The following is a 47,842-nucleotide window of genomic DNA, read 5'->3' on the forward strand; positions in this document are numbered from 1 at the left end:
CCTGCTTAGGCAGGCCTTTTTTATTTACACAAAGAATTGGTGGAAATAAAAAAGTGCAGATGATCGAATAAACAAAAATACACGACCCCCTGTATAGAGATCGTGTAATAGCAACTTGTGTAAAGTTTTTCAGTAAGCTTGTAATAAATGTACTTATCTCAGTTATTAATCGAATTGCGTATCAGCCTAGTCATTTGATCTATAATCTCGCAGCCTTTAAGCCTACAGTATCTGAAAAGCTTGGCTTAATCGTGATAATTCCGCTTCGTCACTTCTTTCGTCAGAATAAAATTATTGCTATTAGGCTGCTGGCTATCGATTACGCCTTTATTGTACATGAACTTTTTTCACGATGGAAGGGCATAAATCTAGACAGCTGTAAAGCATTTACTTTACACAGCAGTTCTTTTACAATGGTGATAAAAGCGCTTTTAAGTTTGAGGATAATCGAAGCTAGGACAAAGTGATTATGGATTTTGAACAATTAGCAATATTTTTAGATGTATGTGAAACGATGAGCTTTTCTGAAACAGGACGTAGGCTATTTGTTACTCGCTCGGCCGTCATGCAGCGGATCAAACATCTGGAAAATGAACTGGGGGTCAAGCTGTTTGAACGCAGCACTCATGCCTTGCTTTTGACCCCAGCTGGCAAAGAATTGGTGCCACTGGCCAAGCAGACTCTAAGCTTGGGTAACGTGATTGCTAAAAAGATGAGCCGTTTTAACCAGCGGCTCACGGTCGGTACTCTGGCTAATGTTGCCCCGGTTTTGCTGAACAAGCTGCTTGCTGATTTTTCGGCTTCGGTTGAATTGAATTTCAGAGCTGTTCAGTCTGTCCGTAAGTTGCCGGTCGCCATTGATTTAGTTGAGTATTATGAGATCAATAAGGTCTTTGATCCGGATTTTACCTTCCACCCATTGAAAAATGAACCACTAGTGGTAACTCTGCCAGCCGACCATCCATTAGCAGAGAAAAGTGAGATCAGTCCAGAAGACTTGAGCGGGTTGGATCTGGCCCTTGAAAAAGAGGGCATCTCTGAGACCAGTGACAAGGTCCTGCATTACCTGGAGGATAATTATCCTGGCATTAAGCTGCATATTTTTGATGTGTATGATGCTTCTTTCTTTTCAACAGCCATCTATCGGGGCTACTTGACGATTGTCTCAGAGTCGATGGCGCAGATGTGCTATCCCTATGTATCAAGGCCACTGGCGGTGCCATATGAGGGGCATTATGGCCTCTATATCCGCAAGCATCCGAAACCAGTGCTGGCAGAATTTATCAAAAAAATTTGATTTTTACTCTTGCGATTTGCTGAGCAATGTGTTTATAATCGAAACGTAAAGTTTTTCAAGTAAGCGTCTTCAAAACAGAAAGGCGCTATAAAATGCAAGAGTTTAAGAACAAGGTAGCTCTGATTACCGGGGCGGCCCACGGCTTTGGGATGGCAATCGCTGAAGAAGCCGCAAAGCGCGGGATGAAGCTCATGCTGCTGGATCAGGATGAAGCAAGCCTCAAGCAAGTTGCTGAACGGCTGGGCAAGGAAGCCGAAGTAAAGTCACTGCGGGTTGACGTTACTGAAGAAAGCCAGATTGATGATGCCGTTGACAAGACCATTGAACTTTATGGTGAGATCAATCTTTTGGTCAATTCAGCTGGTGTTGCAGTACCTGGACCAATCTGGGAACTGCCCGTTCGTGATTGGGAATGGATCCTTCACGCAGACTTGATGAGTCAGGTTTACTCACTGAGAAAAGTTCTGCCAATCATGATGAAGCAGGAAGATGGCGGTGATATCATCAACGTTGCTTCTCTGGCCGGTCTGGTTACCAGTCCGCTCATGCCAGCTTACTATGCGACTAAATTTGCGGTTGTGGGGATGACAGAAGCGACTGCCTATGACCTGCAATTGGCAAAGCAGGACAAGATTCACCTCCATGTCTTCTGTCCTGCCTTCGTTCACACGAATCTGGACCACTCAGAAGAATACCGCCCAGATAAATACGCTGAACCTGGTGACCCATACTACCAGAGTGAAGCCTTCAAGATTGGCCAGGCAGCGGCACAAAAGGATATTGCTACCGGGATGCCGCTGGAAGATGTTAAAGCTGAAATCTTTAAGTGCCTGGAAGAAAACAAATTCTACATTCTTACCCACAAGGGAGCTAACCCATTGATTGTTGGTCGGGCCAAGAATGTGGTCGATAATGTAGCACCAAATCTTGAAGTTTTGGCTAGTTTGCCAGATGTTACCCACGATCCTAACGCTAGCTTATTCGCGGAAAAGAAAGCAGACTAGTACGATTTTAAATAAGAGGTATGAACAATGAACAACGACTTTAAAGATATCGTCCAAAACAGAAAATCAATTCGCCAATTCGATACTAGTGTAAAGATTAGCCGTGAAGAATTAACGGAGATTCTGGATGAATCAATCTCTGCTCCAAGTGCATGCAACCTGCAGTCATGGCACTTCGTCGTGATCGACACTCCAGAAGGCAAGGAAAAGCTCCACAAGTTCTTTATGAAGTTCAACTTGCGGCAGGTTGATACCGCTAGCGCCATTATCTTTGTTTTCGGTAACACCAAGTCCTATCTCAAGTACCGTGACCTTTGGAACGGGATGGTTGAATCTGGCAAGGTTGCTCCTGAAGCCCGTGATGCAGCGCTGAACAACTTTTTGCCGCTATACGAACATGCCAGCCGCGAAATGCTGCTTGCTGACTCAATGGTTGACTCAGCGCTGGTTTCCATGCAAATCATGCTTGTTGCCCGTGAACACGGTTACGAAAGCAACCCAATGGCTGGCTATGACTCAAGCAAGGCAGCTGCTGAATTTGGCCTTGACCCTGAACAATATGTACCTGTTATGGCGATTGCTATCGGTAAGCCAGACGCAAGTGAAGTAGTTCCAGACACTGTTCGCTACGACGTTAAGGACGTAACTGAATTTGCTTAAAAGAGCTGCTAAAAGGACCTGCTTAGGCAGGCCTTTTTTATTTGGTTAGCGGTAACTGCTTGCATCTGTGGGAACTTTTTCTATACTAAGCTTGTAGGAAAAAATGACAGCGCTTTATTTTTGATATGAGAGTGTGAGAAAAAATGACGACAAAAAAGCAAAAGCAAGAACCATGGTGGAAGCAGGCCGTGATCTATCAGATCTATCCCAAGTCCTTCCAGGATACAAACGGCGACGGGGTCGGCGACCTGCGGGGGATCATCAAGCGGCTGGACTACCTGCAAGGCCTGGGCATCGACGCCATCTGGCTCTGCCCGGTCTACAAGTCACCAGGCGTGGACAACGGCTATGACATTGCCGACTACGAAGCCATTGACCCCCAGTACGGGACCATGGCGGACATGGAAGAATTAATCAGTGAGGCCAAGAAGCGGGGAATCCGGATCGTGATGGACCTGGTGGTCAACCACACCTCTGACCAGCACCCTTGGTTTATCGAAGCCCGGAAAAATCCATCCTCTCCGGAACACGACTACTATGTCTGGGCGGACAAGGCCAATGAGCTCAAATCGGCTTTTTCCGGCAGCGCCTGGGAATATGACGGCCAGGTCGGCCAGTACTACCTCCACCTTTTTGCCAAAGAGCAGCCGGATTTGAACTGGAAGAATCCGGCCCTAAGGCAGAAGGTCTACGACTTGATGAACTTCTGGATTGACAAGGGGATCGGGGGCTTCCGGATGGACGTGATCGAGCTGATCGGCAAGGTCCCGGAAGAAGAGATTACCGCTAACGGCCCTAAGCTGCACGACTACCTGCAGGAAATGCACCGGGAGACTTTTGGCGACCGGGACTTTTTGACGGTCGGGGAAACCTGGGGGGCAACTTTAGACAACGCTCCCCTGTACAGCGACCCGGACAGAAAGGAACTGTCCATGGTCTTCCAGTTTGAATTCACGGAACTGGACAAGCAGGCCGGCAAGGAAAAGTGGGACACAAAGCCCCTTGACTACGGCGACTTGAAGAATGTCCTGGCCAAGTGGCAGAAACTGGACTTTAACCACAGTTGGAACAGCCTCTTTTGGAACAATCACGACCTGCCCCGGATCGTATCCCGCTTCGGCAATGACCAGCAGTACCGCGAGCGCAGTGCTAAGATGCTGGCCCTTCTCCTGCATGGCTTGCGGGGGACTCCTTACATCTACCAAGGTGAGGAAATCGGGATGACCAACTGCCCGGTTTCGGCTATCGATGAGGTAGAAGACATCGAAGCCCGGCGGATGTACCAGGAGCGGCTGGCAGAGGGCTGGAAGAAGGAAGACCTGATCAAGGCCATCAATGCCCGGGGCCGGGACAATGCCCGGACCCCAATGCAGTGGGATGCTTCAGCTTCGGCCGGCTTTACCAGCGGCCGGCCATGGCTGGCGGTTAACCCTAACTGTCAGGAAATAAACGTAAAAAATGCATTGAATGACCAGGATTCAATTTATTATTTCTATCAGAAGCTGATTGCCCTCCGCCACCAGGAACGGATCTTGACCGATGGGTCCTTTGAACTTTTGGACACGGCAGATGCCGTTATGGCCTACCACCGGGAAAACGCGGAAGATAAGTGGCTAGTCGTCTGCAACTTGACTGGCGAGGAGCAGGAAGTCTCCCTGCCGGATAAGATCAAGGAGGTCCTTCTGGCTAACGGGCCTGTCCCGGAAGACCTGACTAAGGCTCTCTTACCGCCTTACGCGGCCTTTCTCTGCCGGGTGGAAAAATAAATAGATTAGTTAATATATAAAAAAGATAATCTTATTTTTTGAAAGCGGATTTTTTAACTTACAAAAAATATGTTATTTTGTGTTAGAATCTAGCATAGGAAGTGAGAAGGAAAAGTTAGACTAGAATCCTTGATGGGAGGAAATTTGCTTGAAGAGAACTGCTACTTTAGAAGATGTGGCTCGCAAGGCCCATGTGTCGAAGATGACCGTTTCCCGGGTGATCAACCACCCCGAACTGGTTGCTCCGGAACTGCAGGTCGTTGTTGAAGACGCCATGCACAAATTGAACTACCACCCCAACAACGCGGCCCGGGCCCTGGCCAAGAACCAGACCAGCGTGGTGAAGTTCGTGATTTTAGAAGACGTCGACGATACCGACCCTTACTTTACCAATGTCTTGTTTGGCATGGCGACGGAGTTGAAGAAGCAGAACTATTCCCTCCAGCTGCTCTTGAAGGGGAGCCAGCTGGACCAGGGGGCGGCTGACGGCTACGTGATCACCGGAGCTAGGACTAGCGACTACAGTATGCTCAACGAGCTTAAGCAGCCTTTCGTCCTGTTTGGCGAGAACCGGGGCGGCTACGACTTTGTCGACACCAACAACCTGCTGGGTGAGACCATGGCGACCAAGTATGCCTTGAAGGCGGGCTACCGGAATGTGGTCTTTATCGGCATCGATGTCCGCGAGGCTTTTGAATTTTCCAGAGAAGCTGGTTATGTCAACACCATGCAGCAAAATAAGAAGATTCCCAGCGTCTTCCGGGTGGAAAACAGCTCAGCCGCGGCCCGGGAATTCATCCAGGACCACTTGGGTGAATTTCCCAAGAACACCTGCTTTGCCTGCGGCAGTGACCGGATTGCCATGGGGGTCATCCAGGCCCTGGTGGAGGCGGAAGCCAAGATTCCGGAAGACTTTGGCGTGATCGGCTATGACGGGGTCCTTTTAGACCGGGTGTCATCGCCGACGATCACGACCGTCAAGCAAAACCTCTGGCTGATCGGCGAGAAGCTGGCGGAACTCATTTTAAGAAAAATTGCCCAAAACGGCGCGCCGCAAGGGGAGGTCTTTATCGAACCGACCTTGAGCGAGGCCGAATCAACCAAATAGTGACTGAAGCATCCTTAGGGATGCTTTTTTGCTTGCCTTTTGTTACCGATAACAGGCAGGCCAGGCTTGTAAGCGCTAACCTTTATTTGGTTAAATTTTTACTGGAGGAAAAAGAAACATGACTAAGCAGGATGCATGGCAAAAGAATGCCATTATTTACCAGATTTACCCGAAATCATTTCAAGACAGCAACGGCGACGGCATCGGCGACTTAAACGGTGTCCGTCAGCGGATTCCCTACTTAAAGCAGCTGGGCATCACCGCGGTTTGGCTGAACCCGATCTACCAGTCACCGGGTGTTGACAACGGCTATGACGTCAGCGATTACTACAAGATTGACCCGGTCATGGGGACCATGGCAGACTTTGAAGCACTTGTCACTGACCTGCACCAGGCCGGGATCAAGCTGATCATGGACTTTGTCTTAAACCACACGTCTGACCAGCACCCTTGGTTCAAGGCCGCGGTCAGTGACCCGGCCAGCCCTTACCGGGACTACTACATTTTTGCCGGTAAAAACGGGGTCCGGCCGAACAATTGGGGCAGCTTCTTTGGCGGCAGCTGCTGGGCAGCAGACCCGGCCGGAACGGGCCAGTCCTACTTCCACCTTTTTGCCAAGGAAATGCCAGATTTGAACTGGAAGAATCCAGCTGTCCGCGAAGAAATGTTCAAGGCGGCCGAGTTCTGGCTCAAGAAGGGGGTCGACGGCTTGCGCCTGGATGCCTTCATCCACATCGCCAAGGCTGACCTGCGCCAGTCTTACCCAAGTGAGGACGATAAGCCGGTCATCGCGGAAGACTTTTTCGCCAACCGGCCGGAAGTGCAGGAATGGCTGGCGCCTTTCTGTGCCCGCCTGCGGGAAGAATTTCCGGACCTCCTGCTTTTGGGGGAAGCAGCCAGCGCCAGCATCAACCTGGCGGTCGACTACACCGACCCTAAGCGGAATTTGATGGACTCAGTCATTACCTTCCGCTACTTTACGGAAAAAGAAGATTCCGTTAACCCGGACTTCAGCGATCAATACCAACCAAAAGAGTTTGACTGGCTGGCCTTCAAGCAAAACCAGACTGTCTGGCAGCAGACCCTGTCAGCCGCGCCGACCCTGTACTGGAGCAACCATGACATGGCCCGCCTGGCCACCCGGGTCGCCAAGACCCCGGTCCAGCAGCGGTCTTTGGCCATGGCCATGTACCTGGAGCGGGGGATCCCGGTGATCTACTACGGGGAAGAATTAGGCCTGCACAACCTGGAATTTGATCATGCAGACCAGTTTGCCGATGAGACGGTGGCTGACTTCGTCAAGGAAGCTGGCGAGGCCGGGGTAGACGAAAAGACAGCCCTGGAAATGGCCAGCCAGACCCACAAATTGCCGGCCCGGGGGCCAATGCCTTGGGACGGCAGCCAGTATGGCGGCTTTAGCACTGCTGAGCCTTGGCTGACGGGCAGAAGCCGGGACAAGGTCAGCGTGGCCAGCGAAGACGCGGACCCAGCCAGCATGCTCAACTTTTACCGGCAGCTGTTGAAATTGAAGCAGACGCCTTTGTTTACCAAGGGCAGCTACTACCTGCTGGATACCAAAGCAGACCTCCTGGTCTACCAGCGGGATTTAGGGGATGACCGGGCTTTAGTGGTCGTTTCCCTCAGCGCCAAGAAGGAGCACTTGACCCTGCCAGAAGAACTGACTCCGGTCTTAACCGCCGGCAGCAGCAACCTGCAGGGCAAGGAACTGACCTTGATGCCTTTTGCCGGGGTAGTTTTGCAAAAGAAAAAATAAGCAATAAAACAAGTAACAAGCAATAACCAACGTGATGATGATTTTTTAGCGAGGAAACAGAAAAAATGCAAACAGCAGCAGTTAGACACAGACCTGAAAGCGAAGATTGCTACCTGGTGACGACGGAGACTATGAAGCTGCGCCTGCACACGGGCCGCGACGTCAAGGCCGTCTACGTCCACTATTGCGACGTCCACGAACCCTTGACCAACTTGAAAAAGCAGGCCATGGACCTGGCCGGCCACGGCCAAGTAAACGACTACTGGGAAACGACGGTGACTTTGCCTTTGCACCGGGCCCAGTACGTCTTTGAAATTCACGGTGAAGACGGCGAGGAATGGGTTTACGGTGACCGGGGCTTCAGAAAGAACGAAAAGGAAACTTATGAAGACCCAAACAACTACTTCAAGCTCCCTTACTTCCACGCGGTTGACATGACCAAGAGCCCGGACTGGGTCAAGGAAACGGTTTGGTACCAGATCTTCCCGGAACGCTTTGCCAACGGGGACAAGAGCAATGACCCGGAGGGCGTTAAGGACTGGAATCCAAGCGACCACCCAGGCCGGCAAGACTACTACGGCGGTGACCTGCAAGGGGTGCTGGACCACTTGGACTACTTGCAGGACTTGGGCATCAACGGCCTGTACTTCTGTCCGATCTTCAAGGCCAGCTCCAACCACAAGTACGACACGATCGACTACCTGGAAATCGACCCGGACTTTGGGGACAAGCAGCTTTTTGCCCGCTTGGTCAACGAAGCCCACGCCCGGGGGATGAAGGTCATGCTGGACGCGGTCTTCAACCACATGGGCGACTCCTCCATGCAGTGGCAGGATGTCGTGAAAAACGGCCCGGATTCCCGCTTTGCCAACTGGTTCCACATCAACCGCTTCCCGGTTGAACCGTATGACCCGGCCGACCCAAGCTACGAGACTTTTGCTTTTGAAAAGCACATGCCGAAATTGAACACCGCCAACCCGGAAGTCGTGGACTACCTTTTGACGATCGCGACCTACTGGGTCAAGGAATTTGATATCGATGCCTGGCGGCTTGACGTGGCTGACGAAGTTGACCACCAATTCTGGAAGAAGTTCAAGGCCGCTGTTACGGCCATTAAGCCGGACTTCTACGTCCTGGGCGAGTCCTGGCACTCCAGCCAGTCCTGGTTGAACGGGGATGAATTCTCCGGCACCATGAACTACCCATTCACCGGCCAGATTTCCGACCACTTCCTTAAGGGGACGCAGGACGCCAAGACCATGACCGAACTTCTGACCGACCAGCTCTTCTTATACAGAGAGCAGAGCAATTCAGCCATGCTGAACGTTTTGGACTCCCATGACACTGCCCGGATCAAGACGGTGGCCGGTGAAGATGAAGACAAGGCCCTGCAGGCTCTGGCCTTCACCTTCATGCAAACCGGTTCTCCGTGCATCTACTACGGGACGGAAATGGGCATGAGCGGGGACAACGACCCTGACTGCCGCAAGCCAATGGACTGGAGCCAGGCAGGCAGTCCGGTCTGGCAGGCAGTTCAAGCGATCATCGCCTTCCGCCGCCAGCACTGGGAAAGCCTGAGCAAGGGGCAGACCTGGCTGGAAGTTGAAGAAAACGGTTTGATCCATGTTAAGCGGACCGGCAAGGAAACGATCGAAGGCTGGTTCAACACGACCGGGCAAGCTGTCAGCTTAAGCGCGGAAGCCGCTTTGAGCCGGGGCTATGAAGCCGGCCAGCTGGCAAGCAAGGGCTATGTTCTGAGTGTGAAATAGAAGCTGTTAACGGTAACATAAAAACAACGCTTGTTAGCGTTTGCATGTTAGTTGATAATGATTACAGAATGATTTGAGCGAGGAAGAACAGCGATGAAAAGAATTTTTGAAATTGATCCTTGGAAATTGACCAGTCATACCTTTTCAAAAGAAGACAAGCGTCTTCAAGAAAGCATGACTTCAATCGGCAACGAATACATGGGCCTGCGCGGCAACTTTGAAGAAGGCTACAGCGGCGACAGCCTGCAAGGCACCTACTACGCCGGCGTCTGGTTCCCGGACAAGACCCGGGTCGGCTGGTGGAAGAACGGTTACCCGGACTACTTCGGCAAGACCTTGAACGCCCCAAGCTTCATTGACCTGCCAGTGACCATCAACGGCCACAAGCTGGACCTGGCAACTGATGAAATCAGTGACTTCAGCTTGAGCCTGGATATGCATCAAGGTTTGCTCACAAGAAGTTTTATTTATGAAGGCAAGGACTGCCGGGTTCAATTTACTTTCACCCGCTTCCTTAGTTCCGTCATCAAGGAAGCTGCCTTGATCAAGGTCAAGGCCACTGTCCTCAGTGGTGAGGCTGACCTGCAGATTGCCAGCCGCTTGAACGGGAACGTGGTCAACGAAGACAGCAACTACGAAGAAGGCTTCTGGGATGCCTTAAATGAAGATGCTAACGGCCGCAGCATCCAGTTGCGGACCAAGCCGAACAACTTCGGCACCCCGCAATTCACGGTTCTCTTGAAGGAAGTTACCCGGGAAGACGGCGAAGTCATTTCCGGCGATGTGACAACGGCCAGCGGTGAAGTCAGCGAAAGCTTCGCTAAGACTTTGACCAGCGGCCAAAGTTGGGAACTGGAAAAGGACGTCATCGTCATCACCAGCCGGGACGTGGCTGATGCAGAACAAGCCGCCAAGGCTGACGAATTGATGGCCAAATTGACCAGCAAGACTTTTGCCCAGAACCTGGCCGACCATGAAGCTGTCTGGGACAAGCGCTGGGCAAGCTGTGACGTGACGATTGACGGTGATCCGGCCGCTCAGCAGGGGATCCGCTTCAACATCCTCCAGCTCTTCATGACCTACTACGGCCGTGACCCGCGCCTTAACATCGGGCCGAAGGGCTTTACCGGTGAAAAGTACGGCGGTGCTACTTACTGGGACACTGAAGCCTTCATCGTGCCAATGTACCTGGCCGTAGCGCCTAAGGAAGTTACCAAGTCCCTCTTGGAATACCGGCATGAACAATTGCCGGGTGCCTTCCACAACGCCCGCCAGCAAGGCTTGAAGGGTGCCCTCTTCCCAATGGTTACCTTCAACGGGATTGAATGCCACAACGAGTGGGAAATCACTTTTGAAGAAATCCACCGGAACGCGGACATTCCATTCGCTATCTACCAATACACCCGCTACACGGGCGACGACTCCTACGTTAAGGATGAAGGCATGGACGTCCTGGTTTCAACCGCCCGCTTCTGGGCTGACCGGGTCCACTTCTCCAAGCGCAAGGGCCAATACATGATCCACGGGGTAACCGGTCCTAACGAATACGAAAACAACGTTAACAACAACTGGTTCACCAACACCATGGCCAAGTGGCTTCTGGGCTACACCCTGGAACGCTGGCCACTGGCCACTGAAGCAGCCAAGAAGCGCCTGCAGGTAACTGACGAAGAACTGGCCAAGTGGCAAGACATCGTCGACCGGATGTACCTGCCGGAAGACAAGGAACTAGGCATCTTCGTTCAACACGACACTTACCTGGACAAGGATCTCAGAAGCAAGGACACCATCCCGGCTGACCAATTGCCACTGAACCAGCACTGGTCCTGGGACAAGATCCTGCGGTCACCGTTCATCAAGCAAGCCGACGTTTTGCAAGGGATCTACTTCTTGAACGACCACTACACCAAGGAAGAAAAGGAAAGAAACTACGACTTCTACGAACCAATGACGGTTCACGAAAGTTCCTTAAGCCCGTCAATTCACGCCATCCTGGCTGCTGAACTGGGCAAGCAGGACAAGGCGGTTGAATTCTACGAACGGACTGCCCGCCTGGACCTGGACAACTACAACAACGACACGGTTGACGGCCTGCACATCACTTCCATGAGCGGGAGCTGGCTGGCCATCGTGCAAGGCTTTGCCGGCATGCGCTACAACGAAGACGGCATCAGCTTTGCCCCATTCCTGCCGAAGAAGTGGTCCAGCTACAGCTTCAAGATCAACTACCGCGGCCGCATCTTGGCCCTGGCGGTTGAAAAGGACAAGGAAGTCAAGCTGACCCTGCTCTCTGGTGAAGACTTGCCAGTCAAGGTTTGGGACCAAGAAGTAACTCTGAAAGAAGGACAAAGCCAATGCTTAAAGGATTAATTTTTGACCTGGACGGGGTCATCACTGACTCAGCAGTCTACCACCTCAAGGCTTGGCAAGACCTGGCCCGCGGTATCGGGATCGAACTGCCGGAAGAATTCGGTGACAAGCTGCGCGGCTTGTCCAGAATGGATTCCCTGGAAATCATCCTGGAATACGGGCACAAGGAAAATGACTACAGCCAGGAAGAAAAAGAAGCCCTGGCAGCCAAGAAGAACGCGGCTTACGTGAACGCGGTCAAGGACATGACCCGGGCCGACATCTTGCCAAAGATGGACGACCTGCTCAAGCAGGCCAAGAGCCAAGGGCTGAAGCTGGCCCTGGCCTCAGCTTCCAAGAACGCTCCTTTGATCTTGAAGCAGCTGGGACTTGCAGACATGTTTGATGCCCGGGTTGACCCGGCTACCCTCAAGCACGGCAAGCCGGATCCGGAAATCTACATCCGGGCCCAGGAACTGCTTGGTTTGGAGAAGAATGAAGTAATTTCTTTTGAAGACGCGCCAGCAGGCGTAGCGGCCATCAAGGCGGCCGGCCAGTTCGCGGTCGGGATTGGCGATCCGATCGTTTTGAAGGGGGCCGACTACATCGTTGGTTCAACCAGCGCCTTGGATTTGACCGAGATTGAGAAAGTTTTTGAAGCAGGGAATTAGGTAAGAAAAAATGGTAAAAATCAACTTAAATCACATCTACAAGAAGTATCCAAACGCGGATGACTACTCAGTTTCAGACTTTGACCTGCACATTGGCGACCATGAATTCATCGTCTTTGTCGGCCCGTCTGGCTGTGGTAAGTCAACGACCTTGCGGATGGTTGCCGGCTTGGAAGATATTACTGAAGGGACTTTGGAAATCGGCGGCAAGGTCATGAACGACGTGGCTCCCCGCGACCGCCACATCGCCATGGTTTTCCAGAACTACGCCCTTTACCCGCATATGACGGTTTACGACAACATGGCCTTCAGCTTGAAGCTGCGTCACTACGACAAGGCCGAAATCGACAAGCGGGTCAAGAATGCCGCTGAAGTCCTGGGCCTGGCCCACTTGCTGGAACGGCGGCCAGCCGACTTGTCCGGTGGGCAAAGACAGCGGGTTGCCTTGGGGAGAGCGATCGTGCGTGACGCCCCGATCTTCCTGATGGACGAACCACTGTCTAACCTTGACGCCAAGCTCCGTGTCTCCATGCGGGCGGAAATCGCCAAGCTGCACCAGAACTTGAAGACGACCACCATCTACGTTACCCACGACCAAACTGAAGCCATGACTCTGGCTGACCGGATCGTTGTCATGAACGCCGGCCGGATCCAGCAGATCGGGACGCCGAAGGAAGTCTACAACAAGCCAGCCAACCAATTTGTTGCCGGCTTCATCGGGTCACCGCAGATGAACTTCTTCAACGTGACCTACAAGGACGGTTACATCGACGACGGCCAGGGCATCAAGCTCAAGGTGCCGGAAGGCCGGGCCAAGGTTCTGGATGCCAAGGGCTACAACGGCAAGGCTATTGTGATGGGCCTGCGGCCGGAAGACATCCACATGGAAGAAGCCTTCCTGGAAACCTGGCCGGAAGCAGTCGTTTCTGCCAAGGTTGTCGTTTCCGAATTGCTGGGGGCAACCAGTCAGCTCTACATGAACGTTGACAAGACCGAATTCGTCGGCGTTGTCAACGCCCGTGACTTCCACAAGCCAGGTGACAGCGTCAAGGCAGGTTTCAACCTGAACAACGCTCACTTCTTTGACAAGGAAACGCAAGTAACGATTACCGATTAATTCCAGCAAATATCGGACGCTTAAGAAAAATTAATTCAGCTAATCAACTTGCAGCTAAAGGCTGCAAGGTGATGTAAAAAATAAACAATTGTTTGTTTAGGAGGAAAAAATGAGTTTCTTTAAAAAGGCTGCTTTGAGCAGCGCGGCAGTATTGGCTGCCTTGAGTTTGTCAGCATGCTCCAAGAGCAGCAATAGTTCATCATCAACTGCCGACAAGAAGGCATCATTGACTTTGTGGGTAGACACTGAACAAGTATCTTACTACAAGGACATTGTTAAGGACTTCCACAAGAAGTATCCAAACATTACCGTTAAGGTTACCCAAAGTCCTAACGGTTCCGCTAACGCCAAGACTGACGTTGGTAAGGATGCTTCCAAAGCAGCCGACGTCTTTGAAGTTCCAAACGACCAATTAGGCCAAATGGCAAACGCTGGTTACATCAACCCGCTGTCACCAAGTGACACTGCCAACATCAAGAAGAACTATGTCAGCCAGGCTTCCAAGGGTGTTACCTGGAAGGGCAAGGTTTACGCTTACCCATACGCGCAACAAGCCGACACGATTTACTACAACAAGTCCAAGCTGTCAGCTAATGACGTTAAGGACTGGGACACTTTGACTTCCAAGGGTGTTCTGGCTACTGACTTCACCAACGCTTACACCATGTGGCCAATCTTCTTCTCAGCTGGCACTACCCTGTACGGGGAAAGCGGTGAAAGCTTGAAGGGGTCAACTTTCAACAGCCAAAACGGTGTCAACGCTTTGACTTGGATTGCTAAGCAAAAGAGCAACAAGGGCGTAATGCAAACTTCAAACGCTTTGAACCAATTGAAGAAGGGCAATGCTGACGCCATCATGGACGGTCCATGGAATGCTGCCAACATCAAGAAGATCTTGGGCAAGAACTTCGCTGTTGCCAAGTACCCAACTGTAACTGTCGGCGGCAAGAAGAAGCAATTGGAAGCCTTCCTGGGTATCGAAGGCTTCGCGGTTAACTCCCACACTTCAAACGCCAAGGCCGCTTCACAATTGGCTGCTTACATCACCAACAAGAAGTCACAATTGATCGCTCACGAAAAGGCTGGTCAAATCCCAGTTTTGAAGAGCGCTGTTAACTCAAGTGCCGTACAAAACGACCCAGTTGCCAAGTCAGTTATCGAAATGGCACAACCAGGCAACTCAGTTCTGCAACCAAAGCTGCCGCAAATGGCAACCTTCTGGGACGGTGCAGCTCCTCTGATCAGCGGTACTTACGACGGCAAGATCAAGGCCAGCCAATACAAGGCACAACTTGCCAAGTTCTCAAAGAAGATTTCTCAAAAGTAATTTAATTAAGCAGCAAGAACTTTAATTAAGCTTGAGAAGGAGAGTAATGAAAAATGTTTAAAAGAAAAGGACATGTTCCTCCGAAAGCCAGCTACAAAGAAGTCTGGTCCAAGGGGGACGCGGCTGACAAGCTGTCCTTCTTCTTCATGGGCGCCAGCGCCCTGAAGAATAAGCAGTGGGCCAAGGGTCTCAGCCTGCTGATCAGTGAAATTGTTTTCCTGGTCTGGTTCATCTTTAGCGGGGCCAGTGCCCTCAGCATGCTGAGCAACCTTGGGGAAAACAAGACCAAGAAGGTTGTCTTTGACCAAGCACAAGGCGTTTACGTGACCAAACAGCCAGATAACTCAGTCTTGATCCTCCTCTTCGGGATCATGGCCCTCTTCCTGGTCATCGGTTTCATCTGCCTCTATGTCACCAATTTGCGCTCAACCCGGGCCAACTACATCAAGAAGCGTGATGGCAAGCACATTGCCACCAACAAGGAAGAACTGGCCAGCCTGCTGGACTCCCGCCTGCACGCGACCTTAATGTTCATTCCTGTGCTGGGGATTCTCCTCTTCACTGTTTTGCCAACTGTCTTCATGATTTCGATGGCCTTTACCAACTACGACCGCCAGCACCCGATTGGTTTCTCCTGGACTGGTTTCCAGGCCTTCGGCAATGTTTTGAGCGGGGACCTGGCCGGGACTTTCTTCCCTGTCCTGGGCTGGACCCTGATCTGGGCCGTAGCTGCCACGGCAACCACCTTCTTAGGTGGGGTGCTCCTGGCCCTCTTGATTGAATCCAAGGGGATCAAGCACCGGAAAGTATGGCGGACGATCTTCATCGTGGCTTACGCCGTACCGCAATTCGTTTCCTTGCTGCTGATCGCGCAATTCCTGGACGCGCAGGGGCCTTTGAACACCCTGTTGCAAAACTGGGGCTGGATCTCAGGGCCGATTCACTTCATCGACAATGAAGCTGCCCCTTGGGTAGCCCGGCTGACGGTTATCATCGTCAACATGTGGATTGGTATTCCGGTTTCCATGTTGGTTTCCATGGCGATTATCCAAAACCTGCCACAAGACCAGATTGAAGCCGCGAGAATCGACGGGGCTAACGCCTTCCAGATTTTCCACAACATTACCTTCCCGCAGATCCTCTTTGTCATGGGTCCGTCCTTGATCCAGCAATTCATCGGCAATATCAACAACTTCAACGTTATCTTCCTGTTGACTGGTGGTAAGCCAATGAACAACAACTACAACGGTGCCGGCTCAACCGACCTTCTGGTCAACTGGCTCTACAACCTGACTTTCGGTCAGCAGCAGCGCTACAACGCCTCAGCCGTTCTGGGCATCTTGATCTTCATCTTGAGTGCGACGATTTCCTTGATCGCTTACCGTCACACCACTGCGTTTAAGGAGGGATAAAATTGAAGTCTTACTCTAACCAGAGAAAAGTATCCCTTTTCTTCAGATATTTATTGCTGACGATTTTAGCAATTTTGTGGCTGATCCCCATCCTCTGGATCGTTTTGGCCAGCTTCTCATACAATGACACTGGCTTTATCTCAACTTTCTTCCCTGAAAAATGGACCTTCCAGAACTATATCGGGATCTTTACCAACTCCCAGTTCCCATACCTGCACTGGATTATCAACACTTTGCTCGTGGCCATCATTTCCGCCACTCTGTCAACCTTCTTCCAAATCTCGGTTGCTTACGTCCTGTCCCGCTTACGCTTCAGACTCCGCAAGCCATTCCTGCAGATTGCCCTGGTTTTGGGCATGTTCCCTGGTTTCATGTCCATGATCGCCCTTTACTACATCTTGAAGGGGCTGAACATGCTGAACCTGGGTGGCTTGATCCTGGTCTACGTCGGTGGTGCCGGCCTTGGCTTCTACGTTGCCAAGGGTTTCTTCGACACTATCCCGCGGTCACTGGATGAAGCAGCTGAACTGGATGGTGCAACCAAATGGCAGGTCTTCACTAAGATCGGCCTGCCGCTCTCCAAGCCAATGATCGTCTACACAGCTTTAACGACTTTCATGGCACCATGGGTAGACTTCATCTTCTCCGGGATCATCCTCTCAACTTCAGGTGACCCAAAGACCTACACGATCGCGTATGGTCTGTACAACATGCTTTCTTCTTCAAAGGGGAGCGCGACGACCTACTTCGCCCAATTCGTGGCCGGCTGTGTCATCATCGCTATCCCAATCACGATCCTCTTCATCATCATGCAGAAGTTCTACGTCAGTGGGATTACTGCAGGTGCTGACAAGGGTTAACATATAAACCCGAACAACATTTCATTCAATCCTTGCCTTCTCAGCGAAAAGAATCTGAGAATATCTCGGATTCGATTAAAGAAAAACAGTGGAAGCTTCTTTACGAAGCTTTCCACTGTTTTTTTGTCTAAAAATATTGAAAATCACTGTTTATTTAAGGGGCCGGTAGAAGTCGATGCCGCTGGCGGCAGCGTAATCGCCGGTCGTTTCCAGAATGCTGAGGCGGACAGCCTTGGCGCTGACCCCTCTGAGGCCGATGACCTTGTTCTTGCAGTCGCTGTTGAACTGGTAGTCAGTCCCGTAGCTGGTGAAGTTTTCCCCATCGGTGGAGATTTCCACCCGCATCCGCAGAGGCCGGCCATCCCGGCTGCTGGCTCTTGGCACGTAGATCAGCTTGTTTAATTCTGTTTGGTCCGGGAAGCTGAAGGTCAAAGTCAGCGGCTGGTCTTCGCTTGGTTTGCCCGCGCTTTGCCAGTCGGTTGCCAGTCGCCGGTCCAGGAGGTTTTTCAGCTGGTGGCCGCTTGCGCTTTCCTGGCTGGAAGTGACTTTGACATTGGAGATGATAAAGTCCCGCGGGTCCCGCTTAGTCTTAACCTGCAAAAGGTCGGACCATTCGGATACCTTGTAGCCAGCTTCATAGCGCAGGCGCAACCGGTAGCCAGTGTTGGCGGCCAGGTCAGTGAAGGTGAAGATGTTCCCGCTGATCCCGGTGTAGAGCAGGCCGTTTAATTCGATCTGGACACTAGGCGTCCGCTGGGCCCACTTGACTGTCAAAGAGTGAGCACTGATCTTGTCGCGGTCGACTTCAACCTTGCCCGGCAGGGGCAGGGCGGCGTCGGTTATCTGGTGAACCAGCTGCTCATTGGCGAAGCGGAAGTTGTTGACCAGGATTTCCAGCTTTTCCTGCTTGATATCCCGCTCTTGCAATTTGATGATCAAAGCCGGGCGAGGCGTTGCGCCCAAGTCCTTGAAGCCTTCCGGCCAGCAGAACTTGTTGTCGTAGTAGAAGCCTTCCTTGGCTCTTTGCAGGGTTTCCGGCGTGCCGTATTCGGTCAAGGTAACGACTTCCTCGTCGCCGGCCCGGAGCTGGATTTCATCTGGATGCTGGTCACAGTATATATAAAGGAAAGTTTGCTCTTTAATGGCCATGTTCGGGTAGTAGCCGGTGGTCGGTTCGATGATCACGCGCAGCTTGCTGTCGGCCACATGGGTGCGGATAACGGTTTGGGCGCTGTTGTGCTTGTAGTCGCTTTGGTCGTTGTCGCTGTAAGTGCTGATGGTGGCGTCGCCTTGCGGGTAGAGAACGAAGCGACGGCTATCCAGGTCGAAGATGCTGCCGCCTCTAACGAAGACGGGCAATTGCCAAAGGGGGTACTTGCGCCGGTTGTAGACCCGGCCGCCCATCAAGCGGTCGCCGGTAAAGAGGTCGATCCAGACAGTCTGCTTGTCGGGCAGGTAGATCCGGTCGCGGACGCTCATGCCCTGATTGTCAGACTTGCCGTTGACGATTGGCGCGACAAGCAATTGGTCACCCAGCATGAATTCATCGGCAAAGTCCCGGCCGTAGCCAACCTGTTCATGCGGAAAGGCCATAAGCAGGGGCCGGACCAGGGGCAGGCCGTCCTGGGCCTGGCGGCTGAGGGCGTAAAGGTAAGGCTTCAGTTGCTCACGCAAGCCGAGGTAGGCCTTCATGATCCGGGAGACCTTGTTGTTGAAGGCGAAAGGCGTCTTGCTGAGGGGGCTTTGGTCGTCGATGGCGAAGAAAAGCGGGGTAAAAGTCTTCCATTCCAAGTCGCGGACGGCAACTTGGGCATTTTCCTGGCCGTGCTTGCCGCCGGCAGCGGCCCCGATGAAGGGGAGGCCAGACAAACCAGCACCTAATAAGGTAGAGATTTGTGTTTTGATGCTGGACCAGTCACCACTGACATCGCCGAAGGCCAGGGCAGCCTGGCTTTGGTAAGGAAGGAGGCTGTCGCGGACCAGGGTGAGGGGCTTGGCTTTCGGATTTTCCTTAGCCAGGTCGGAATTGACGGCGGTCAAGTCGCTGCTTGGGTCGTCGACCGCGGCAAATTCACTGTGGTGGGCCAAAGGCTGGCCCTTTTCACTCCAGAAGCCTGGATGGCAGTTACGGCTTTGGGCATAGCTGGCAAAGGCAGCAAAGTCATCGGGCTTAGCGGCAGTTTGGCTTTCGTAGTTGGGGATGATCCAGGATAATGGGAAGCCCCAGCGCTGGTAGCGGTCCAGCATGGCCCGGGCGGAGAACTGGTAGTCCTTTTCCCCGTTTAGGCTAGGCAGGCGGCCGCTGTTTTCCGTCTTTCTTGAGTAGTAGCGGTTGTCTTCAAAGCGGACTGCTTCATGGCCCTTGCCGTCAGCTTCTTGCCAGGAGCCATCAAGGAAGTTGCCGAGGTGGCCGAAGGAGAGGGCGTAGCTGGGCAGCATGAAGGGCTTGCCGGTCAAATAATAGAAGCTGGACAGCAATTCTTGCGGAGAGTTTCCTATTATATAGTAGCTGTCAAAGACCGGGGTCCGGTGGCTGAGGATGGTGAGCTGGGAATTTTGCCGGCCGAAGTCATAGTGGCCAGTCGCGGTCGTGTTGCGCAGTTCGGCAAAGCCGGCGTTGGTCCAGAAGAAAGGCACGGCGGCCAGAACGCCGTCAGCCCCGGTGATACCGTCGGTCTTGATGGTGATTTTTTCACCCTTGTGGCTGAAGTGGCCGTTTTGGACCCCGCCGCCGTAGTAGTATTCGTTTTGCCCTTGCTTCAGGATTTCGATGCTGTGCTTGCCGCTCAGTTCGAGGGCGGAAGCCTGGACCATCCGCGGCCGGTGGACAGACTCGTCAAAGATGCTGAAGCTGCCGGTTTTCTGCTGGAAAATCAACTTGCAGCTGCCAGTGGTGATGATGAACATGTCGCTGGTCGCGTGGGCCGTGGCCCGGGCGAAACATTGCGGGTCGGGCTCGATGCCTTTGACCAGCATGTCGTCAGTTTCGGCAAATTCTTGACTTGGATCCAGCCAGTAGCGGAAGATGCCATTAGCGATCAAGTAGACGCGGGCGATCTCGCCGGTCGCGTAATGAAGCTCATAGTAATTTTCACGCTTATTGACGCCAACCAGTCTTCCTAATTGATGTCTTGAATTTTGCAGGTCTGCAGTCATAATCTTTTTCCTTTATGTCATGAAATATCTAATCTAATTATAGCCAAAAAGCCGGTAAATTGGAAAAAATAGCCTATACCAGTTTGGGTAACCAGGAGACAGACGATTACCTTGTAGAAAAGAAGTAGTTTATTGCTCCTTAAATTATCTGGCTAACAAATATTATGAAGCCTTAAATTGTGACGACTTTCAATGATATATTATAGATTATATTAATGCTAAAAGATGTGCTGGATCACTACTGGTGTAAACAAAAATGTGATATAAATGGTGTAACTAACTACGGAAGAGCTGGCTGATCATCTTACTTTTGACTTTGATTCGGCTGGGCTTTTGCCTGTGTTTATCTTTGGGTTAGCGGGTGGTAGAATTGTTGGAAAATAAACTAGACGATATTCTGGCGAAAGATGACGAAGAGAATGAAGGTAAGTGGTATTACCTTGATTTCTTTCCTGTAACCTTTCAAGCTGGAAATGATAAATTTGATGAGTTTGAGTCATTTATCCAAGAAAAGTACTATAAATCTTTTTCTAAAAAGCTTTCTTTCATCATTTTGGGCCTAGTCAGCTATTATGACGCGGAAATCTATTTGTATGATGTAGATTACGGTGATGACTGGCTGAACTCCTTGCGTCATCAAGATCTTTTAAGCCAATTAGAATACCAGGACTTGAGCAAGCTCATCAAGCACTTTTGCGTGAACGAAACACTTGGTTTAAAAATTGCCTTGCAGGATTATGACAATTTGGCATTGATGCTCTTTGAAGGCGGCTTGCGGCTAAGTTTTTACAATTTGACGGATGAGCAGAAGAGAGTTGCTGAAGACCTGACCCGGTCGCAGGGCTTTTTCTTCAAAGAATCCAACAGCTGATCTTTAACTGCCTGAAACAGGCAGTTTTATTTTTGCTCATTTTTTAGCAAATCATTGACTAAAGCACTTACAAAGTTAAGAATAGTAAGAGAAAAAGATTGTTTTACTAAGGAGAAAAAATGCGCTATTACATTCATGCTGATCAATTTTACCTGCCAAATGGCCGGGAAAAAGGCGGCTATTTAGAGATTGTTGATGGTAAATTCGGGGCCTACCTGCCAGAAGGCAGCCAAGTGCCGGACGCGGTGGACTACACCGGCTTTAGCGTGGCACCAGGCTATGTCGACACCCACATCCATGGTTCCATCAAAGAAGACGTGATGAAGAGCGACTGGGAGGGGATCAACCGCTTGTCTGAAGCCTTGCTGAGCGCCGGGGTAACCAGCTGGCTGCCAACGACAGTGACCGCGTCGAGCGAGCAATTGTCAGAAGTCTGCCGGATGCTGGCTGCTCACCAGGGAGAAGAGAGCGGGGCTAAGATTCAAGGGATCCATTTTGAAGGGCCATTCTTCACGGAAGAACACGCGGGAGCGGAAAATCCAAAATACATGATGGACCCAAGCCCGGCAGAACTGGACAAGTGGCTGGAAGCGTCAAAGGGGATGCTGAAGAAGATCTCTCTTGCCCCAGAACGTCCAGGAACGCCAGCTTTCGTAAGCTATGCTGTCAGCCGGGGAGTCAAGGTAGCCCTGGGCCACTCTAGCGCCAGCTACGACCAGACTAAGGCAGCCGCGCAGGCTGGGGCAACGATTTTTACCCACACCTTTAACGGGATGCCGGACTTCTCCCACAACCGGCCAAACATTGCCAACGCGGCCATGGCACTGGAGAACATGGACAACGAACTGATTGCCGATGGCCACCACGTCACGCCTAGCGCTATCAAGGCCCTGCTGGCGGCTAAAGGCAAGGACCATATTGTTTTGATCACTGACTGCATGGAAGCTGGGATGATGCCGGATGGCGACTACATGCTGGGTGAACTGCCCGTATACGTCAAAGACGGGATGGCACGCCTGAAGGAGGGCGACAACCTGGCCGGCAGCGTCTTGCAGCTGAAGGACGGGGTGAAGAACCTGGTTGACTGGGGCTTGGCCGGCAAGGAAGAGGCTGTGTTGATGGCCAGCTATAACCCGGCCCGCAGCCAAGGGCTCCTGGACAAGTGTGGGGCAATTCGTCCGGGCCTGCCAGCTGACTTTTTGATCTTGAGAGATGACATGTCCCTGGCGAAGACCTACTTGAACGGGGAAGTTCGCTGGGAAGAATAATAAGTATAAAGAGAAAAAGCCTATCTTCCAAAATTGCGGAAGGCAGGCTTTTTGTTAGATATAGTTGTTTTTAGTATACGGCACCTTCGTAGAAGTCGAAGCGCGGCTTGTTGAAGTTGAAGTCCTTCAGCTGGCTCATCTTGATCACGTTGTCGCTGACGCCCCAGCTCATGAGGTTGATCGGCTTGCCGTAGTCTTCGTCCGGGATGACCAAAAGGACGTACTTGCCTTGGCTCAAGGCGTAACCCAGTTCCATGCCCAGGCCGACGTCTTCTTCGTTAGGGATGTAGACGCCCAGCATGACGTCGTTGGTCTTGATCCCGTTCAAGTCATTGTTGTAGGTGGCCGTAGCCCAAACCTTGTCGTGCAGGTATTCCGGGTGTTCGTCAACCCGGATGCCCTTGTACTGGTTGTCCAGGGGAACGTAGCTGTTTTCCAGGTCAACCGTTGGGTTTTCCTTGAGGGCTTCCATGGCTTCCTTGTAGGCTTTGTTTTGGCGGTCAGTGAACCAGCCGGCACCGAAGTAGATCGTCTTTTTTGGCATATCTTGTATTCCTTTCATGTCCGTTGCGAGATATTGTGTTTCTTTTTCTAGAATAACTTTACCATTTTCCGCCCCGGCTGACTAGTCAAAAATTAAGCATCAGCCAAGTTGCCCAGCGGCAGAAAGCTTATAATAAAAGTAGTTGTATTTTTGAAAAAAGGGGCGGACTAAAAGTGACTGAAGAACTCTTAAAAGCGGAAAGCTGTTTTGTTTTGCGGGCCGAAGACCGGGCTGACATGTTTGCCCAAGTCTACAAAAAGCTGCTGGAGCAGGGCCTGGTAGCGGCCGGCTTTTTAGACCAGGTGGTGGACAGAGAAGAGGATTTTCCGACCGGCCTGGCCAGCTGCAATCTGACCCCGGGTCTCCCCAACCTGGCTTTTCCGCACACGGAAGGCTGCTTTGTCAAAGAGCAGCGGGTCGTTCCCATTAAGCTGCTGGCCCCGGTCAGCTTCAAGAGCATGGTCGATCCCAGCCGCGAATTGTCAGTTGGCTTTTGCTTCATGCTGCTGGACCAAAAGGCGGACGGCCAGGCTGAACTTTTAGCCAGAACCATGACCTTCCTCAGCCAGGCTGAACCAGCAGCTCTCAGCCGGATTTTTGCCCAGACTGATCCTGCCAGCTTGTACTCTGCCCTGCGGGAAGAGGGATTTTAATTCGGTCTTGAGTCTAATTGACCATCCGTCAAGTGGTAAATTTTTTGCGGTAAATTCTGCAATAACAGAGGATCATGACTAACCAAAAGGGTAGTTGTTCCTTGCTTTTGCATTTCTTTGATCAAAGAGATAAAACGTTGGATAGCTTTAGCATCCAAGCCGTTCGTTGGTTCGTCCAGAAGCAGCAGATCAGGCTTCTCCATAACAGCTTGAATAATGGCCAGCTTTTGCCGCATGCCTAAGGAAAAGGACTTTACTTTAGAGTCCTTTTTTTGCTCCAAGGCGAAAATCTTCATGCTTTCAATAATTTCAGCTTCACTGATGGTATTGTTGATGGCCGCGAGATATTTTAGGTTCTCTAGTGCTGTCAAGTGAGGAATAAAATTTGGGGTTTCGATGATTGCACCGCAGTTTACTGGCAATTGCTCGTTAAAGCGAACTGGTTGACCAGCTAAACTGATTTCACCGCTGCTTTTGACAAAGCCTAAGATGGCGCGTAAAAGCATGGTTTTACCAGAACCGTTGTCGCCAGTGAAAGCAACAACTTCGCCCTTTTCGACTGACAAATTGATATCGTTTAAGACGGGCTGGCCCTTAATTGTCTTGGAAACATGATTGAGAGTAAGGTATGACATATTTTTCCCTTTCGTTTGATTTACAGAAGTTCTGTTTGCAGGTTGATGTAATAAAGAACAGCAGCCAAGGTTAATATCACGATTAATTCTAAGAAGTAGGAAAAAGCAGCGATATTGGCGAGCAAAAGCAAATTTTTCTTACTTACAAGATCAATGATAGCCAAGCTGCAGCCAATGGTGATCGGCAAGGCATAGTCCCGGCCAAGCAGCAATAGACTGGTTAAGAGAAGGTTGAAAGCCAAAAGGCTCAAACTAGCTGGCACCAAAATCTGCAAAAGCAGCATCCAAGTGGTCAAGCCGGAACAGAACAGCAGGGCTAGTGAAAACAGGATGTTGTAGCTAACTGTAAACAAGAGCATTTTAATTAGACTGGCTCGAAAAAGACGCCGTCGGTCAGCCTGCCTGACATAAACAAAAGGATTAATCAGCAGTAGGCAGCTCTTCATTTCCGGCAAGAGTAGCAATTCAGCCAGGGCATAGTAGCTAATCCAAGCCAGATTAGCGCTGATAACGGTCAGATCGGGCAGCTGCATTACGTCAAATGGATTGCGGTTGCCGGAAAATGGATTGGCTAAATTCCAGACTAGGCAGGCAAACAAAATGCCTGCCCAAAGGAGTTGCCGCCGCTTCAGATTATAAAAATGAAGTCTCATTTGATTTCCTCCTGGCTAAGCAGATAGTCAGCTAAGAACCATAGCAGCAAAATTATGCCCCAGACCAAGCAACTAAAGTAGAACAAGATTTGCGGCTGGCCAGCAAAGGCTGTTCCGGTCAGCAGGCTCAGCCAGTTTTTGGAGAAAGCTGACATGAAGAAAAGCCAGGCCGCCAGATAGCATAGGCAAGTCAGCAGGTATAAATTGCCGTGTGGCATGAGCAGCCAGATGACCAGAATTATGCTTTGCGTTAAACAAAGATTTTGCAACAGCAGCCAGGCGGAAAGCAGGCTGCTTGCTAATTCGATCTTGCCGCTACTGGAAAAAACAATGGCTGCCAGTAAGGCTGACCAAATTGCACAAGCAAATGATATGAGCAATTGCCAAGTCAGCTTCCAGGTCAGCCAGCATTTAGGACTTTTCCAGCGAACCCGGGCCAATGGGTCATTTTTTGATGGAAAAAATGCTGCTGTTAAACCGCTGAATAAAGAAATTACTGGAAAAAGCAGGTTGGCTTCCAGTAGCTGAAGGCTGGCAGAAGAGCCGGCCGGTTCGGCAAACAGGAGGGCAAGCAGGAGAAGCGAAAAGGCGGCTGCGATGATCAGCAGCCGCCTTTTTTGAATGATTAAGAGCTGTTTAATCAAGAACATCGTTTCTTTCCTTTATTAAGAAACCACCCCAAACGATGGCAATGATCAAGATGGGATAAACAATAAGCCCAAAGACCGTGAAGGGATATTCATTGCTGAATGTTGGGGTGATAATGCTGGGAATAGAGAGCGGCTCAAAACCGCTGAAGTCGCGCAGAATACTGCTGGTCAGCGTGACAGCAAAAGGAACGATGACTTCCAATCCATTGCGCAGACCAAAAGCTGAAGCAATGAGTGATAGCTGACTCAAGAGACCTGCAAAAATGAAGACGATAAGCAAGCCGAGCAGCCAGAAAACAATTGGATGAGTGTAGAACAGATCTGCGCTCCAGCCGCCAGGGTTGATTGGCGTTAATTCATATTTTCGGGATAAGGGAGCCAGGGAGTATTGACTGAAGAAAAAGATCCCCTCACAAATGAGCGGCAAAATCGCGATTAAACCAGCAAAAATGAAAGAACTTGCTGAACAGCTGGCAAAGTATTTATTTAATGGAAATCGGCTGAGCTGCATTTCGCGAAAGTGCTGCTTTTTATCTTCAGCAATGGTGCTGCCGGCAGATAAGGCAGCAGTTAAAGGTAAAATAACATAATAGCTGCGGCTGCCGAGCCCGGTATAGTCAAAACCAGTTAAATGGACATATGCGCTGTTGATAAAATGTGCATTTGCAGATGAGATAGTCCGGGCCTGCAGGAAAATTATGGCAAAGCCAATGGCCAGGGCAAGCCAGCCCTGCCAGCGCTTGCTGAGCCGGATAAGCTGTTGTTTGATCATGTTGCTCCTCCTAAAAAAGCATCTGGCTTACCAGATGCTTAGTAGTTACTTCTTTTTAACTGAGTCAGGACTCCAAACACCACTGGCGTGAACATGGACTACATAGCCTTCTTTACTTTCGATCGCTAAACGAATCTTTGTTTTACCGTAGGTTTCATATGCCCGGTTGTACATTAGCTGGGATTGTCCGGCCTTAAGGGCATATTTTGGATTGCCAATTTCTACGCCATCACTCTTTTGAGCCCAGACATTAACCATACCTTTGCCAACTTCTTTGACACGCACATAAGTCCGAGATTTGTCAGTCTTATATCTGGCACCGGTGTAGTAGTTACCGCCATTTCTAGGCAGAATAGCATCCCAACTGGTATCTGTATGATTATTACTTGCATGGACCAAACCAGCTGAGCCAATTGAAATTAGTGATAAAGCTGCAGCAGCTAAGGGCAGCCCTTTTTCATTATTCTTATCCTCCCAATGTTGATATACATAAATAAATTAAGCGGATTAATCTATGGTATAAGAATAACACTCCTAAAAATATATGGCAATATTTTTCTTGAGTTATTTCTCCAAGTATATCGTCCGCAAATCCAACAGGTCAGCGTTAGAGAGGCCGATTTGTTGGTGAAGGTAGGCGTTGATGCTGCCGTAGTCCCGGTTGATGACGTCCAGCAGGTACTTGAAGTAGGCTGGCTGGACGGTCTGCAAATCGCGGAAGGTCGTAAGGAGGCTGTCATCAGCTCCGGCGGCCTTTTCCTTGGCCAAAAGCTGGCTGACGAAGTCCTTGATTACTTCATTAGTAAAGAGGTAGTCCTTTTCAATGGTTTTCATCGGCACGCCCAGAGCCGTCAAGATCAGGATTGCCCCGAAACCGGTCCGGTCTTTCCCGGCCGTACAGTGGAAAAGCACGCTCTCACCCTCTTTCTCATTAGCCAGGAGTACTTCGAACAGGTGCTGGTAGGCCTTGTTGGCGTTCTTCCCGGTTGCCATGTTCTTGTAGGCCCACAGCATCCGCTGGTAGCCCCAGCCTGGATCCTGGCTTTCTCTCGCCATGTCGGAAATACTCATGGTGGAGTTGGTCAAGTCCTCATCGAAAACCGGGTCGGCGAAGTACTCGACACCCGCGATCTTCCGGTCCGGCTGCTTGTTTCTTTCAAAACTGGTCCGGAGGTCGATGTCGTACTTAAGCCCGTAGCGGCGCAGGTATTCCTGGTCTTCCTTGAGCAGGTCGGCTAAATGCCCGCTCCGGATCAGCTTGTGCATTTTGATCTTTTTGCCAGAAATGGTCTGGTAGCCGCCCAGTTCACGGAAGTTCCGGCCGCCTTTAACGGCCAGCAATTGCTGCTTTAATGAAGTCATTTTGTCGAATCCTTTCTTATTTTATATGTTTGTATTTTCTTTTTGTTGCTTTTTACCGGTTGATTTTTTCATCCCGCTAAAAAAATGCTCCCCTGCAAGTTTAAGATGTAACAATTTTGCGAAAGCGCATTACTAAGCCGTGACTTATGTTAAAATATAGATAAGCGAAATACGTAGATAGTACGGGAGATGAGCACTATGACTGAAGAAAAAATCAAAATTTTGGTACCTGTCGATGGATCTGAATCCGCTGAACGTGCTTTTGACAAGGCCGTGAAGATTGCCGCCAACAACGGCTACCACGTTGATGTTTTGAACGTGATCGACACCCGGCAGTTCATGGGCGAAATGCAGGACACCTTGATCTCAGGCGACACGATCTACCAAATGACCCAAGACTCAGAGGAATACCTCAAGAGCCTCAAGCAATGGGCCCACGACAACCTGGCCTTTGACGACATTGACTACCACATCCGTTATGGCAGCCCGAAGAGAATCATCTCTTACGACTTTGTCAAGGACCACGGCAACAACCTGATCGTGATGGGTGCCACCGGTTTGAACGCCGTTGAGCGGATGCTGATGGGGTCAGTTACCGAATACGTCAACCAGCATGCCATGGCCGATGTCTTGATCGTCAGAACTGACGTCAACAACATGCCTGCCAAGTAAGCTGGCTGATAAAAGTATATCTTAAAAAGAGGACGTTTGGAACAATTTCCAAACGTTCTTTTATTTCCTGTTTATTTAACTTAAATTTTACTTTTGTTCGGATTTCAGCCGGTTAAGTTAGTAGTTTGTGTAATTTTTCGCTATTTCATTAACTTTTTGTTTATGAAATTGGACCGGATCAATTAGTTTGGGTAAAAAAGCCGAAAAAGGCTTGCTAAAACCCGAATATTTCTGGTAGAATTGTTCCAGAACGCAGAAACGCAGATTGCCTTGCTGTTGTTCTGATGAGATGCATGAGCGTGAGAGCCGACCTATGAAGGAAGCTTTTGTGTGGACTTTTCTCTGGCCGTCCCTAGGCTCATCCCTTATGCTACTGTTGTACTGTCTAGCTTTCATTAACCATTTTTCAGGGGGAAATAATGAAAAAGTTCAAGAAAGCATTGTTTGGTGCTTTAACTGTTGCTGCTGCTGTGCTGGCAACCGCTTGCTCTTCAAGCAAGTCATCATCTTCATCAAAGGGCTACACTCCATCAAAGTCACACCCTTTGACGATCCAATTTGTTCCTAGTCAAGCTGCTTCCACTTTGGAAGCCAAGGCTAAGCCACTTGAAAAGATCCTTTCCAAGAAGCTTGGCGTTCCGGTTAAGATCTCAATGTCAACTGACTACAACACGGTTGTTGAAGCCATGAAGTCAAAGAAGGTTGACGTCGGTTTCTTGCCACCAGATGGTTACGTTCTGGCCCACAAGCAAAAGGCTGCTGACGTTCTGCTGCAAGCTCTCCGTTACGGGGTAAAGCAACCAGGCGGTAAGGCAACCAAGAAGCTGGTTAAGTTCTACCGGGCAGAAATCCTGGTTAAGAAGGGGTCAAAGATCAAGAGCTGGAAGGACTTGAAGGGCAAGAAGATTGCCGTGCAAAACGCTACTTCTTCAGCCGGCTACATTTTCCCAATCGCTGAATTGAAGGAAAAGGGCCTGGACTTGACTAAGAAGGGCAACGCCAACCTGGTAACTGTAACTGGCCACGACCAAGCTGTGCTTGACGTTCTTAACGGGGACGTTGATGCTGCCTTCACTTTCGAAGACGCACGTAACACTGTTTTGGCCGACCAACCAAACATCATGAAGAAGGTTGTTCCAATCTACTTCACTAAGGGCATCCCTAACGACACTATCTCAGTTCGTTCAGACATGAGCAGCTCCTTCCGCAAGAAGCTGTCCAAGGCCTTCGAATCTCTGCGCAAGGACAAGAAGAGTTTGAAGATCATTGAAAGCATCTACAGCCACGAAGGCTACACCCCTTCAAAGGACTCAGACTTCAACATCGTCCGCAAGTACGACAAGATGGCTGCTACCAAGTAGTCATTGATATCACAAAGATTATCAACTGAATACTAATAGTGAAATCGTGCCCCGCTTTAACGTAGGACACGATTTTCAATGAAAAAGCAAATTTAGTTATTTAAGGAGTTATTATTCATGGCAGAACAGCCGATGATCGAAATGAAGAACGTTACCAAGGTCTACGACAATGGTACCGTTGGTTTGAAGAACATCAACCTGAAAATCAACAAGGGTGAGTTCGTGGTAATCGTTGGTCTTTCCGGTGCCGGCAAGTCCACTCTGCTCCGGGCAATCAACCGCCTGCACGACATTTCTGAAGGCGACATCTTGATTGACGGTGAATCAATCACCAAGGCCAAGGGCAAGAACCTGCGCCTCAAGCGGCGCAAGATCGGGATGATCTTCCAAAGCTTCAACCTGGTCAAGCGCTCCAGTGTTTTAAGAAACGTCCTGGCTGGCCGCCTGGCTTACTACCCAACTTGGAAGACCACCTTTAACTTGTTTACTGACAAGGACAAGCAAAGAGCTTATGAAGCCCTGCAAAGCGTTGGCATGGCTGAAAAGGTTTACTCCCGGGCTGACGAGTTGTCCGGTGGTCAGCAACAGCGGGTGGCTATCGCCCGGGTGCTGACCCAAAGACCGGAAATCATTTTGGCCGACGAACCAACGGCTTCTTTGGACCCGAAGACTTCCCGGCAGGTTATGGAAGACTTGAAGATGTTGAACGAAAAGTATGACATGACGGTCGTGGCCAACCTGCACTCAATTGAACTGGCCAAGGAATTTGGCCACCGGGTCATCGGTGTCCGGGCCGGGGAAATCGTTTATGACGGCAAGATGGAAGACACGCCGCAAAGCGTCTTTGACAACATCTACAATGGCGGCAAGGGTAAGGAGGAAGACTAACAATGTCAGCAACTGACCGCGACATGTTAAAACTTCCAAAAAAGAAGTTTAAGATGTGGAACTGGGTCTGGCTCATCTTGATGATCCTGGGCTTGGTTTTATCTGTTAACAACACGAAAACCAGCCTGCCGGAATTTTTCGCCAACTTTGACCAGTTCGCGGAAATCTTCGTGCAGATGGCCCAGCCGGACTGGTCATACGCCGGGACGGCGATTCCTTACCTGGTGGAAACGATCAAGATGGCCATCATCAGTACGGTCATCGGGTCTCTTCTGGCCTTCGTTTACTCACTCTTGATTGCCAGAAACATCGTCCACAACCGGGCAGTTACCGGTGTTCTGCGTTTCATCATGAACATCATCAGAACTATTCCGGACCTGCTCTTGGGTTCAATCTTCGTTGCCATCGTTGGTATCGGCCCGGTTGCCGGTATCCTGGCCTTGATCGTCTTCACCTTTGGTGTCGTTGTCAAGCTCTTCTACGAAGCCATCGAAACTATTGATCCAGGTCCAAGTGAAGCCATCAAGGCAGTCGGGGGCAACGGGATGAACAACATCATGTTTGCCGTTATGCCACAGATTTTGCCTTACTTCATCAGCTACGCCCTCTACGCTTTTGAAATCAACGTCCGGGCATCCACGATCCTCGGTTACATCGGTGCCGGTGGTATCGGTCTGCAGCTGAAGAACACTTTGGACATGTTCAACTACAACCAAACGGGGATGATCATCCTGGTTGTCTTCCTGGTTGTTTTGGTCATCGACTTTGTTTCAACTAAAGCAAGGGAGGCTTTGATGCGCTAATGGATACGACAATGAAGAAATTACCACCAAAACCAGTGACGGCCAAGTCCAGAGCTATTAAGTGGGGCGGCTGGATTATTTCCATCGCCATCATTATTTGGTCCTGCACGGGCATCGACTTCGGCGGGATCAAGCCAACTGCCGGTCAGATTACCGGGGCGATCTTCAATGGTCTTTTCCACCCGGACTGGTCCTATGTTTATAACGGCAGCGGGGAAGACTTGCTTTCCCAATTGTGGCAGACCTTGTGTATTGCCTTCCTGGGGACTTTCATCTCCGCCATCATTTCAGTTCCTTTTGCTTTCTGGGCAGCCAACACCCGGCACAAGAAGTTCTGGGTATCTGAAAGCGGGAAGATCGTTTTGACTTTCATCAGATCCTTCCCAGAAATCGTTCTGGCCTTGATGTTCATCAAGGCCGTTGGCCCGGGCGCTCCAGCCGGTGCCCTGGCCTTGGGTCTGCACTCAGTCGGGATGCTGGCCATGCTGTTCTCAGAAGCGATTGAAAGTTTGGATGATGGTCCAGCTGAAGCGATTACGGCAGTCGGCGGGTCCAAGTTTAACGTGGCAATGTTTGCTACCCTGCCTGACTTGATGCCAGCCATCGTTTCCAATACCCTTTACCGTTTTGACGTGTCCGTCCGGTCCGCTTCTGTTTTGGGTCTGGTTGGTGCCGGTGGTATCGGCTATCCTTTGATCATCGCCTTGAACTATCGGCAATGGAGCCGGGTCGGGATCATCCTCTTGGGGATCATCGTCATGGTTGTGATCATCGACTGGATCTCCGGTGCAATTCGGAAGAAGCTGGTCTAAAAAAACAGATTGAATAATAACTCTTTGAAAAGCTGTGGCGGTTGCCACGGCTTTTTTTATTTTGTTAATTACCGGCAGAGATGCTCCGGCTCTTTGCCTTCAACTCATGCGGCTTGGGACGCTTACTGGCGTTTCCGCAAAGATTTACGTGTTAATAAAACACGTAAAAAACACAATTAGCTTTTCATCTTTTTTTCGTGCACAAAAAGCGCGAAAATTTGCTAATTACGTGTTAAAATTGATACGTAAAAAACACAATTAGCTTTTCGTATTACGCAAGGAGAAGATGCAAATGCGTGAAACTAAAAATCTAGAATTTAAGGAAAAAGTATCTAATACATTCCTCAAAACCGTTAGTGCTTATGCCAACTATGGAACTGGCAAAATTATTTTTGGCCTAACCGACTCTGGAAAAGCTGTGGGAATCAATGATCCAGTAGCTACTTGTCTAAAAATCGAAAATACAATTAATGATGCTATTAAGCCTAATCCTAAATATGATTTGGCTATTGACTCAGACAAGAAGTTAGTTGTTTTGACCGTCCACCAAGGTAAGTTTCCCCCATATTTTTACAAGTCTAAGACCTACAAACGCAATGATAGTTCTTCAATTGAAGTCGATCCTTTAGAACTGTCTGAATTAATTTTAAAGGGTAACAACCGTTCATATGATAGCCTACCAGCGCCTGACCAAGATTTGAGCTTTGATTTTTTGAAGAGAACTTTTCAGCGAGACCTAGGCATATCTGATCTTACTCGTGATACCCTAATCACGCTCAATCTCTATGAACAAGGTTCAGGATACACAATTGCAGGGGAACTCCTTGCTGATCAAAATACTTTTCGCGGGATTGACATGGTACGCTTTGGGAGCGACATTAATACCATGCGAGAACGCGTCATCTATGAAAAGGAATCTATTCTAAGAGAATACGAAGAATCTATCACCAAATATCAACAATACTACCAGTATGAGCAAGTCGTTGGCGCATACCGGCAAAAGTTTGAGCTGATTCCTGAAGACGCCTTTCGTGAAGCCTTAGCCAACGCCTTGGTTCACCGGAATTGGGCGATCAATGCTCAAATCAAAGTAGCTATGTTTGACGACCGAATCGAAATTACCTCTCCTGGTAATTTACCTCAAGGTCTAAGCAAAGAAAGTTACTTAAATGGCGAAATCTCAGTTTTACGAAATCCAATAATTGCCAATATTTTCTTTAGACTAAAAATTATTGAGCAGTTTGGAACTGGGATTCAGCGAATTCTTACTAGCTACAGTGATAGTACTATACAGCCTCAGTTCTCTGTTTCTGAGAATTCAGTCAAAATCATTTTGCCGATAATTCAAAATGAAGCTAGCTTAACTGGTGACTTGAAATTAGTATACGATTCTCTCCAAAGCATCCCCTTAGCAACTTCTGACCTAATGCAAGTAACTGGCTTTAGTAGAAGCAAACTTGTTAAGCTCTTAAACGAGTTGATTGCACAAGGTTACGCTGTTAAATTAGGACGCGGCCGCGGCACTAAGTACTGCCGAGCACAAAAATAAAGCTAAAAGCTAGATCACTTTTTGCCTTGCTGGGCGTCTTCATATTTTCTCAGCTGGCGACTGACTCTTACCGGCAGAGATATGATTTGACCAGCCTTTTGCCAGGCAGCCGCTTGGCCGGTCTGGGTGAAAAAATTACCGCTAATTTCTTGACCTTGCTTGGCATGTTTTTGCTGATTTGACAGTGACAATCATCATTACTTGTTTATTACTATTGTTGCCTTCTTTAGGCAAAAGAAAGAGACCCGCGTAAGCAGCGAGTCTCTTTTGTTAGTTGCTAATACTTTCCTATTACTTCAGGTAAGCGTACTTGAAGCTGTAGTTAGCCCCGGCGCCGTTGTAGATCACGCCCTTAACGCTCGGCTTGACCATCCAGGCTTCAACTGGGTGGTAGAGTGGGGTAACCCCTTGTTCTTCCAGCAGGATCTGTTCAGCCTTGGCCAGGTCGTCGAAGCGGTCGCTGGTTGAAGAAGTCGTCTTGGAAGCGGCAACGTACTTGTCGTAAGTCTTGTTTGACCACTTGCCGTAATTGTATGAAGCACCAGTAGTTTGCAGGTCAAGGAAGGAAATTGGGTCAGCAAAGTCTGCGTTCCAGCCAGTTGAAACGACATCGAAGTTGCCGCTCATCATTCTGTTAATCCGGGTCTTCTTCGGGATGCTTTGCACTTGAACGTCGATGCCCAGGTTGTTTTCCAGTTGGCTTTGGACGAATTCCGCTGCCTTCTTGGCCGTGTCGTCGTCATCGCCAAGGAGAGTGAAGGAAATCTTCTTCTTGCCGGTTTCCTTCAAAGCTTGTTTGTAGAGTTTCTTGGCTTCAGTGACATTGTAAGTCGTCGCCTTTTCAGTAGCGGCGTTCTTGACCGTGTCAGTGTAGTCCTTGCTGCCAACGGTCGTCATGCCTTCCGGGTCAAAAGTCGTAGCCGGAATAGCTGCCCCGCCCAGGGTCGCAGTCAATTCCTTCCGGTTGACGGCCATGGAAATAGCCAGGCGGAGATTCTTGTTCTTAAATTCGGGGTGCTTCTTGAGGTTGTAGGACAGGTACTGGGTCGTGGACATCTTCCGCTGGGTGTAGCCGGTCTTGCCCTTCAAAGATTTGGTGGCTTGGGCGTCCAGGAAGGCCGCGTCAAGCTTGCCGCTTTGGTAAAGGTTGTAGTCAGTTGCCGGAGTCTTTTGCACGCTGAACTTGACTGTGTCGAGTTTGACATTCTTCTTGTCCCAGTACTTGTCGTTCTTGACCAGTTTCCAGGTCAAGTTGGACCCGGTCCAGCCGACTTGCTTGTATGGACCGTTGTAGATCATGTACTTGGACGCGGTCGCGTACTTGGAGCCCATCTTTTCAATGAACTTCTGGTTTTGCGGGAAGAAAAGCGGGAAGGCCATCAGCAGCTTGAAGTAAGGAATCCGCTTTTCCAGAGTAACCGTCAGCTTGTACTTGCCGTCAGCCTTGATGCCCAGGGTAGCCGGCTTCTTCTTGCCAGCAACGATGGCGTCAGCGTTCTTGATGCCGGAGAACAAGTAGGCATATTCAGACGCGGTCTTCGGGTCAATAGTTCTGCGCCAGGAATAGACGAAGTCCTGGGCCGTAACCGGGTCCCCGTTGGACCATTTGGCGTTCTTCCTCAAAGTAAAGGTCCAGGTTTTCCCGTCAGCACTGTTCTTGGTAGAAGTGGCCAGGGCGTTTTGCACCTTGGCATTTTTGCCCAAAAGGTAGAGTCCTTCTTCGACATTATTGATTTGTTCAGCTGAGGCTTGGTCAGTTGCCTTGGAAGCGTCCAAAGTCGCCATTTCCGCGGTGTTCATCCAAGTAAGAGTCTGTTTCTTGGCGGTGGTTGATTTGGAATTGTTTGACCCGCAGGCTGCTAAAGCGGCCGCGCTGGCTAGGATTAGGGCTGAGCTGGCTAAAAGTTTCTTGCTTCTCATATTTGTTGCCTTCTTTTTCTTGTAAAACTCATATATTACGACACAGCTTGATAGATGCAGCTAAACTGCTGATCTAAGAGATATTACTAATTATAGCAATGTAATTAAAAAATACCAGTTGCACTTTAATTTTTTTGTCATTATTTTTGAGAAGCTCTTTTAATCCTTAAAAAAGCGCTTTGCCCAAGTAAAAAAAGCTATTCCAGAGCTAGTTTTTGCTATAATTAGGGTAAGATTGCAAGGAGGACAACATGGAAAAATTAACTACCATGGAGCTGGCTGACGAGTTGGCTGAAGCTCAAGACAAAATTCTTAACGGTGAAGCAAAGCTGGATACCGGCCGGGTTTACCAGGCTATCGATGATTTGGGCGTCTTGAACGATCCCATCAGCAATTACTTCGACCGGACCGAAGATGAATACTATGAAACTGAAAGTGACCACTACCTGGCCCTGACTAATCTGACTGGCAAGCTGGGCGACCTGCACGACCGCATCTTGACCAACCACGTGGACGGTTTCGTTGACAAGGACGAAATCAACCTGACCTATAACCACGAAAATGCCTACGTGGAAGATAATTACGTGCCAAGAACCGACCTGCACGTTTTGGTCTACGGGCTCAAGGTGATCGGGGCGGTTGAAGCCATCGCCGCTGCCGACCTGCGCAACGTCTTGTCCAAGGATGCCGTGCTTTCCTTGGGCCTGGCAGCACACGCATTAGCAGAAAATCTATAATTGAGAGCCGGGGGAGGCCCGGCTTTTTGTGATTTTAGGCTTTTTGGAAGGGTAGAAATGGACCTGTTTAAATACACAAAGGGAATTATTGACAAGGCAGTTGGGGCTTCCAAGCTGCACGCCGTGCAAAAGAATGCTGGCGAGCTCCTTGATCCCATGCAGAAGTATCTGACGGTAGGGGAGTACCATGTCGATGCTCGCGACGCCACGCCTGACGGCCGGCCGTTTACCTTGACGGTCTACCAAGATGACCAGGGCATCCTGCACCAGGCGCTCAGTCCGGAAAGCACCGACAGCCTGGCCGCTGAATACGAGCGGAAATTCGTGCCAGAACTGAACCGCTTCAAGGCTTTCCGCAGCCGGGAAACGGGCCGGCGCTATGTCGTGGAAGACTACCTGGCCCGCTTTGTCAGCGACGTGAAAAAGGAAATCCGGGAAGGAGACGACTCCGTCAATATCGGGGTCATTACCGACACCCACTTTAAGAACGTTGACAGCCTGGACTTCTATGGCTGGAATGGCTTGATGCATGTCAGAGAGTTTTCCTACCTGGACCAGCTGGATATTCTGGACCTCAAATGCCACCTGGGCGACTGGATCGACGGTTCTGACGCCGGCCTCATCAGCGAAAGCGAACTGATGAAGCTGCGGGACTCCTTCAAGTCCAGCAAGGTGCCTTACCTCATGATCAAGGGCAACCATGACGAAAACGACAAGTTTGACGAGCACCATGACTTGAAGGCCAGCTTCCCGGAGCGGGAGTTTGAGAAGATCATGTGGCCGGAGATGTACCGGCAGCGGGAATTGGGCTATGTTTCCCGCCAGCACGGGGTGGCCTGGTTTGACCAGGGCCATGTCCGGGTGATCAGTCTGAATACGTCAGACATTCCCTACATTTTAGATGAAAAAGGGCAGAAAAAGTACGACGTCAAATTGACCCTGGGGGTACGGGAAGACCAGGTGCAGGAACTGATCGAAATCCTGCAGCAGTCAAGCGGCAAGCAGGTTATCCTGCTCAGCCACGCCAACCCGATCAACCGGAAGGGCGGCAATGCCTTGAAGTACAACGGGCGGTCCCTGCATGAACTCCTGGTGGCCTTCAACCAGAAGGAAAAGGGACGGATGCATTCCAGCAAGGACGTGCCGGCGGAATTCCGCTTGAGCAACGACTTTGACTTCACCAAGGTCAAGGACGCCCGGATCATCGCCTACTTCTGCGGCCACCGGCATGTGGAAGACCAGTACCGGATCAACGGCATCCAGTATGTTCTGTTCAACTGCTCAGCCTTGATGGGGCCCAACCACCAGCTGACGACCAAGTATAACAAGAACTTAAACCGGAAGATGGACCACCAGAATGAATTTGCCGGCTACGTCGTCAACGTGGACCTTTTCCGGCGGCGGATCAAGGTCTTTGGCTATGGGGCCGCGACCAGACGGAGAATTTTTTTCATTTAAGTAAAGATTGACAAGGACTCTGTAAACATTAGAGCCCTTGTTTTATAATAAGAAGTTGACTTTATAGAAACTAACTAGAATTAAGGAAGAGAAAATATGTGCGGAATTGTCGCCTTTTACGATCCAGAAATCAATGACAAGCAGGCGGCCATCGGCAAGATGATGGCTACCATCCAACACCGGGGACCAAGCAGTGACGGGATGTACACCAACGACAAGGTGGCCCTTGGTTTCAGAAGACTGTCGATTATCGACCTGCGGGGCGGTAGTCAGCCAATCTACAACGAAGACCGCAGCCGGGCGATCATTTTCAACGGGGAAATCTACAACTTCAAGCCCTTGAGAGAGGAACTGATCAAGGCGGGCCACACCTTCTCCACCAAGGCCGACACTGAAGTCATCCTGCACGGCTATGAAGAATGGGGGATGGACGGGATCCTCAAGCGGGTCCGGGGGATGTTCGCCTTCATCATCTGGGACGACAATACCCAGACCATGTACGGGGCCCGGGACTTCTTCGGGATCAAGCCGATGTACTACCAGGACGTGGACGGCCACCTTTTGGTCGGCTCAGAATTGAAGAGCTTTTTGGCCTTCCCTCATTTTAAAAAGGAACTGAACACCGAAGCCGTCAAGCCATACCTGATGAACCAGTACAACGACCTTAAGGAAACCTTCTTCAAGGGCGTCTACCGCTTCCAGCCAGGCCACTGGTTTGAATACAAGGACGGCAAGATGAAGACCCACCAGTACTGGGATGCCGAATACAAGGACAACAACCTTTCCTTTGAAGAAACAGTCAAGAAGATCAACGAAGACTTGAAGGAAACGGTTGACCTTTACCGCAACGCCGACGTTAAGGTCGGGGCCTTCCTTAGTGAAGGGGTTGACTCCAGCTTCCTGACGGCCCTTTTGGACCCGGATGAAGTCTTCTCCATCGGCTTTGACGACAACACCTACGATGAAGCTTCCAAGGCCAAGGCCCTGGCCGACATCAACGGCTGGCACTTCTACGCTGACAAGGTCTACTCAGAAGAAGCCATGCGGGACTTCCCGGAAATGCAGTACCACATGGACGAACCAGACGCCAACCCGTCAATCATTCCTTTGTGGTACCTGTGCAAACTGGCTAGAAAGCACGTGACTGTTGCCCTGTCCGGGGAAGGGGCCGATGAGCTTTTTGCCGGCTATGTCAACTACGGGATGCACACCCACAACAATGTCATCAAGGTCTTTACTGACAAGCTGAAGAAGCTGCCAAAGGGCAAGCGGGTTAAGCTGGCGCATAAGATCAAGAAGATGCCAAACTTCCCGGGCAAGGTGCACCTTTACACCAACCTGGCTGAACCAAGCGAATTCTACGTGGGCCAGTCAGTCATCTACGACATGGACTACCCGACCATCTTCACTTCCAAGGACGCTAACGCTGTCTTGCAGCCGAGCTACCGGAACAAGCTGACGGTCAACGGCAACTACCAGGAAGACTTCAAGAAGGTCAAGGACCTGGACAATGTCAAGCAGATGCAGTACATCGACCTGCACCACTTCATGCTCAACGACATCGAGCAGAAGGCTGACAAGATTTCCATGGCCCACTCCCTGGAACTCCGGGTGCCTTACCTGGACGTGAAGATCGCTGAACTGGCCAACTCTATTCCAAGCAAGTACCTGGTCAACAAGCATGACACCAAGTACGCCCTGCGCAAGGCTTCAGAACAGGTCCTGCCAGATGAATGGGCCAAGCGGCCGAAGCTGGGCTTCCCGACGCCAATCAAGCAGTGGCTGCAGGAAGAGCGTTTCTACAAGCAGGTCAGAGACCTCTTCAGCGAAGACTTCGTCAATGATATTTTTGAACAAAAGAAGATCCTGGACCTGCTGGATGAGAACTACAATGGGGACGGTTCTCACCGCCGGCAGATCTGGGCAATCTACACCTTCCTGGTTTGGTACAAGCTCTTCTTCGTTGACTACGAGGAAACCGTGCGCAAGTACCAGCACGTGCAGCCGGAAGTGGCCAGCTTGATCGCCCAGGGCAAGCTGCTCTAATCCAAAAAGAAGAGAAAGAGAATTTAATTACTAATGGCTAAATTTACACCAATTTTGCTTGGCAGCGACATCAACGTCTACGGGATGGCGCGGTCTTTTAACGAAGCATACGGCATCAAGGTCCAGGCTTGGGCGGCAACGCAATTGGCGGCCACCCGCTATTCCAAGATCGTGGACGTTGAAGTGCACCCTGGTTTTTCCGAAGACCCGGGCTTCATGGAAGTCATGCAGGAAAAAATCAAGGAATACCAGAATCATGAAGAGCCAGTCATTCTGATCGCTTGTGGGGACGGCTATGCAGAACTCTTGGCTAAGCATAAGCAGGAACTGGAAGGGACCTTCGTCGTTCCTTACATCGACTACCAGCTTTTGGAAAAGCTGATCTCTAAGGAAGGCTTCTACGAGGTCTGTGAAGAATACGGCCTGCCTTACCCGAAGACCAAGATCATCAAGCTGGCTGACTACCAGGATGGGTCATACGCCGACGTGCCTTTTGCCTTCCCGGTTGCCTTGAAGCCGGAAGACCCGGTTTCCTGGCTGGATGTCCAGTTTGAAGGGCGGAAGAAGGCTTTTGTCATCAAGGACCTGGCTGAATTCAAGGACATTGTGGGCAAGATCTACACCAATGGCTACAAGGAAGACTTGATCCTGCAGGACTTCATCCCGGGCGACGACTCCAACATGCGGGTCTTGAACGCCTACGTGGACAAGAACCACCAGGTCAAGATGATGTGCCTGGGCCACCCGCTTTTGGAAGACCCGACTCCGCAGTCAATCGGGAACTACATGGCCATTTTGCCGGCCTATGACGAAAAGCTCTACGAGACTGTCCAGACCTTCCTGGAGAAGATTAACTATGTCGGCATGGCCAACTTCGACATCAAGTACGATGCCCGCGACGGCCAGTACAAGTTCTTTGAAATCAACCTCCGCCAAGGCCGGTCCAGCTTCTACGTGACCTTGAACGGCTATAACCTGGCCAAGTGGTACGTTGACGACTACGCTGAAGACTCCTTGGCCGGCCAGGAGACAGTCTATGCCAACAAGCTGGAGAGCAGCCACATGCTTTGGCTGGGCGTGCCGGAGAAGATCTTCAAGGAATACGCGGTCGACAACGAGGCCAAGCAGGCGGCCTTGAAGCTGATCGATGCCGGCCAGGTGGGGACGACCGTCTTCTACGACCAGGACAGCTCCTTTAAGCGCTGGCTTTTGATGAAGTATATGTTCCACAACTACTACAAGCGCTTCAAGACCTACTTCCAGGTCAACAAGGGCCAGTACTTCGATAAATAGCCAATACTTTTATAAGCTCTTGATGAAAATCAAGGGCTTTTTTCATCTTTTTGGAATTTTTGAAGGACTTTGGCAAAAGGCTAAAAATATTTGGCCAAGCAAAATATTCTTTTTTTAAAAATATACGGGCTCCAAGTCCCGTGACAACTGAATTCTCTCCTGTCATTTAACAGAAATGGGTCTTTGTATAGACCACAATATCTGGTATTTTGTGCTATGCTTATCTCATGAACTAAACAAGATGTGGTGGTTATCCACACTTAATCCACAAGATAGTCTAGTTCTTGTGGGTAACTCGCTTAAACAGCCCCAGAGGCTGGATGTAAAAAGACAAGGTATTTTTGAGAGATAAGAGGTTGATTGTCATGTTAAAGCCAGCAGCAGAAACTGTGAGCCTGAATTTTGCCAACGCGCCAAAGAAGTTCATCAAGCGCGATGGCGCCCCATTTAAATTTGAACAATTCAAGCTGGAAATGGTTCTGGATGAACTTGGCCTGGAAGACAGCGAAATCAAGGCTGCCGTTTTGAGCAAGGTTTACGCCAAGCTGGCCGCCTACACGGTTGACGCCGTTCAAGTCCACGCTGCCTTCAGAGCCAGCTTGAACGAACTGGGCTATCTGAATGAAGCCAAGGAATACGAAGCCAAGCGGCAGGAAGACGAAGCCGACTGGCGGGCAGAAACTGACACCAAGCAGCGCCTGGCCAAGCTGGTCGACAAGGACCCAAGCATCGTCCACGAAAATGCCAACAAGGACTCTGACGTCTTTGCCACCCAGCGGGACTTGACTGCCGGGACTGTGGGCAAGACGGTCGGTCTGACCTTGATGCCCCAGCACATCGCCAAGGCCCACCTGCGCGGGGACATCCACTGGCACGACCTGGACTACACTCCTCTTTCACCAATGTCCAACTGCTGCCTGATCGACTTTGACTACATGCTCAACCACGGCTTCAAGATCGGCAACGCCTTCGTGGAAGTACCGAACTCCATCCGGGTGGCCACCAGCCAGGTAGCCCAGATCATCACTAGCGTGGCTTCCAGCCAATACGGCGGCTGCTCTTTTGACCGCTGCGACGAAGTCCTGGCGCCTTTTGCCGAAAAGAACTACGAAAAGCACCTGGAAGAAGGGCGGGAGTTCATCGACGACGAAGACAAGGTGCAGGCTTTTGCCAAGAAGCGGACCCAAAAGGACATCTACGACGCTATGCAGAGCCTGGAATACGAGATCAACACCATGTTCTCCAGCCAGGGGCAGACTCCTTTCACCACCTTGGGCTTCGGCTTAGGGACCAACTGGATTGAAAGAGAAATCCAAAAGGACATCCTGCAGGTCCGGATTGAAGGCCTGGGCCGGGAACACCGGACGGCTATCTTCCCGAAGCTGGTCTTTAGCTTGAAGAAGGGGCTTAACCTCCACCCAGGTGACCCGAACTACGATATCAAGAAGCTGGCCCTGGAATGTGCTACCAAGCGGATGTACCCAGACGTTTTGAGCTACGACAAGATCATCGACATCACTGGCTCCTTCAAGGCCCCGATGGGCTGCCGGTCCTTCCTGCAAGGCTGGAAGGATGAACAGGGCCGGGAAGTCAACTCCGGGCGAATGAACCTGGGCGTGGTTACTTTGAACCTGCCAAGAATCGCCATGGAAAGCCAGGGCGACATGGACCGCTTCTGGGAAATCTTCAATGACCGTCTGGAACTGGGCCGGCAAGCCTGCGAATACAAGGCCAAGAAGGTCACTGAAGCTAAGCCGGTCAACGCTCCAACCCTGTATGAATACGGCGCCTTTGGCCAAGGGGTTGGCGATGACGGCGACGTCAACGACTTCTTCAAGAACGGCCGGGCCACGGTTTCCCTGGGCTACATCGGCCTTTACGAAGTCGGCACGGTCTTCTACGGGCCAGACTGGGAAAAGAACCCGGAAGCCAAGGCCTTCACTTTGGAAGTGGTCAAGAAGATGCATGATGCCTGCGCCAAGTGGGAAAAGGAAGACCCAAACCACTACCACTACAGCGTCTACTCCACCCCAAGTGAAAGTTTGACTGACCGCTTCTGCCGCCTGGACACGGAAAAGTTCGGCAAGGTCAAGGACATCACGGACAAGGAATACTACACCAACTCCTTCCACTACGACGTCCGCAAGCACCCGACCCCATTTGAAAAGCTGGACTTTGAAAAGGACTACCCATACTACGCTGCTGGTGGTTTCATCCACTACTGCGAATACCCGAACCTGAAGCAAAACCCGGCCGCCCTGGAAGCTGTCTGGGACTGGGCTTACGACAGAGTTGGCTACCTGGGTACCAACACCCCGATCGACAAGTGCTACGAATGCGGCTTTGCCGGCGAGTTCAAGTCAACCGCCAAGGGCTTTGAATGCCCGCAATGCGGCAACCACAACCCGGAAACCTGCGACTGCGTCAAGCGGACCTGCGGCTACTTGGGCAACCCCTTGAAGCGGCCAATGGTCCACGGCCGGCACGAAGAAATCGCCCACCGGGCCAAGCACATGAGCTTGGGCATGGTCAGCGAGGAAGCCAGCTTGGAAAAGCAGAAGAACAGCCAATACTAAACGAAAAGAATTATACTAATAGGCAGGAATCTTTCCTGCCTATTTTTTAGTCAAAAGCAAAGGAGAAGCGAGATGCCAGAGAAAGACAAGAATCAGCAAGAAGGTCCTGACGTCCGGGACAACCTGATCCGGATCAGCGTCGGCGGGGAAACGGTCTTTGTGGACGCCAACCAGTACAAGGCGAAAAATGCCGGCCAGCCGGCCAAGCCCCGGAAGATGAAGCGCCAGCCCAAGAACCCCAAGCCGGGCGAATGGATCTCAGAAGATTACAGCAAGCATAAGATTGCTGACTACAAGCCCTTCAACTTCGTTGACGGGGAAGGGGTCCGCTGCTCCTTATACGTGTCCGGCTGCCTCTTTGACTGTCCGGGCTGCTACAACCTGGCCGCCCAGAACTTCAACTACGGCCGTCCCTACACCCAGGAATTGGAAGACCAGATCATCGCGGACATCGGCCAGTCCTATGTTCAAGGCTTGACCTTGCTTGGCGGGGAACCCTTTTTGAACACCTGGGTCTGCAACCGGATCATCGACCGGGTCCGGGCCGAATACGGCCACAGCAAGGACATCTGGTCCTGGTCCGGCTATACCTGGGAAGAACTTTTGAAGGAAACCCCGGACAAGGTGGAAATGCTCAAGAAGCTAGACATCCTGGTTGACGGCCGCTTCATGGACAACTTGAAGGACTTGACCCTGCAGTTCAGAGGGTCCAGCAACCAGCGGATCATCGACGTGCAGAAGTCCCTCAAGACCCCGGACCTGCACCCGGTCATCTGGGATAAGTTGCAGAGATAGTTTTTTAGCGAGGAAAAAATGAACGAAGAAAAACGCGCCTTGGTTAACCAGGTCATCGGCCAGCTGCAGACCGTCATCGACCCGGAGCTCCTGGTCAATGTGGTCGACCTGGGCCTCATCTACGGAGTCGACATCGATGATGAAGGCAATTGCCTGGTGACCATGACCTTGACCACAGCCGGCTGCCCCTTAAACGACTACCTGAACCGGGAAATCCGCCAGGCGGTGGGCCAGCTGGCCGCCATCAAGCAGGTGGACATCAAGCTGGTCTGGTACCCGGTCTGGACCCCGGACCGCTTAAGCGAGCAGGCGAAAAAGCAGCTGGGCATCAAGGAAGAGCCGGCTCCGGCGGCTAAGAAGATCAACCTCCACCAGCCGATCAAGACTTTCGCTGACCAGTATCCGGAATTTACCGAAGATATGGCCGAGATCGGCTTCAACCGGATCAAGATTCCGGGCATGCTGGACACGGTGGGCCGGCTGATGACCCTGCCGATGGGCTGCCGGGCCATGGGCTTTGACCTGGAAGAGGTTAAGGAGAAGCTGCGCTTGAAGGGATACGAGGTGACTGAGTGATGACCATGTCTTTAGAAGAGAGGCAGGAGAAGCTGCTGGAGATCTTGCGCCTTTTGCGGGACAAGGGGGACTTTGACCAGGCCAAGGCCATGTTCAACGCGGCTTTTTCTTCAGTCTCAGTCAAGGAAATCACGGAAGCTGAGCGGGCCTTGATCGCCGGCGGCCTCAACCCCCAGGAAATCCAGAACTTGTGCACGGTTCACGCGGAAGTCTTCCGGGGATCGATCGGCGAGCAGGAAGCAGGGGAGGCTTTTGCCCGGCCCGGCCACCCGGTCCAGACCTTGAAGCAGGAGAATGTTGTTTTGACATCCTTGGTCAACGACGCCCTTTTGCCAGACCTGGCCAAGTATGAAGCAAAGCCAGCCCCGGAACTTTTAGCCAAAATCAAGCAGGAGCTGGCTGACCTGGCCCAAGTGGACAAGCACTACACCAGAAAAGAAATCTCCATGTTTCCCTTGATGACCAAGTACGGCATCACAGCCCCGCCCCAGGTCATGTGGGGGGTAGACGATGATATCCGGGCCTGGATCAAGGAGGCCCGGCAGGCGGCTGAAACGGGCGAGGCAGAACTTTTGGCCAAAAAGGTCAAGCAGGCGGCCAAGGAAGTCACCGAAATGATCTTCAAGGAAGAGGCGATCATGCTGCCGCTCTTGACGGAAGTGGCGACGCCGGCTGACTGGCTCAGGGTCAAGGAAGACGAGCCCCGGGTAGGCTACTGCTTGATCCCCGATCCGCCAGCCTGGCGGCCGTCCGCGGCCGAATTGGCTGAGAAAAAGGCAGCCGACCCGGTAGCCATCGCCAAGTGGAATGACCAGATCGGGACTTTTGCCGGCCAGCTGGGCGGCAATGAAGCCGAAAACTACCAAAAGCTGGTGGAAGTCGAGCAGGTGGAAGAAAAAGCCCGGCCGGCCCTGACGGACTCCTTTATTGAGTTCGCGGAAGGCAGCCTCAGCTATGAGCAGCTCTCGGCCGTCCTGGACCTTTTGCCCCTGGACCTGGTCTTTGTGGACAAGGACGACGTCATCCGCTACTTTGGCGGCAGCTGCGGCTTTTATCCCCATTCGAAAAACGACCTGGGCATGAACCTGTTTAGCATTCACATGCCAAAAAGCGTGCCTAAGGTCAAGGCCATCGTGGATGACCTAAGAAGCGGGAGAAAGGACAAGCATGCCTTCTGGTTTGAAGTCCGGGGCCGCTTCGTCTACATCCAATACCTGGCGGTCAGAAACAAGGCCGGGGAATACCTGGGCGTTTTGGAAGTCTTGCAGGATATTACCGACTTGCGCGCCTTGCAAGGAAAGAAGAAAGAGTTGTAGAATTATAATAAAGAGAGAAGCCATGACTTGCTGAGTCGTGGTTTTCTTATTGCCTGGAGTATTTTTAGCAATTAAGTTTAGAAAAGGAGGAATGGAAAGATGAAAACTAAACACGGACAGAGCCAGTTGCCGGAAATCGCGCTGCCCTGGCTGGTCGTGGCCGAACTGGCTACTTGGATCGGGGCCAGCTTCATTTGGCCACTGACTTCCGTTTACCTAAACAAGCGGTTGGGGATCAGCCTGTCGGTAATCGGGATCGTCCTCTTCTGCAACTGCGCGGCCAACATGCTGGGGTCGACCATCAGCGGCCGGCTTTTTGACCGGCTCAACCCTTATCCTTTGATTGTGGGCGGGATGCTGCTGGATGCCCTGGTCCTGTTAGCCATGGCCTTCTTCCACGGCTGGCCGGTTTACTGGGCCTGGCTGGCCTGTACGGGCTTTTTAGGGGGCTGGAACGGGGCCCTGGTCAATTCCATTGCCACCAGCCTGCGCAAGTATCCGGGCCGGTATGTCTTCAATATTCTCTACTTCTCCCAGAACCTGGGGGTGGTAATCGGGACCTTGATTGTCGGCTACCTTTACGACTACTCAATTGAGCTGCTCTTTATCATTGCCAGCTGCCTTTTCTTGATCGGAACTTTAGTTGCCTTCTGCAAGTTTAAGCCGATCGTGGCCTACCATGCCCGCCGGCAGGAGCAGAAGCAGACTGGCCAGACCCCGCTGAAGGCGGAAAAGATGCCGAAGGCCAACTTCTGGATGACCATGGGCTTCTTTATCACTTTAGGGGTAACCTGGCTGATGTACATGAACTGGGAGTCCAACCTGTCCGTTTACATGGTCAGCCTGGGAATTCCTTTCCACCTCTACTCAACCTTGTGGACGATCAACGCCGGCATCATCGTGGTCGTGCAACTGATTTTGGCCCGCTTCCCGCGGATCTTCAAGAGCATCTACCAGCAGATCTACTTCGGGATCTTCATGTTTGCCGTGTCCTGGCTGACCTTGATTTTCGCCAAGACTTACCCGGGCTTCGTCTTGTCCATGTCGATCCTGACTTTGGGTGAATCGACGGCCTTTTCCGCCATTCCGGCCTATGTCAATGACATGTCGCCGTACTCCAGCAAGGGTAAGTACCAGGGGCTGACCCTGGTGGCCAGCGGGGTCGGCCGGGCCTTCGGGCCGCTTTTCGGCGGGACCTTGATCGACCTCTTCGGCTACAAGACCATGTTTGTGGTTGCCAGCTGTGGTATCTTCCTTTGCCTTTTGGCCCTCTTGCCGCTGAGAGCCAAGCTGAAGGACCAGGTGCAGTTCTTCAAGTAGGAATTTTTAGCATTTTTGCAAAAGTAAGACCGGATTTTCATT

At 50.9% G+C, this 47,842-nt stretch carries 41 protein-coding genes; 31 read left to right on the top strand and 10 right to left on the bottom strand.

Annotation, left to right across the window (positions count from 1 at the left end):
* Positions 1-469 precede the first annotated feature (469 nt).
* From ACLUXO_RS06595 to ACLUXO_RS06655, 13 genes are all read left to right on the top strand, one after another.
* Positions 470-1,297 (top strand): LysR family transcriptional regulator, encoded by an 828-nt coding sequence (locus ACLUXO_RS06595; RefSeq protein ID WP_412136851.1) that lies wholly within the window; start codon positions 470-472, stop codon positions 1,295-1,297.
* A gap of 92 nt (positions 1,298-1,389) precedes the next feature.
* Entirely contained in the window at positions 1,390-2,301 is a 912-nt protein-coding gene (locus tag ACLUXO_RS06600; protein ID WP_412136852.1) for an SDR family NAD(P)-dependent oxidoreductase, read from the top strand.
* 27 nt (positions 2,302-2,328) lie between these two features.
* Complete coding sequence (locus ACLUXO_RS06605; protein WP_412136853.1) at positions 2,329-2,961, top strand: nitroreductase family protein; 633 nt, start codon at positions 2,329-2,331, stop codon at positions 2,959-2,961.
* A gap of 143 nt (positions 2,962-3,104) precedes the next feature.
* Positions 3,105-4,727, top strand: a complete 1,623-nt coding sequence (locus tag ACLUXO_RS06610) for an alpha-glucosidase (protein ID WP_412136854.1) — start codon at positions 3,105-3,107, stop codon at positions 4,725-4,727.
* 148 nt (positions 4,728-4,875) lie between these two features.
* Positions 4,876-5,835, top strand: a complete 960-nt coding sequence (locus tag ACLUXO_RS06615; protein ID WP_412136855.1) for a LacI family DNA-binding transcriptional regulator — start codon at positions 4,876-4,878, stop codon at positions 5,833-5,835.
* A gap of 118 nt (positions 5,836-5,953) precedes the next feature.
* Positions 5,954-7,609 carry an alpha-glucosidase gene (locus ACLUXO_RS06620; protein WP_412136856.1) on the top strand — a complete coding sequence of 552 codons (1,656 nt, stop codon included), beginning with the start codon at positions 5,954-5,956 and terminating at the stop codon, positions 7,607-7,609.
* Positions 7,610-7,674: 65 nt separating this feature from the next.
* Positions 7,675-9,378: a glycoside hydrolase family 13 protein gene (locus ACLUXO_RS06625; protein ID WP_412136857.1), complete on the top strand. Its 1,704-nt coding sequence runs from the start codon at positions 7,675-7,677 to the stop codon at positions 9,376-9,378.
* 93 nt (positions 9,379-9,471) lie between these two features.
* On the top strand, positions 9,472-11,748 hold the full coding sequence (locus tag ACLUXO_RS06630; RefSeq protein ID WP_412136858.1) for a glycoside hydrolase family 65 protein: 2,277 nt from the start codon (positions 9,472-9,474) through the stop codon (positions 11,746-11,748).
* The gene (pgmB, locus tag ACLUXO_RS06635; protein ID WP_412136859.1) at positions 11,733-12,398 is read left to right on the top strand and encodes a beta-phosphoglucomutase; all 666 of its coding nucleotides are present in this window, start codon (positions 11,733-11,735) and stop codon (positions 12,396-12,398) included. Before ACLUXO_RS06630 ends, pgmB begins: the two co-directional genes overlap by 16 nt.
* A gap of 10 nt (positions 12,399-12,408) precedes the next feature.
* Positions 12,409-13,515 (top strand): ABC transporter ATP-binding protein, encoded by a 1,107-nt coding sequence (locus ACLUXO_RS06640; RefSeq protein ID WP_412136860.1) that lies wholly within the window; start codon positions 12,409-12,411, stop codon positions 13,513-13,515.
* A gap of 109 nt (positions 13,516-13,624) precedes the next feature.
* Complete coding sequence (locus ACLUXO_RS06645) at positions 13,625-14,842, top strand: extracellular solute-binding protein (RefSeq protein WP_412136861.1); 1,218 nt, start codon at positions 13,625-13,627, stop codon at positions 14,840-14,842.
* A 53-nt stretch (positions 14,843-14,895) separates the two neighbouring features.
* Positions 14,896-16,254: a carbohydrate ABC transporter permease gene (locus tag ACLUXO_RS06650; RefSeq protein WP_412136862.1), complete on the top strand. Its 1,359-nt coding sequence runs from the start codon at positions 14,896-14,898 to the stop codon at positions 16,252-16,254.
* A 2-nt stretch (positions 16,255-16,256) separates the two neighbouring features.
* Entirely contained in the window at positions 16,257-17,114 is an 858-nt protein-coding gene (locus ACLUXO_RS06655) for a sugar ABC transporter permease (protein WP_412136863.1), read from the top strand.
* Between the two features lie 150 nt (positions 17,115-17,264).
* Here ACLUXO_RS06655 and ACLUXO_RS06660 read toward each other — a convergent pair whose 3' ends face one another.
* A complete protein-coding gene (locus ACLUXO_RS06660; RefSeq protein WP_412136864.1) occupies positions 17,265-20,270 on the bottom strand; it encodes a TIM-barrel domain-containing protein in 3,006 nt (1,001 codons plus the stop codon).
* A gap of 373 nt (positions 20,271-20,643) precedes the next feature.
* Between ACLUXO_RS06660 and ACLUXO_RS06665 the strand changes: the two genes are divergently transcribed.
* Positions 20,644-21,141: a hypothetical protein gene (locus ACLUXO_RS06665; RefSeq protein WP_412136865.1), complete on the top strand. Its 498-nt coding sequence runs from the start codon at positions 20,644-20,646 to the stop codon at positions 21,139-21,141.
* A gap of 119 nt (positions 21,142-21,260) precedes the next feature.
* The gene (nagA, locus tag ACLUXO_RS06670) at positions 21,261-22,409 is read left to right on the top strand and encodes an N-acetylglucosamine-6-phosphate deacetylase (RefSeq protein WP_412136866.1); all 1,149 of its coding nucleotides are present in this window, start codon (positions 21,261-21,263) and stop codon (positions 22,407-22,409) included.
* Between the two features lie 70 nt (positions 22,410-22,479).
* Here the strand turns inward: nagA and ACLUXO_RS06675 are convergent, their stop codons facing one another.
* Positions 22,480-22,953, bottom strand: a complete 474-nt coding sequence (locus ACLUXO_RS06675; RefSeq protein WP_412136867.1) for a nucleoside 2-deoxyribosyltransferase — start codon at positions 22,951-22,953, stop codon at positions 22,480-22,482.
* A 173-nt stretch (positions 22,954-23,126) separates the two neighbouring features.
* On the opposite strand from ACLUXO_RS06675, the gene ACLUXO_RS06680 reads away from it, so the two are divergent.
* Positions 23,127-23,606 carry a PTS sugar transporter subunit IIA gene (locus ACLUXO_RS06680; protein ID WP_412136868.1) on the top strand — a complete coding sequence of 160 codons (480 nt, stop codon included), beginning with the start codon at positions 23,127-23,129 and terminating at the stop codon, positions 23,604-23,606.
* Here ACLUXO_RS06680 and ACLUXO_RS06685 read toward each other — a convergent pair.
* The 6 genes from ACLUXO_RS06685 to ACLUXO_RS06710 form a co-directional block, all read right to left on the bottom strand.
* Complete coding sequence (locus tag ACLUXO_RS06685; protein ID WP_412136869.1) at positions 23,603-24,241, bottom strand: ABC transporter ATP-binding protein; 639 nt, start codon at positions 24,239-24,241, stop codon at positions 23,603-23,605. The genes ACLUXO_RS06680 and ACLUXO_RS06685 overlap by 4 nt on opposite strands.
* Before the next feature lie 20 nt (positions 24,242-24,261).
* Positions 24,262-24,894, bottom strand: coding sequence for a hypothetical protein (locus ACLUXO_RS06690; RefSeq protein WP_412136870.1), 633 nt, complete (start codon positions 24,892-24,894; stop codon positions 24,262-24,264).
* Positions 24,891-25,544: a hypothetical protein gene (locus ACLUXO_RS06695; RefSeq protein WP_412136871.1), complete on the bottom strand. Its 654-nt coding sequence runs from the start codon at positions 25,542-25,544 to the stop codon at positions 24,891-24,893. Before ACLUXO_RS06695 ends, ACLUXO_RS06690 begins: the two co-directional genes overlap by 4 nt.
* Positions 25,531-26,316 (bottom strand): hypothetical protein, encoded by a 786-nt coding sequence (locus ACLUXO_RS06700; protein WP_412136872.1) that lies wholly within the window; start codon positions 26,314-26,316, stop codon positions 25,531-25,533. Before ACLUXO_RS06700 ends, ACLUXO_RS06695 begins: the two co-directional genes overlap by 14 nt.
* 45 nt (positions 26,317-26,361) lie before the next feature.
* Positions 26,362-26,715 (bottom strand): hypothetical protein, encoded by a 354-nt coding sequence (locus ACLUXO_RS06705; protein WP_412136873.1) that lies wholly within the window; start codon positions 26,713-26,715, stop codon positions 26,362-26,364.
* Positions 26,716-26,880: 165 nt separating this feature from the next.
* Positions 26,881-27,678 carry a tyrosine-protein phosphatase gene (locus ACLUXO_RS06710; protein WP_412136874.1) on the bottom strand — a complete coding sequence of 266 codons (798 nt, stop codon included), beginning with the start codon at positions 27,676-27,678 and terminating at the stop codon, positions 26,881-26,883.
* Between the two features lie 198 nt (positions 27,679-27,876).
* Here ACLUXO_RS06710 and ACLUXO_RS06715 point away from each other — a divergent pair, with 198 nt between their 5' ends.
* The 6 genes from ACLUXO_RS06715 to ACLUXO_RS06740 all read left to right on the top strand — a co-directional run bounded on the left by ACLUXO_RS06715 (position 27,877) and on the right by ACLUXO_RS06740 (position 33,763).
* The gene (locus tag ACLUXO_RS06715) at positions 27,877-28,350 is read left to right on the top strand and encodes a universal stress protein (protein WP_003611675.1); all 474 of its coding nucleotides are present in this window, start codon (positions 27,877-27,879) and stop codon (positions 28,348-28,350) included.
* 419 nt (positions 28,351-28,769) lie between these two features.
* Positions 28,770-29,711, top strand: coding sequence for a phosphate/phosphite/phosphonate ABC transporter substrate-binding protein (locus ACLUXO_RS06720; protein ID WP_412136875.1), 942 nt, complete (start codon positions 28,770-28,772; stop codon positions 29,709-29,711).
* 117 nt (positions 29,712-29,828) lie between these two features.
* Positions 29,829-30,599 carry a phosphonate ABC transporter ATP-binding protein gene (gene phnC / locus ACLUXO_RS06725; protein ID WP_412136876.1) on the top strand — a complete coding sequence of 257 codons (771 nt, stop codon included), beginning with the start codon at positions 29,829-29,831 and terminating at the stop codon, positions 30,597-30,599.
* Positions 30,600-30,601: 2 nt separating this feature from the next.
* A complete protein-coding gene (gene phnE, locus ACLUXO_RS06730) occupies positions 30,602-31,402 on the top strand; it encodes a phosphonate ABC transporter, permease protein PhnE (protein ID WP_412136877.1) in 801 nt (266 codons plus the stop codon).
* Positions 31,402-32,214: a phosphonate ABC transporter, permease protein PhnE gene (gene phnE, locus ACLUXO_RS06735; protein ID WP_412136878.1), complete on the top strand. Its 813-nt coding sequence runs from the start codon at positions 31,402-31,404 to the stop codon at positions 32,212-32,214. The genes phnE (ACLUXO_RS06730) and phnE (ACLUXO_RS06735) overlap by 1 nt, the downstream gene beginning before the upstream one ends.
* A gap of 292 nt (positions 32,215-32,506) precedes the next feature.
* On the top strand, positions 32,507-33,763 hold the full coding sequence (locus ACLUXO_RS06740; RefSeq protein ID WP_412136879.1) for an ATP-binding protein: 1,257 nt from the start codon (positions 32,507-32,509) through the stop codon (positions 33,761-33,763).
* Positions 33,764-33,777: 14 nt separating this feature from the next.
* Here the strand turns inward: ACLUXO_RS06740 and ACLUXO_RS06745 are convergent, their stop codons facing one another.
* Together ACLUXO_RS06745 and ACLUXO_RS06750 are read right to left on the bottom strand one after the other, a co-directional pair.
* The gene (locus tag ACLUXO_RS06745; protein WP_412136880.1) at positions 33,778-33,954 is read right to left on the bottom strand and encodes a hypothetical protein; all 177 of its coding nucleotides are present in this window, start codon (positions 33,952-33,954) and stop codon (positions 33,778-33,780) included.
* Positions 33,955-34,054: 100 nt separating this feature from the next.
* The gene (locus tag ACLUXO_RS06750) at positions 34,055-35,683 is read right to left on the bottom strand and encodes a peptide ABC transporter substrate-binding protein (RefSeq protein WP_412136881.1); all 1,629 of its coding nucleotides are present in this window, start codon (positions 35,681-35,683) and stop codon (positions 34,055-34,057) included.
* A gap of 251 nt (positions 35,684-35,934) precedes the next feature.
* On the opposite strand from ACLUXO_RS06750, the gene ACLUXO_RS06755 reads away from it, so the two are divergent.
* The 9 genes from ACLUXO_RS06755 (at position 35,935) to ACLUXO_RS06795 (ending at position 47,800) form a co-directional block, all read left to right on the top strand.
* A complete protein-coding gene (locus ACLUXO_RS06755) occupies positions 35,935-36,420 on the top strand; it encodes a hypothetical protein (RefSeq protein WP_003614491.1) in 486 nt (161 codons plus the stop codon).
* Between the two features lie 57 nt (positions 36,421-36,477).
* Positions 36,478-37,878: a metallophosphoesterase family protein gene (locus ACLUXO_RS06760; RefSeq protein ID WP_412136882.1), complete on the top strand. Its 1,401-nt coding sequence runs from the start codon at positions 36,478-36,480 to the stop codon at positions 37,876-37,878.
* Between the two features lie 96 nt (positions 37,879-37,974).
* Positions 37,975-39,924, top strand: coding sequence for an asparagine synthase (glutamine-hydrolyzing) (gene asnB / locus ACLUXO_RS06765; RefSeq protein WP_412136883.1), 1,950 nt, complete (start codon positions 37,975-37,977; stop codon positions 39,922-39,924).
* Between the two features lie 33 nt (positions 39,925-39,957).
* Positions 39,958-41,217 carry a carboxylate--amine ligase gene (locus tag ACLUXO_RS06770; RefSeq protein WP_003614469.1) on the top strand — a complete coding sequence of 420 codons (1,260 nt, stop codon included), beginning with the start codon at positions 39,958-39,960 and terminating at the stop codon, positions 41,215-41,217.
* A 365-nt stretch (positions 41,218-41,582) separates the two neighbouring features.
* Positions 41,583-43,793, top strand: a complete 2,211-nt coding sequence (gene nrdD, locus ACLUXO_RS06775; RefSeq protein ID WP_412136884.1) for an anaerobic ribonucleoside-triphosphate reductase — start codon at positions 41,583-41,585, stop codon at positions 43,791-43,793.
* Positions 43,794-43,865: 72 nt separating this feature from the next.
* A complete protein-coding gene (gene nrdG, locus ACLUXO_RS06780; RefSeq protein WP_412136885.1) occupies positions 43,866-44,588 on the top strand; it encodes an anaerobic ribonucleoside-triphosphate reductase activating protein in 723 nt (240 codons plus the stop codon).
* 18 nt (positions 44,589-44,606) lie between these two features.
* Positions 44,607-45,164 (top strand): iron-sulfur cluster assembly protein, encoded by a 558-nt coding sequence (locus ACLUXO_RS06785; protein WP_086356070.1) that lies wholly within the window; start codon positions 44,607-44,609, stop codon positions 45,162-45,164.
* Positions 45,164-46,480, top strand: a complete 1,317-nt coding sequence (locus ACLUXO_RS06790) for a DUF438 domain-containing protein (protein WP_412136886.1) — start codon at positions 45,164-45,166, stop codon at positions 46,478-46,480. Before ACLUXO_RS06785 ends, ACLUXO_RS06790 begins: the two co-directional genes overlap by 1 nt.
* 99 nt (positions 46,481-46,579) lie before the next feature.
* Positions 46,580-47,800, top strand: a complete 1,221-nt coding sequence (locus tag ACLUXO_RS06795; protein WP_412136887.1) for an MDR family MFS transporter — start codon at positions 46,580-46,582, stop codon at positions 47,798-47,800.
* Positions 47,801-47,842 lie beyond the last annotated feature (42 nt).

It is taken from the genome of Lactobacillus delbrueckii subsp. bulgaricus (assembly GCF_046938665.1).
Taxonomy (GTDB): Bacteria; Bacillota; Bacilli; order Lactobacillales; family Lactobacillaceae; genus Lactobacillus; species Lactobacillus delbrueckii_C.

Bases quoted from the DNA above. Each gene is read 5' to 3' on its own strand.
- ACLUXO_RS06770 (WP_003614469.1), top strand. From the start codon at position 39,958: ATGGCTAAATTTACACCAATTTTGCTTGGCAGCGACATCAACGTCTAC.
- ACLUXO_RS06625 (WP_412136857.1), top strand. From the start codon at position 7,675: ATGCAAACAGCAGCAGTTAGACACAGACCTGAAAGCGAAGATTGCTAC.
- ACLUXO_RS06645 (WP_412136861.1), top strand. From the start codon at position 13,625: ATGAGTTTCTTTAAAAAGGCTGCTTTGAGCAGCGCGGCAGTATTGGCT.
- asnB (WP_412136883.1), top strand. From the start codon at position 37,975: ATGTGCGGAATTGTCGCCTTTTACGATCCAGAAATCAATGACAAGCAG.
- nrdD (WP_412136884.1), top strand. From the start codon at position 41,583: ATGTTAAAGCCAGCAGCAGAAACTGTGAGCCTGAATTTTGCCAACGCG.
- ACLUXO_RS06795 (WP_412136887.1), top strand. From the start codon at position 46,580: ATGAAAACTAAACACGGACAGAGCCAGTTGCCGGAAATCGCGCTGCCC.
- ACLUXO_RS06695 (WP_412136871.1), bottom strand. From the start codon at position 25,544: ATGTTCTTGATTAAACAGCTCTTAATCATTCAAAAAAGGCGGCTGCTG.
- pgmB (WP_412136859.1), top strand. From the start codon at position 11,733: ATGCTTAAAGGATTAATTTTTGACCTGGACGGGGTCATCACTGACTCA.
- ACLUXO_RS06690 (WP_412136870.1), bottom strand. From the start codon at position 24,894: ATGAGACTTCATTTTTATAATCTGAAGCGGCGGCAACTCCTTTGGGCA.
- ACLUXO_RS06785 (WP_086356070.1), top strand. From the start codon at position 44,607: ATGAACGAAGAAAAACGCGCCTTGGTTAACCAGGTCATCGGCCAGCTG.
- ACLUXO_RS06790 (WP_412136886.1), top strand. From the start codon at position 45,164: ATGACCATGTCTTTAGAAGAGAGGCAGGAGAAGCTGCTGGAGATCTTG.
- ACLUXO_RS06610 (WP_412136854.1), top strand. From the start codon at position 3,105: ATGACGACAAAAAAGCAAAAGCAAGAACCATGGTGGAAGCAGGCCGTG.
- ACLUXO_RS06740 (WP_412136879.1), top strand. From the start codon at position 32,507: ATGCGTGAAACTAAAAATCTAGAATTTAAGGAAAAAGTATCTAATACA.
- ACLUXO_RS06675 (WP_412136867.1), bottom strand. From the start codon at position 22,953: ATGCCAAAAAAGACGATCTACTTCGGTGCCGGCTGGTTCACTGACCGC.
- ACLUXO_RS06595 (WP_412136851.1), top strand. From the start codon at position 470: ATGGATTTTGAACAATTAGCAATATTTTTAGATGTATGTGAAACGATG.
- ACLUXO_RS06710 (WP_412136874.1), bottom strand. From the start codon at position 27,678: ATGACTTCATTAAAGCAGCAATTGCTGGCCGTTAAAGGCGGCCGGAAC.
- ACLUXO_RS06755 (WP_003614491.1), top strand. From the start codon at position 35,935: ATGGAAAAATTAACTACCATGGAGCTGGCTGACGAGTTGGCTGAAGCT.
- ACLUXO_RS06750 (WP_412136881.1), bottom strand. From the start codon at position 35,683: ATGAGAAGCAAGAAACTTTTAGCCAGCTCAGCCCTAATCCTAGCCAGC.
- phnE (WP_412136877.1), top strand. From the start codon at position 30,602: ATGTCAGCAACTGACCGCGACATGTTAAAACTTCCAAAAAAGAAGTTT.
- ACLUXO_RS06700 (WP_412136872.1), bottom strand. From the start codon at position 26,316: ATGATCAAACAACAGCTTATCCGGCTCAGCAAGCGCTGGCAGGGCTGG.
- ACLUXO_RS06720 (WP_412136875.1), top strand. From the start codon at position 28,770: ATGAAAAAGTTCAAGAAAGCATTGTTTGGTGCTTTAACTGTTGCTGCT.
- nagA (WP_412136866.1), top strand. From the start codon at position 21,261: ATGCGCTATTACATTCATGCTGATCAATTTTACCTGCCAAATGGCCGG.
- ACLUXO_RS06630 (WP_412136858.1), top strand. From the start codon at position 9,472: ATGAAAAGAATTTTTGAAATTGATCCTTGGAAATTGACCAGTCATACC.
- ACLUXO_RS06620 (WP_412136856.1), top strand. From the start codon at position 5,954: ATGACTAAGCAGGATGCATGGCAAAAGAATGCCATTATTTACCAGATT.
- ACLUXO_RS06605 (WP_412136853.1), top strand. From the start codon at position 2,329: ATGAACAACGACTTTAAAGATATCGTCCAAAACAGAAAATCAATTCGC.
- ACLUXO_RS06640 (WP_412136860.1), top strand. From the start codon at position 12,409: ATGGTAAAAATCAACTTAAATCACATCTACAAGAAGTATCCAAACGCG.
- phnE (WP_412136878.1), top strand. From the start codon at position 31,402: ATGGATACGACAATGAAGAAATTACCACCAAAACCAGTGACGGCCAAG.
- ACLUXO_RS06600 (WP_412136852.1), top strand. From the start codon at position 1,390: ATGCAAGAGTTTAAGAACAAGGTAGCTCTGATTACCGGGGCGGCCCAC.
- nrdG (WP_412136885.1), top strand. From the start codon at position 43,866: ATGCCAGAGAAAGACAAGAATCAGCAAGAAGGTCCTGACGTCCGGGAC.
- ACLUXO_RS06715 (WP_003611675.1), top strand. From the start codon at position 27,877: ATGACTGAAGAAAAAATCAAAATTTTGGTACCTGTCGATGGATCTGAA.
- phnC (WP_412136876.1), top strand. From the start codon at position 29,829: ATGGCAGAACAGCCGATGATCGAAATGAAGAACGTTACCAAGGTCTAC.
- ACLUXO_RS06685 (WP_412136869.1), bottom strand. From the start codon at position 24,241: ATGTCATACCTTACTCTCAATCATGTTTCCAAGACAATTAAGGGCCAG.
- ACLUXO_RS06760 (WP_412136882.1), top strand. From the start codon at position 36,478: ATGGACCTGTTTAAATACACAAAGGGAATTATTGACAAGGCAGTTGGG.
- ACLUXO_RS06650 (WP_412136862.1), top strand. From the start codon at position 14,896: ATGTTTAAAAGAAAAGGACATGTTCCTCCGAAAGCCAGCTACAAAGAA.
- ACLUXO_RS06660 (WP_412136864.1), bottom strand. From the start codon at position 20,270: ATGACTGCAGACCTGCAAAATTCAAGACATCAATTAGGAAGACTGGTT.